Annotated in this window: 51 protein-coding genes (1 of these 51 cut by a window edge); 25 read left to right on the forward strand and 26 right to left on the reverse strand. The window is 39.5% G+C overall.

Annotated features, from left to right (window positions below; translation table 11 throughout):
• Positions 1 to 50: 50 nt before the first annotated feature.
• The 3 genes from bfr (OCI93_RS05080) to norR form a co-directional block, all read right to left on the reverse strand.
• Complete coding sequence (gene bfr / locus OCI93_RS05080; RefSeq protein WP_261625905.1) at positions 51 to 536, reverse strand: bacterioferritin; 486 nt, start codon at positions 534 to 536, stop codon at positions 51 to 53.
• Positions 537 to 539: 3 nt separating this feature from the next.
• Positions 540 to 1010 (reverse strand): bacterioferritin, encoded by a 471-nt coding sequence (gene bfr, locus OCI93_RS05085; RefSeq protein WP_261591307.1) that lies wholly within the window; start codon positions 1008 to 1010, stop codon positions 540 to 542.
• Between the two features lie 246 nt (positions 1011 to 1256).
• Positions 1257 to 2819 carry a nitric oxide reductase transcriptional regulator NorR gene (gene norR, locus OCI93_RS05090; protein WP_261625906.1) on the reverse strand — a complete coding sequence of 521 codons (1563 nt, stop codon included), beginning with the start codon at positions 2817 to 2819 and terminating at the stop codon, positions 1257 to 1259.
• Positions 2820 to 2978: 159 nt separating this feature from the next.
• Here norR and OCI93_RS05095 point away from each other — a divergent pair, with 159 nt between their 5' ends.
• From OCI93_RS05095 to OCI93_RS05120, 6 genes are all read left to right on the forward strand, one after another.
• Complete coding sequence (locus OCI93_RS05095) at positions 2979 to 3203, forward strand: SMP domain-containing protein (RefSeq protein WP_261591305.1); 225 nt, start codon at positions 2979 to 2981, stop codon at positions 3201 to 3203.
• Positions 3203 to 4420, forward strand: a complete 1218-nt coding sequence (locus tag OCI93_RS05100) for an NnrS family protein (protein WP_261625907.1) — start codon at positions 3203 to 3205, stop codon at positions 4418 to 4420. The genes OCI93_RS05095 and OCI93_RS05100 overlap by 1 nt, the downstream gene beginning before the upstream one ends.
• Positions 4421 to 4441: 21 nt before the next feature.
• Positions 4442 to 5596, forward strand: a complete 1155-nt coding sequence (hmpA, locus tag OCI93_RS05105) for an NO-inducible flavohemoprotein (RefSeq protein WP_261625908.1) — start codon at positions 4442 to 4444, stop codon at positions 5594 to 5596.
• Between the two features lie 430 nt (positions 5597 to 6026).
• Positions 6027 to 7019, forward strand: a complete 993-nt coding sequence (locus OCI93_RS05110; protein ID WP_261625909.1) for a sensor histidine kinase — start codon at positions 6027 to 6029, stop codon at positions 7017 to 7019.
• Positions 7016 to 7786 (forward strand): LytR/AlgR family response regulator transcription factor, encoded by a 771-nt coding sequence (locus tag OCI93_RS05115; protein ID WP_261625910.1) that lies wholly within the window; start codon positions 7016 to 7018, stop codon positions 7784 to 7786. Before OCI93_RS05110 ends, OCI93_RS05115 begins: the two co-directional genes overlap by 4 nt.
• A 92-nt stretch (positions 7787 to 7878) precedes the next feature.
• A complete protein-coding gene (locus tag OCI93_RS05120; RefSeq protein WP_261625911.1) occupies positions 7879 to 9411 on the forward strand; it encodes an MBL fold metallo-hydrolase in 1533 nt (510 codons plus the stop codon).
• Between the two features lie 69 nt (positions 9412 to 9480).
• Here the strand turns inward: OCI93_RS05120 and OCI93_RS05125 are convergent, their stop codons facing one another.
• The 4 genes from OCI93_RS05125 to OCI93_RS05140 form a co-directional block, all read right to left on the reverse strand.
• The gene (locus tag OCI93_RS05125; protein WP_261625912.1) at positions 9481 to 10674 is read right to left on the reverse strand and encodes a serine hydrolase domain-containing protein; all 1194 of its coding nucleotides are present in this window, start codon (positions 10672 to 10674) and stop codon (positions 9481 to 9483) included.
• 181 nt (positions 10675 to 10855) lie between these two features.
• Positions 10856 to 11272: a DUF1801 domain-containing protein gene (locus OCI93_RS05130; RefSeq protein ID WP_261591298.1), complete on the reverse strand. Its 417-nt coding sequence runs from the start codon at positions 11270 to 11272 to the stop codon at positions 10856 to 10858.
• Positions 11272 to 12177, reverse strand: coding sequence for a DUF4350 domain-containing protein (locus OCI93_RS05135; RefSeq protein ID WP_261625913.1), 906 nt, complete (start codon positions 12175 to 12177; stop codon positions 11272 to 11274). The genes OCI93_RS05130 and OCI93_RS05135 overlap by 1 nt, the downstream gene beginning before the upstream one ends.
• 150 nt (positions 12178 to 12327) lie before the next feature.
• Positions 12328 to 13026, reverse strand: coding sequence for a hypothetical protein (locus OCI93_RS05140; protein ID WP_261625914.1), 699 nt, complete (start codon positions 13024 to 13026; stop codon positions 12328 to 12330).
• 160 nt (positions 13027 to 13186) lie between these two features.
• Between OCI93_RS05140 and OCI93_RS05145 the strand changes: the two genes are divergently transcribed.
• A complete protein-coding gene (locus OCI93_RS05145) occupies positions 13187 to 13678 on the forward strand; it encodes a low molecular weight protein-tyrosine-phosphatase (RefSeq protein WP_261625915.1) in 492 nt (163 codons plus the stop codon).
• Between the two features lie 130 nt (positions 13679 to 13808).
• Here the strand turns inward: OCI93_RS05145 and gltS are convergent, their stop codons facing one another.
• Positions 13809 to 15008: a sodium/glutamate symporter gene (gene gltS, locus OCI93_RS05150; protein WP_261591294.1), complete on the reverse strand. Its 1200-nt coding sequence runs from the start codon at positions 15006 to 15008 to the stop codon at positions 13809 to 13811.
• Positions 15009 to 15595: 587 nt separating this feature from the next.
• Between gltS and OCI93_RS05155 the strand changes: the two genes are divergently transcribed.
• The 4 genes from OCI93_RS05155 to OCI93_RS05170 all read left to right on the forward strand — a co-directional run bounded on the left by OCI93_RS05155 (position 15596) and on the right by OCI93_RS05170 (position 17682).
• The gene (locus OCI93_RS05155) at positions 15596 to 16234 is read left to right on the forward strand and encodes a 2OG-Fe(II) oxygenase (RefSeq protein WP_410007616.1); all 639 of its coding nucleotides are present in this window, start codon (positions 15596 to 15598) and stop codon (positions 16232 to 16234) included.
• 91 nt (positions 16235 to 16325) lie between these two features.
• A complete protein-coding gene (locus OCI93_RS05160; protein ID WP_261625916.1) occupies positions 16326 to 16682 on the forward strand; it encodes a hypothetical protein in 357 nt (118 codons plus the stop codon).
• A gap of 107 nt (positions 16683 to 16789) precedes the next feature.
• Positions 16790 to 17161, forward strand: coding sequence for a hypothetical protein (locus tag OCI93_RS05165; RefSeq protein ID WP_261591292.1), 372 nt, complete (start codon positions 16790 to 16792; stop codon positions 17159 to 17161).
• Between the two features lie 26 nt (positions 17162 to 17187).
• The gene (locus OCI93_RS05170; protein ID WP_261591291.1) at positions 17188 to 17682 is read left to right on the forward strand and encodes a GNAT family N-acetyltransferase; all 495 of its coding nucleotides are present in this window, start codon (positions 17188 to 17190) and stop codon (positions 17680 to 17682) included.
• Positions 17683 to 17698: 16 nt separating this feature from the next.
• Here the strand turns inward: OCI93_RS05170 and OCI93_RS05175 are convergent, their stop codons facing one another.
• From OCI93_RS05175 to OCI93_RS05200, 6 genes are all read right to left on the reverse strand, one after another.
• Positions 17699 to 19036, reverse strand: a complete 1338-nt coding sequence (locus OCI93_RS05175) for a sensor histidine kinase (protein WP_261625917.1) — start codon at positions 19034 to 19036, stop codon at positions 17699 to 17701.
• On the reverse strand, positions 19036 to 20376 hold the full coding sequence (locus tag OCI93_RS05180) for a sigma-54-dependent transcriptional regulator (RefSeq protein ID WP_261625918.1): 1341 nt from the start codon (positions 20374 to 20376) through the stop codon (positions 19036 to 19038). Before OCI93_RS05180 ends, OCI93_RS05175 begins: the two co-directional genes overlap by 1 nt.
• 61 nt (positions 20377 to 20437) lie before the next feature.
• Positions 20438 to 21643, reverse strand: a complete 1206-nt coding sequence (locus tag OCI93_RS05185) for an ABC transporter permease (RefSeq protein WP_261591288.1) — start codon at positions 21641 to 21643, stop codon at positions 20438 to 20440.
• 11 nt (positions 21644 to 21654) lie between these two features.
• Positions 21655 to 22968 carry an ABC transporter permease gene (locus OCI93_RS05190; protein WP_261591287.1) on the reverse strand — a complete coding sequence of 438 codons (1314 nt, stop codon included), beginning with the start codon at positions 22966 to 22968 and terminating at the stop codon, positions 21655 to 21657.
• A 2-nt stretch (positions 22969 to 22970) separates the two neighbouring features.
• Entirely contained in the window at positions 22971 to 23675 is a 705-nt protein-coding gene (locus OCI93_RS05195) for an ABC transporter ATP-binding protein (protein ID WP_261591286.1), read from the reverse strand.
• A gap of 42 nt (positions 23676 to 23717) precedes the next feature.
• Positions 23718 to 24974 (reverse strand): efflux RND transporter periplasmic adaptor subunit, encoded by a 1257-nt coding sequence (locus OCI93_RS05200; RefSeq protein ID WP_261625919.1) that lies wholly within the window; start codon positions 24972 to 24974, stop codon positions 23718 to 23720.
• A 505-nt stretch (positions 24975 to 25479) separates the two neighbouring features.
• On the opposite strand from OCI93_RS05200, the gene OCI93_RS05205 reads away from it, so the two are divergent.
• Complete coding sequence (locus OCI93_RS05205) at positions 25480 to 25968, forward strand: SixA phosphatase family protein (protein ID WP_261591284.1); 489 nt, start codon at positions 25480 to 25482, stop codon at positions 25966 to 25968.
• On the opposite strand, the gene pdxR is transcribed toward OCI93_RS05205, so the two are convergent.
• On the reverse strand, positions 25943 to 27421 hold the full coding sequence (gene pdxR / locus OCI93_RS05210; protein WP_410007617.1) for a MocR-like pyridoxine biosynthesis transcription factor PdxR: 1479 nt from the start codon (positions 27419 to 27421) through the stop codon (positions 25943 to 25945). The two genes, OCI93_RS05205 and pdxR, sit on opposite strands and share 26 nt — an antisense overlap.
• Before the next feature lie 142 nt (positions 27422 to 27563).
• On the opposite strand from pdxR, the gene OCI93_RS05215 reads away from it, so the two are divergent.
• Together OCI93_RS05215 and OCI93_RS05220 are read left to right on the forward strand one after the other, a co-directional pair.
• Complete coding sequence (locus OCI93_RS05215; RefSeq protein ID WP_261625921.1) at positions 27564 to 28139, forward strand: GNAT family N-acetyltransferase; 576 nt, start codon at positions 27564 to 27566, stop codon at positions 28137 to 28139.
• Entirely contained in the window at positions 28139 to 28729 is a 591-nt protein-coding gene (locus OCI93_RS05220; protein WP_261625922.1) for an FMN-binding negative transcriptional regulator, read from the forward strand. Before OCI93_RS05215 ends, OCI93_RS05220 begins: the two co-directional genes overlap by 1 nt.
• Before the next feature lie 310 nt (positions 28730 to 29039).
• Here the strand turns inward: OCI93_RS05220 and OCI93_RS05225 are convergent, their stop codons facing one another.
• A complete protein-coding gene (locus OCI93_RS05225) occupies positions 29040 to 29921 on the reverse strand; it encodes a hypothetical protein (RefSeq protein ID WP_261591280.1) in 882 nt (293 codons plus the stop codon).
• A 751-nt stretch (positions 29922 to 30672) separates the two neighbouring features.
• On the opposite strand from OCI93_RS05225, the gene OCI93_RS05230 reads away from it, so the two are divergent.
• The 4 genes from OCI93_RS05230 to OCI93_RS05245 all read left to right on the forward strand — a co-directional run bounded on the left by OCI93_RS05230 (position 30673) and on the right by OCI93_RS05245 (position 34462).
• Entirely contained in the window at positions 30673 to 31560 is an 888-nt protein-coding gene (locus OCI93_RS05230) for an alpha/beta hydrolase (protein WP_261625923.1), read from the forward strand.
• Positions 31561 to 31568: 8 nt separating this feature from the next.
• Positions 31569 to 32789, forward strand: coding sequence for a serine hydrolase domain-containing protein (locus tag OCI93_RS05235; RefSeq protein WP_261591278.1), 1221 nt, complete (start codon positions 31569 to 31571; stop codon positions 32787 to 32789).
• Between the two features lie 269 nt (positions 32790 to 33058).
• Positions 33059 to 33907 carry a TolB-like translocation protein gene (locus OCI93_RS05240; protein WP_261591277.1) on the forward strand — a complete coding sequence of 283 codons (849 nt, stop codon included), beginning with the start codon at positions 33059 to 33061 and terminating at the stop codon, positions 33905 to 33907.
• Between the two features lie 177 nt (positions 33908 to 34084).
• Complete coding sequence (locus OCI93_RS05245; protein ID WP_261591276.1) at positions 34085 to 34462, forward strand: VOC family protein; 378 nt, start codon at positions 34085 to 34087, stop codon at positions 34460 to 34462.
• 66 nt (positions 34463 to 34528) lie between these two features.
• On the opposite strand, the gene OCI93_RS05250 is transcribed toward OCI93_RS05245, so the two are convergent.
• Together OCI93_RS05250 and OCI93_RS05255 are read right to left on the reverse strand one after the other, a co-directional pair.
• On the reverse strand, positions 34529 to 35011 hold the full coding sequence (locus OCI93_RS05250) for a hypothetical protein (RefSeq protein ID WP_261625924.1): 483 nt from the start codon (positions 35009 to 35011) through the stop codon (positions 34529 to 34531).
• Between the two features lie 410 nt (positions 35012 to 35421).
• Positions 35422 to 35985, reverse strand: coding sequence for a lipid-binding SYLF domain-containing protein (locus OCI93_RS05255; protein WP_261591274.1), 564 nt, complete (start codon positions 35983 to 35985; stop codon positions 35422 to 35424).
• A 361-nt stretch (positions 35986 to 36346) separates the two neighbouring features.
• Here OCI93_RS05255 and OCI93_RS05260 point away from each other — a divergent pair, with 361 nt between their 5' ends.
• A complete protein-coding gene (locus OCI93_RS05260) occupies positions 36347 to 36910 on the forward strand; it encodes a hypothetical protein (RefSeq protein WP_261625925.1) in 564 nt (187 codons plus the stop codon).
• Between the two features lie 150 nt (positions 36911 to 37060).
• Here the strand turns inward: OCI93_RS05260 and OCI93_RS05265 are convergent, their stop codons facing one another.
• The 5 genes from OCI93_RS05265 to OCI93_RS05285 form a co-directional block, all read right to left on the reverse strand.
• The gene (locus OCI93_RS05265) at positions 37061 to 38767 is read right to left on the reverse strand and encodes a methyltransferase domain-containing protein (protein ID WP_261625926.1); all 1707 of its coding nucleotides are present in this window, start codon (positions 38765 to 38767) and stop codon (positions 37061 to 37063) included.
• 103 nt (positions 38768 to 38870) lie between these two features.
• Entirely contained in the window at positions 38871 to 40163 is a 1293-nt protein-coding gene (locus tag OCI93_RS05270) for a M23 family metallopeptidase (protein WP_261625927.1), read from the reverse strand.
• A gap of 4 nt (positions 40164 to 40167) precedes the next feature.
• Positions 40168 to 41514, reverse strand: coding sequence for a M23/M56 family metallopeptidase (locus tag OCI93_RS05275; protein ID WP_261625928.1), 1347 nt, complete (start codon positions 41512 to 41514; stop codon positions 40168 to 40170).
• A 2-nt stretch (positions 41515 to 41516) separates the two neighbouring features.
• Positions 41517 to 41897, reverse strand: coding sequence for a BlaI/MecI/CopY family transcriptional regulator (locus OCI93_RS05280; RefSeq protein ID WP_261625929.1), 381 nt, complete (start codon positions 41895 to 41897; stop codon positions 41517 to 41519).
• A gap of 98 nt (positions 41898 to 41995) precedes the next feature.
• Positions 41996 to 42823 carry a delta-class carbonic anhydrase gene (locus tag OCI93_RS05285; protein WP_261625930.1) on the reverse strand — a complete coding sequence of 276 codons (828 nt, stop codon included), beginning with the start codon at positions 42821 to 42823 and terminating at the stop codon, positions 41996 to 41998.
• A 285-nt stretch (positions 42824 to 43108) separates the two neighbouring features.
• Between OCI93_RS05285 and OCI93_RS05290 the strand changes: the two genes are divergently transcribed.
• The 4 genes from OCI93_RS05290 (at position 43109) to OCI93_RS05305 (ending at position 47414) form a co-directional block, all read left to right on the forward strand.
• Positions 43109 to 43426, forward strand: coding sequence for a hypothetical protein (locus OCI93_RS05290; RefSeq protein ID WP_261591267.1), 318 nt, complete (start codon positions 43109 to 43111; stop codon positions 43424 to 43426).
• A 40-nt stretch (positions 43427 to 43466) separates the two neighbouring features.
• Positions 43467 to 44183, forward strand: coding sequence for a helix-turn-helix transcriptional regulator (locus OCI93_RS05295; protein ID WP_261591266.1), 717 nt, complete (start codon positions 43467 to 43469; stop codon positions 44181 to 44183).
• Positions 44184 to 44369: 186 nt separating this feature from the next.
• Positions 44370 to 46316, forward strand: coding sequence for a LodA/GoxA family CTQ-dependent oxidase (locus OCI93_RS05300; protein WP_261591265.1), 1947 nt, complete (start codon positions 44370 to 44372; stop codon positions 46314 to 46316).
• A gap of 3 nt (positions 46317 to 46319) precedes the next feature.
• A complete protein-coding gene (locus OCI93_RS05305) occupies positions 46320 to 47414 on the forward strand; it encodes an NAD(P)/FAD-dependent oxidoreductase (protein WP_261591264.1) in 1095 nt (364 codons plus the stop codon).
• A gap of 217 nt (positions 47415 to 47631) precedes the next feature.
• On the opposite strand, the gene OCI93_RS05310 is transcribed toward OCI93_RS05305, so the two are convergent.
• Positions 47632 to 49776: a winged helix-turn-helix domain-containing protein gene (locus OCI93_RS05310; protein WP_261625931.1), complete on the reverse strand. Its 2145-nt coding sequence runs from the start codon at positions 49774 to 49776 to the stop codon at positions 47632 to 47634.
• 538 nt (positions 49777 to 50314) lie between these two features.
• Here OCI93_RS05310 and OCI93_RS05315 point away from each other — a divergent pair.
• The gene (locus tag OCI93_RS05315; RefSeq protein ID WP_261625932.1) at positions 50315 to 51646 is read left to right on the forward strand and encodes a M43 family zinc metalloprotease; all 1332 of its coding nucleotides are present in this window, start codon (positions 50315 to 50317) and stop codon (positions 51644 to 51646) included.
• Between the two features lie 1272 nt (positions 51647 to 52918).
• Here the strand turns inward: OCI93_RS05315 and OCI93_RS05320 are convergent.
• Together OCI93_RS05320 and OCI93_RS05325 are read right to left on the reverse strand one after the other, a co-directional pair.
• Positions 52919 to 53704, reverse strand: a complete 786-nt coding sequence (locus tag OCI93_RS05320; protein WP_261591261.1) for a YwqJ-related putative deaminase — start codon at positions 53702 to 53704, stop codon at positions 52919 to 52921.
• Positions 53705 to 53744: 40 nt separating this feature from the next.
• A complete protein-coding gene (locus tag OCI93_RS05325; protein WP_261625933.1) occupies positions 53745 to 56405 on the reverse strand; it encodes a hypothetical protein in 2661 nt (886 codons plus the stop codon).
• Positions 56406 to 57668: 1263 nt separating this feature from the next.
• Here OCI93_RS05325 and OCI93_RS05330 point away from each other — a divergent pair.
• Positions 57669 to 57671, forward strand: partial view of a zinc metalloprotease gene (locus OCI93_RS05330; protein ID WP_261625934.1) — the start only. It continues 1362 nt past the right edge of the window; only the first 3 of its 1365 coding nucleotides appear in the window; its start codon is at positions 57669 to 57671; its stop codon lies off the right edge, out of view.

Below are 57671 nucleotides of genomic sequence, written 5' to 3' on the forward strand. Positions count from 1 at the left end.
AAAAGCAGCTTAACGCTGCTTTTAGTTCACATTGTTTATACAAAAACCTATTAAGGCGCTGCACCACTGCCCATCTGGCTTTGAATGTAGTTTTGTAAACCAATTAGCTTAATTAGCCCTAAATGCTGTTCGAGCCAGTAGATATGATCTGTTTCAGTATCATCTAACAGCTGCTCAAGCATTTGACGAGTTACATAGTCATTTTCTTTTTCACACTGCGCAATAATCTTTTTTAAGCTTGCTGCCACCGTCATTTCTGCAGCTAAGTCATTTTCCAACATTTGTTGTACATTATCACCTACATGGATTGGGGCACGCGAGGCCGTATCAGGTGTGCCTTCCAAAAATAAAATACGCTCAATAATGCTTTTAGAGTGGTCAAGTTCTTCATCATATTCATGAGCAAGCTTGTCACCTAATTTGCCTAGGCCCCAATCTTCATAAATTTTTGAGTGTGCTAAGTATTGATCCATTGATGTTAGCTCTAGCGTTAACTGCTGATTAAGTAAATCAATAATTGTTTGACTGCCTTGCATAGGTTACTCCTCAATCTGCGATTGCAGATAGTTTTCAATGCCAGTGTGTTTAATTAAGTGTTGTTGTGCTTCTATCCAATCAACATACTCTTCTTCATACTCTAAAATCTCTTCAATTAATTCACGGCTGACAAAGTCATGTTCTTGTTCACACAATGCAATGGCAGATTTAAGCTCTGGAATTTGTTCCATTTCAAACGCTAAATCACAACTGAGCATTTCTTCTGTTTGCTCGCCAATACGCAACTTTTCTAAATGCTGCAAATTGGGTAGCCCTTCTAAAAACAAAATCCGTTCGATTAAATCATCGGCTTGCTTCATATCTTTAATCGACTTTTTGTAGGCTTTTTCATTAAGCTCTTCCAAACCCCAATTTTTATACATACGTGCATGCAAAAAATATTGGTTTATCGACGTGAGCTCTAAAGTCAGTATTCTGTTTAGTACATTTAAAATTTGCTTATTACCCTGCATGGGGCCCCCTAAAAAAACAAACACTCGCTCATTAACACTAGTTCAAAACATGGAGGGTGCAAGATTGATTAGCACTAAATAAAAATTTAATATATCCTTTTAAAATAAATGACTTATAACATTATTGAGAGTGATTAACATTGCTAATTACAGTTGTAGTTGCAATACGTTTCCTACCGTTACTTATAGCAAGTTAACGGGTCACTTTAACACGATAAAAATGACTTAAAGAAGAGATAAACTCTACTATAAATATTTTTTAATTTGCACATTTAGCCGCTTCGCTAAACGCACTAAATTCGCTCTATCAATTTGTAATGCACGCGCTGTAGCCGACCAGTTTAAATTATGCTCTTCAAGTGCTTGAATTATTTTGCCGCGTTGAAAGTCATCTACCGCCACTTTAAGAGCCTGTGTTGCGTTTGCGGTTGAAGGAACACTGACTTTAGTTTCTGTGATTATGTTACTGGTGTGCAACTCACAATATTTCGGTTCAATACAGATAATGTCTGCTGGCCACTGGGCTTGTTTTGCTCTGAGTGCACTTCGGCTAATCACATGCTCTAACTCTCGAATGTTACCCGGCCAATCATACTGCTTTAAAATTGTTTCAAGCTTTGAATTTAGCGTTACCTGCTTTATGCCCAGCTTCTTGCGTACTTGTTCTATAAAAAAACCTGCCAGTAGGGGAATATCATCACGGCGAGCCCGCAGCGGTGGTACATTAATAGGGTAAACGCTGAGGCGATGGTATAAGTCAGCTCGAAAACGCCCTTGTGCAACTTCATTCTCAAGGTTACGGTTAGTTGCTGCTATAACACGTACATTCACCTGTTCAGTTTTATCAGCTCCTACAGGCTGAATTTCACCACTTTGAAGTACACGCAATAATTTACTTTGAATACTCAGTGGCAGCTCACCTATTTCATCTAAAAAAATAGTACCACCATCAGCTAGCATAAACTTACCTTCACGGCTTTTATCCGCACCAGTAAATGCCCCCTTGCGGTGACCAAAAAATTCACTCTCAGCCAAAGTTTCAGGTAATGAAGCGCAATTAACTTGAACAAAAGCTTGCTCAGCTCGCGGCGAATATTTATGAATGTTGCGCGCCACCAGCTCTTTACCAGTACCCGTTTCGCCGTGAACTAATACACTAAAGTCAGAACTAGCAACCAGCTGTATGTCGCTGCAAAGTGAATGCATAGCAGCGCTTTGCCCAACCATGTCGTGAGTCGCTTGATTCAGCGCTAAGACAAGCGCATTACCATGCTGTGCTTTGCGCAACAGTTGCTCGTTATACATAGCGCATTTAACCTGTTCAGTAACAATGTCATTTACATGCTGTAAGAACGATTCACTATAATGGCTAAAGCTTCCAGGAGTTAGACTATCTAATGTTAAAATGCCTAATAACCGCTGCTCATCAAACAAGGCTAACCCCATACACGAATGCACAGGCATATCACCATCTGTCGCTAATAACAGCCCATCGTAGGGATCTGGTAAATCACAGTGCTCATCAAAACGAAGTGGCCCACGAGCTTGACCGATAGCCGCTAAACGTGGATGCGCGTTAATATCAAAGCGCCGCCCAAAAGAGTCTCTGGTTAACCCATCTAGTGCCACTGGCGTGAGCATACCGTTTTGGTTAAGCAATAGTGCCACTGCATCAGCATTAATACAGGCTTTAATAGCCTGTATTAATGCACTATAAAAACCATTAACCGAATCAGTTAGTTGTGAAGGTTGAGCTCGAGTCAGAGCAATACTCAGCGTAAGTAGTTGTGATAGCGCTTGCGGCTTCATGTCAAAATGACTCATATTGTTAATTATGAACATAAAATAATATGTCAAAATGACTTCATTTTCAAACTTAAAATCATAAGGCTTTGATTTATAAAAGCATTAAAATTGGCACGTTGAATGCTATAACTAAACACAATTAATCAGTTCAAGGTGTTTAGTATGCAAAATACCACCCTTATTTTAAAAGCTGCTAATACTGCGTTAGTGCTGCTCGCCCTTAGCTTTAGTGCCAGTGTAATCGCAAGCTACCCTTTAGCTGACTATTTTAGTCTACCTTGGCAAATTTCATTACACATCTCAACGATTGTCATTGCAGGATTATTTAAGCTCAGCTATGTGGCGCGCTGTGTGTGCCAATACCAACTTGGTATGGAGGTAAAATAATGCGCCCAATCAATTTATCAGAACCTATTAGCGCGCATGCTAAATGGTATCAAATTGAACAGTGGCCATTATTTATGCTGGCATTTAGACCGCTGTTTTTATCAGCTGCCATATGGGCGGTGATCAGTATTGGACTCTGGGCAGGGTTATTAATTGGCCAGCTAACGTGGCATGCCCCCATTACTGCCACACTTTGGCATGCACACGAAATGACTTTTGCTTTTGCAGGGGCTGTTGCCGTTGGCTTTTTGCTAACAGCCGCACAGACTTGGACCAATGTACCTAGTATTAGCGGTTATAAGCTGGCTTTGCTTTTAGCTATTTGGGTCCTTACCCGCGTCATATTTTTTACTCAACCACAAGCCTTGTTAGTGGTGTTAATGGGTCAACTCGCATTTTGGCTTATCGCCATTACTGTACTGAGCAATATGCTCATTCGCGGCAAATCAAAGAATAATTATATATTTATTGTGCTGTTAACTGGGTTGTGCATATTCAATACACTATTTTTTATATTACTGATGCAACAAGATTTTGCTTTAGCACGCATATTTACTCAGATTGCCGTATTGATGTTTATGTTACTCATTGGCATAGTCGGTGGCCGTGTGATCCCTTTTTTCACGGCCAGAGGACTGAAACTGACGCAGCAAGTACGCACACCCAAACTAGACCAGTTGTTACTTTGGGTAAGCGTTTTGGGTATTACGGGTTTTGTATTGAGCCAAATATTTAAGTTACCACTGAACCCTGGTTACCTATTGGTTTTAAGCGCCTTGTTGCACGTTATCCGCACTATATTGTGGTTTAACGCAAAAACCTTGTCTGTGCCTTTACTTTGGTCACTGCACCTAGGTTACATCCTTGGTGCAATTGGATTATTACAGCTGGGAATCAGCTTCTTCACCCCACTTATAGCCTTTACTGATGCTTTGCATTTGATCACGCTTGGTAGTATTGGCTTGATGATCATCGCCGTCATGGCTCGAGTATCTTTGGGCCATACAGGTAGGCCCTTGCAAGTTCCCCACACTGTTAGCTTAGCGTTTATGGCCGTTGCAATAGGTGCTATATGTCGTGCCTTTTTACCCTATTTTATTTCCCCACACCTAGCTTGGCTATACAGCGCAATACTTTGGTGTGTTGGCTTTAGCTTATTTGTTTATCACTACTTTAACGTGTTAACGCAACAGCGCGTTGACGGTCGTCGTGGTTAATTTTTTACCTTTGGAGTTACTATGTTATCTCAGCGCACTATTTCTTTAGTTAAAAGCACCATTCCTCTTTTAAGCGACGCGGGTACTGCGGTCACCGCGCATTTTTATCAGCGAATGTTTACCCATAACCCTGAACTTAAAAACATTTTTAATATGACTAACCAACAAACGGGCAAGCAACAATTCGCGCTATTTAGCGCCATTGCGGCCTATGCTACTCATATTGATAATCCATCAGTACTACAACAGGCCATTACTCGTATTAATCACAAACATGTTAGTTTAAACATCCAAGCAGAGCATTACGATATTGTTGGCTACCATTTAATTGAAACACTCAAAGAGCTAGCGCCAGAGCAATTCACACCAGATATAGAGCAAGCATGGCGCGAAGCCTACGCCCTATTGGCCGATTTATTTATTAGTCAAGAAGAAGGCCTATATCAAAAAACTCAAAATCAAGTCGGTGGCTGGCGTAATGAGCGTGAATTTACCATTGATACCATTGTAAAAGAGTCAGAAAACGTAAAAAGCTTTTACCTTACCCCCAATGATAAACGCCCTATTACCCACTACCAAGCGGGTCAGTTTATTAGTGTAAGTGTACAACCTGAACAAAGTGCCAATACGCAAATTCGCCAATATTCCCTGTCGCAGTCGCCTAAGGCAAACCATTATCGCATTAGTGTGAAAAGACAAGGGCTGGTGTCAACGCACTTGCACCAATTAAATACAGGCGACACACTCACGCTTTACCCACCAGCAGGGGACTTTGTGCTACAAAATACCCCAAATGAAAAGGTATTTATCAGCGCTGGCGTGGGCATTACTCCCATGATGGCAATGCTAGAGCAAGCAATAAATACCGCAACAACTGGCAAAATGGCGTTTATTCATGCCTGTGTCGACGAAACTGAACATAGTTTTAGGCCATTCATCGAACAGCCACACGCAAACTTGAGCAAAGAAATTTGGTATGAAAATAGCGATGCTGGCGATCAAACTGGGCGTATTCAACTGAGTCAAAGCAAACTTGACTTACCATTAACACATGGTGAATTTTACCTCTGCGGCCCCACTGCATTTATGGAAGCAATTAAACAGCAGTTACTTGATTTGGGTGTGGAGTCGCAGCGTATTTTGTATGAAGTATTTGGGCCACATGAGGCACTGTGAAAATACCCTATTAGTGAAAACAGCCTAGGCACTCAATCAAAGGCCCCACACAAGTTAGGTGATAGTTAGTTCCGAGCGGCCAATAACAAACGCAAGGTGGCAGCTGGTAAGTTCAATATAACAGCCCTGATTGCCACCTTAAATCCGTTGTTCTAACGAAGGTCAGGGTGTTATTAAGCTTTTGACTTCAATAACAGAGGGCCCTGAAACAAGCTCAGGATGACTAGGGGACTATATAGACTCTCTGCAAATGTCAAAAAGAAGGAGTTAAAATAAATTAGATAAGAGTGACGATTATTTTCACTCACACATCCGTAACAAAGCTTTACACAAAGATTGAGCAATAATATTGTAGCCTATCATTATCGAAACCTAATCATAATCGGTGAAGTATCATTTGCATAAGTATCCAATTTTAATAGCGGGCCATGTGTTATTTTGGCTAAGTTATTTAACTGCTGAACATATAAGTCACTTACTTTATGGTGAAAACCATTGGCAAGGGAGCGTGTTTTCGTCAGTATTTATAATGGTCGCGAGCGCATTACTTGCCATGCTTTTTATAAAGCTCGAAAAAAAATCCGTCAGTGTAAGATATACATTGGTACTATTTTTAGGCTTACTAACTCTAGTTTTTTGGAATAACTTAACCAGTATTTTGCACGGCCACACCAGCTTAACCGCTTTAATACAAGCACCTATATTAGAGTCACTTACTGGCAGCGCGTATCGTGTCTTGTTGATTATTGCTTGGGCAGGATTACTTGCTTCGGGCTATAACTACCTACAAAAAAAAGCACATGCTAAAGAAATAGAACAAGCTCAGCACACCGCTAAAGAAGCCCAGTTGCAACTGTTAATGACCCAGCTTAATCCACATTTTTTATTTAACGTACTCAACTCCTTAGATGTGGCTATATTAGACAAAGATACTAAAACTGCACATCAAATGCTGATAAAACTCAGTCAATTTCTACGCATTACGCTGGAGCACAAATTCGATAAAAAAATACCACTTCACCAAGAGCTTTCCTTGCTCAGTTACTTTGTAGAAATTGAGCAGCAACGCAGCAAACAACATATTGAGTTTAATTATCAGATACAAAGCGATGCCGAACAAGCCTATTTACCGCCACTGATTTTGCAGCCATTAATGGAAAATGCCATCAAATTCAGCAGACAGATATTGACTGATTGCGAGATAATACTGGTCGCTACCATAAGCAATAAGTTGCTACATATAAATATCAGCAACCCATACATAGAAACGGCATATTCAAATACTAACGGCACGAATACAGGGCTTAATAACGTGAAAAATCGAATAGAATTACTATATGGCAGCAGCGGGCAATTTTGCATACAAATTGGAAACAATCGATTTAGTGTCAATTTGATCATTCCTTTAGAAGTTGCAGCATGACAATAAATTGCTGGGTAATTGACGACGAACCTGCAGCACACAAAGGATTAGAACTTGCGCTGCAAAACCATAGCGATTTTAGCGTTGTTTATCATGGTTATAATGTGGACGAGCCCGCTGCGCTAAGTTTGCCTAAACCGGATGTGGTATTTCTAGATATTGAAATGCCAAGGCAAAATGGCTTTGCACTATTAAAATTGTGGAACGAGCCACTACCTCATATTGTGTTTATTACTGCCTATGGGCAATACGCCGTGGCTGCATTTGATAATAATGCGCTTGATTACTTACTCAAACCAATTGAGCAAGAGCGGTTTAATATCATGATAAATAAAGTCAGGCAGCATATTAAACAGCAAACGCTGGTATTAAAACGAGCTAGGGTAGAAGCATTTTACGAACAACTAAAACTGCAAACCTCACAACTTGGGTTGAGTGTAAAAACCAGCGAGGGGCTTTTTTACATAAAGCAAAAAGACATCCTTTATATTGAAGCAGTTGCCGATCACCTCGCATTACATTTTGCAGACAAGGCAATGTTATCAAGGGACTCCTTTAAGCGTCTCAGCTTAGAATTAGACGATAAATTCTTTGCTCGCTCACATAAGTCATACATGATCAATTTGGCACATGTCCGTAAAGTAGAAAAGGGTCGATTTGGTGATGCGCTACTGCTAATGAGTAATGGCGAGTCAGTTAAGATGAGCCGCCGTTATAAAGCGCTGCTAGTGCAGCTAAATAAAGTGAACAACAATGCAGCCACATAGCGTAAATTTATAGCCGCTTACTGACTTTTAATCGTTTACCAGTTTGAGCTATGCCAATGTAATCTCAAAATCACCTAGAGGTTACCTTCTGTATGCACAATCCAAAAAGTTACCAAAATATAAAAAAGCGGCTTCGCAAATCCAGTTTCATTCCTTTTATAAAACAAAAGCTTGCTACTATTAGTTGTGTTGTATTGTTGATACCTGCTTCAACATACGCGCATGATAAAGCTACTGCCGTAAGTCAAGAATCTGAAATCATCAGTAAAGTAATTAACGCCTATGGCGGTGAAGCGTTAATTAACGCAAAAAGTATCAAGGTGTTAGATTACAATAAAGGCCCGTGGCCCGGAGAAAGTGAAATACCTGGTGAGCCTGAAATATGGCGTATCAATGAAGAGCTTATTATCGACTTTGAAAACAAAAAAAAGGGTCTGCTATCTTATCGTGCGCCTCGTACCACCCTTGATTTAGAAAAATGGATTCATGATGGTAAAAAAACCGTTATGTACGACATTTTGCATAACAAATACTCTGTCGAAGAGTGGGCCAGTTACGAGTGGTTAGGCAGCTCACTGATACGCAGTAGCGATACGTTACAAGCTAGGCGATTGCACACTGATTTAAAGTCAGCGCAGTACATAGGTAATGAATACTATCGAGGCAAGGTGCATCAAAAATTAGCCATCACCTTAAGTTCAGGCACACAATTTACTTATTTTATTGATATAACATCTGGGTTGATCCGTAAAATACAACGGTCCCATCCACGCATTGGCAATATGCTTTATGTGTTCTCCAACCATCAGACAGTTAATAAGGTGGTATTTGCACAAGATCTCAACTTTTTCATCAATGGCACATTACGCATTACTTCTGTCGAGCGCAATATAGAGTTAAACCCAAATATCACTCGCGCTTTTAAAGGTTTTGATAACTTTACTCAGTGGGGAGATACTTTTAACTACTCTGATTTACATATTGAAAAACGTGCTGACGGTGTTTACCAAGTAGGAAAAGGCCGTGCTTTATCGGTTTTTATTGAACATTCTGACTATTATATTGCGCTTGGGGCAGCAAATGCGATAGAAAACAATTTTGCCGAAATCAAAAAGCGCACTCACACTGACAAACCAATTCAATACTTTATTGTAACCCACCATCATAACGCAAATTTACAAGGGCTTGATAAAGTACTCGCGCTAGGCGCAAAGCTTGTCTTCTCTGACGCACATAAAAGCGTCATTACTGAGTCATTATCGTCAAAACATTCAGCCGATGACTTTGTTGTGGTGCCCGACAGAACTCCCTTTAACATAGGTAATCTCACACTCAGTGACATTGCCACAGCACACGCTCAGCATTACCTTTTAGTCTATTTTCCTAAACATAAAATGGTCTTTGCAGAGGACCATTATGTCACTAACTTAAAAACGGCTAAGCCGCGTATTTATCACGATATGGTGCGCTTTGCTCAAGCACTTGACGAACTTAATATCGACGTGGAAAAACTGATTGATATTAGAGGGTGGCGGCAACTTAACATCGCAGATTTTAAACGTTGGACCCGCGACTTTACAGCCAAAACATGTCCAAAAGACTATGCTATTTGCACTAAAGGGTAAGTAATAAGTAAAAGGCAGAGCATAGAGTAATGCTAGGCTCTGCTAAACAGGTGGACATAAGATCAGTAATTACAACCCGCCGAGTACTTTTGCTCGGATCACAGTTCTAAATTCCTCGACCATTTTGTGTTTTTCTGGCTCACGTTGGCGGTCAAACACATGGTTGTAAAATAGGCTAATACTTACATCTTCATCAGGATAGTAATAACTACGAGTGATATATCCATTGTTATAACCACCATGAACATAGGCCATTTTACCATTTAGGTGAGTATTTTTACTGTTTTCAGTAAGAACGATAACACCACCGCCATACTGCCTGCGTTCATCTAGTTTATTTAATAAGCTCAACATCTGCTGTTTTATTTGCTCATTAAACGGCGTTAACGCTTTACCAAACGCCCGGTAGAATTTTGCTAAGTCTTTTGTGGTGCTAACCATACCGCCATCGGCTGCGCGGTAGCCTAAATTAACATGGCGGTAGCTTTTAAGCTTACCTGCTTGCAGCTCATACCCATCTACCAATACACCATCAATATCTTCTCTTTGATAGTAAAAAGTATTTGCTAAACCCAATGGCTCTAGAAGACGTTGTCGTATTTCAATTGCTAAGTCATATCCCAAAATATGGTCGATTATCATTCCTAGCAATAAATAATTAGTATTGGAATAGTCAAAGCCATGGCCTGGCTTAAATATGGGGGGTTGCCCAAATGCGTAACCCAGCATTTCCAACTCACTCCAATCATGGTTTGGTATCTGTTCAACCTTGTGCCAAAAACCCGGTGTCGATAAATAATCGTATAAACCACTGGTATGCGTTAACAAATGTCGTATCGTGATTTTATCCATATTAGGCAGCTGACTTATAATGTTTTTACTTAGGTAATGGTCGATTGGTTTATCTAAATCAATTTGCCCTTCTTGCGCCATCAAAAAAGTGATTGTTGCAACAAAGCTTTTCGTATTACTGGCAATTCTGAACAAATGCTCTGGCAAAAGTGGGGTGCTATTTTTAATATTTGACAGACCACTCGTATAAGCGCGCTCAAAATTTGGGGTTTCTATGTAGACCGAGACACCCGTTAGTCCACTACGCACGACTTTATCTAGAAGTGCTTGATAATCTTCATTTACATCAAACGATATAACGTCTGTCGAAGGTTCTTTAGCAATCGGCGTATCTATATTCTGCGATTTTTTACCACCACATGCGACTATTAAAAGCATTCCTAAACACAAAAGTAGAGTGTGCGACTTCATGATATTTTCCTATGTTGACTGTACGACTCCTTTATAACAGGCACTGGTTCATATGCTGTCCCAAGTGATAATACAAGACAAATTTTTTAACTTGAAAACGTAGAAAAACATAGGGGATTATTTTAATAATATGAAAATAAAGCTTATTTTTTTATTAAATCACTTATAACTAAGCAGCTTTTTAAGCTCCCAACAAAGGTAAATGCTTCACCTTGTGATAGGTTAAGGCAAGCTCAATACAGTGTTTAATTGCATGTATAGGAAGTGGATGATTTAACTTCAACACAATGGCCCTATTACCTTCAAACTGAAGTAAGCCGCTGTAAATTTGCCGAAAAGTATCAACCAATTTGGTATTGCAGTTAAAAAATAAGTAATAGTTGTCGGGAGATTTTAGCTTCCAGTCTATTCTTATTGGACTACCTGATTTAACCCGATAATTTGGCTCGCCCCATTTTAAAGATTCTTCGACTGCTCCCGCACCTATATCTTTGGCAACATCTAATATTATCGCTCTTAGCTCATCAAGTGCAGGGCGAACTGAAGCAGGGTAGTTTTCAAATTTTACTTCAACTGCCTCATTCGTAATAACACCCATTATATTGCCCGTGATAACCAATACATTACATTAAGCAAAAACCGTTCATTTTGCTCTGCACTTTTTGATACGAGCCCAAGCTTTTTACCTGTAGGTACATATACTTGAGATGTAAACATACTGGCTTCTGCAAACACCGCAACCCGCCCTTTTCCTATCTCTAATACAGCCCCTTGAGACCAACCAGCTATAGAGACTCTAGGTGTTTGCTGGTTAACCTTAAATGGCTTATCTGGCAGTGCTGCCACAGCGTCTTTAGGCAGTTGCAAAATATTTTTTGCATTGCTTGGTACTTTAAACGCATCTCCACCTAAACTTCGCACCTTCGTAACTTGTCCAGTTCGCTCTGTACTATTTAAGATCGGGTGCTGTTTTAAAGTCTTATTGTCTTTGCTGAAAGTAAATTTGCTAACATGCCCATTAGCAAATTCAAAGCCAAATGCAGCAGCAAGTTTTTCAGCGGCTTTAGGAAATGGAATATGGTCTGCAACCAAAAATAATGCACCTCCTTGTATTACCCATGCTTTAACTGCACTGATTTCTTCATCAGTAAAAGCGTTATAAAAAGGGCCGTCCCAGTTTCTACTATTCTCCTTGTGTAGTGCATTAGCCAATACTAAAATATCAGCTTGTTCTAAGCTTTTTTTAGTAAGTACTTCTTTATTTGCTTTTACAACGTAGCCATCACTGCGCAATACCTGTGCAAACGGTTTATAACGGCCATTAAGGGTATGAAAATTATAATGAGCTTCGTCAATCAGTACTAATGGTGCTTGCTCTTTATTAAAGCGTTTAAACGTATTTTTAGGTTTAAAGTCAGGATCGGGTTGTTGAGGTGAACCATCTCCATTGCAAGCCACAACCCCAAGTGCCAGCAAAGTATAAAGTACAAATCTAAGCAACATAAAACTAATATCCCTTTACTTTCTATGAAGTAGTCCTTGGTATCAAGCTTTGAGATACCATCCACATATTGTGATTTTAATAACGGGCCATTCAATACGGTCAAAATAAATGTACCTTAAACGATATACCTCGTGCAATAGTTCGTCTAGTTACTTTCTAGACAAGTTTTTATACAATGTTTTTGCTATCTGAGCCAAATTTACGGGAATAATCACAAACAAAGCAATGCCTTTATCAAAACCTGGGTTAACTTGGCAATAATATTGAACTTCTAACTTTGCGCTGGTTTTAAAAGCGATTAAGTCCTGTTGTGAATACTTACTTGCTCTATTAACCTCCACCAAACAACGTAACGAGTTAAACTGACTTAGTAAACCACCTGAATTGAAACGCTCAAATAATTGGGAGGGTGCTTGGTGAGTTAAGTGAGGCCAAATCACACCTGTTTTTTTAGCTATAGCACGATACATTGCAGGGCTGAGCATTGTATCGGCGTAATAATGCTTGCGCCAAGGCCGTGTTAGCCATGCTTTAATGCTTTGGCTTAGTGAGAACGCAAAGGTATTACCGCCTTGTCTAAACTTTGGCAAAAATGCAGCTGATGCTCTTATAACTGTGATATTTATTTCGTCACTAAAGGTCAGTAAACAATACCCCACCAGCTTGTCATTATCATAATACAGCCGCAATTTTCTTTGATGCGGCTTTGCACATTCAAAGTACTTGGCTAAATAGTCTTTTACATTAACATTAGCAAAGCTCGCTTGAATAACGCCACCCACTTGCTGCTTTTGCGCATCATTCAGCCACTGCTTGGTTTGCGTTAAATCTGTTGTTTTGAGGTGCATAAACTATTTCCTGTTATTTTTAGCACACTCTTGTGCAGCCATTACATTAGCCTTATCACTTTCCATTATAAATCCCACCAAAAGCACAGCATAAAAACCTTATATCTATACTATTTGAATGTGTTAACTTACCAAAAAACAAACTTAATTGGTAAAATTGATGACTAACACCCTACTAAACAATGATATAAAAAAAATACTAATAGTCTGTATGGGTAATATCTGCCGCTCACCTACAGCCGAAGCCGTGTTAAAGAAAAAGCTATTAGATGCTAGGGTTGATATTGAAGTCGATTCAGCTGGCACCATCGCTTATCATCAAGGAACCCCCCCTGATAAGCGTAGCATGGCTGCAGGTATTAAACGTGGTTATAATTTTAATGCCATGCAAGCTCGACAAGTCAAACCATTAGACTTTGAATATTTTGATTTGATTTTAGCAGCCGACAAAGCAAACTTAGCCGATTTAATGGCACTTTGCCCTGAGCAATATCAGCATAAAATACAACTTTTTTTAGCGTTCGGAAGTAGCGAATATACAGAGATCCCAGACCCATACTATGGTGAAGGAGATGGTTTTGAATTGGTACTTGACCTTATTGAAGAGGCATCGCAGGGGTTGGTTATTAGCTTAGACAAAAAAGCCCGTTAAGCTGCCTTTTAGGCAGTGCCATTCGGGCATTTTTTCTACGTTATCACCTGACTTACATAGAATATGTATACAGCGCAGACTCTACACCCGAACGACTGCTGTAAAAACACACAACAAAGATCAACACGCCTTAAAACGCCAGCGCAAACCGGATGATAAAGGCATTGGTTACATCAACAAAAAATGCCGACACCAAAGGTAGAATAATAAATGCAGTCGGTGCCGGACCATGTGCTTTTGTGACCGCAGTCATATTAGCAATTGCCGTGGGCGTGGCACCCAAAGCAAACCCACCGAAGCCAGCTCCCAATACGGCCGCCTGATAACTGCGACCCATTAGTGGAAACAGTACCAATAAAATAAAAACCACAGCGCCTATAGTCTGTAGTGTTAATAACACGAGCAAAGGACCCGCGAGGCTGGCAATAGTCCAAAGCTGCATACTCATCAGCGACATAGTTAAAAATAAACTAAGAGAAAAGTCAGAGATAATCGCTAATGAACGCGTTCGAGCAGGCCAAGGCATGTTCGGAAATATATGCGGCAACGTATTTGAAAGTATGATCCCCACTAACAAACAGGTTACAAAAAGAGGCAATTTAAAACCAACTTCGGTGATTATTTCGTTTGCTATCCAACCTAAAATAATACAAATATGCAGCACCAAAATGGCAGCCATAAAATTTAAGTGACTAAACCTCTGCAAGTCCACTTTTTCGTACTCCACACCCACCATCGGTGCTTCTACAGACTCTGCAGTTAACTTATGTTTGGAAATTAAAAATTTGGCGATAGGACCACCAATCAGACTCGCAATCACGAGTCCAAGTGTAGCTGCTGCAACACCAATTTCTAATGCTCCCTCAATACCCATAGCTTGAATATCTGGTGCCCAAGCAATTGCAGTACCATGACCACCTATCAGTGCCGCTGAGCCGGTTAAAACACCAACTTGTGATGGTAATCCAAGTGCCAGTGCGCCCGTAATACCAATCACATCCTGAATAACAATATAGGACAAGGTCAGCACTAACAGGATAATCAGGGGCTTCCCCCCTTTTTTGAGGTCACTAAATTTGGCATTAAGGCCAATCGCGGTGAAAAAGTAAACAAGTAAACGGTCGCGAGTAGATAAATCAAAATTCACCTCAATCTGCACAGTCATATAAACAAAATAGAACACCAGCGCTGCGAGCAACCCACCTGTTACTGGCTCTGGGATATTAAATTCTTGCAACAGTTTAAATTTTTTGGTTAATAAAAAGCCTACAAAAAAAACCAAAATACCTAGAGTGTATGAGGTAAAGCTATCTAACATGAAAGAGTGCATTTAAAGTGCTCCATTAAGACTAAAATCACATATTAATCAACATAATATATTGAATAAGTTAGCCATACGCCCGACGCTGAGAGTATCCAACAGTCATCAAAGCTAAATTCCTTTGGCTGCTCAAAAGAGTACTATATCTTTCACACTTTTTGTGTACTTCGTTTACTGTTATTTTGATCTGTTCGTTATTAGGTTGTGTTAATCTTTGAAATATGAATTTTGTTCAAATCAAAGTATCTAACCAAAAATTAGCTGACTACCCAAAGCCTCCCTCTTGATTCGCTGTTTGAAAGAGAATTAAGCTCGTTTACGCACGCTCATATCAATTTTATTAAAACAATGATCATTCTAGCGAGCTAAAGTTAACTATGTTTTGTACTTGAACATAATCCATGAACTTGACCACATTTTTGACCTTCAGACTTTTTACAAGATCAATATCACTGTTAATAACCATGCACTCCTTTTAAAGGTTCCTTTAATGTGTAATAGCGCGATAAAAATAAATTGCCTATTTATGATTGTTTTTCTCGCTCACAGGAAAGACCTGTGGTATCTATAGCGCCCCTTCTTTAAGAGTGACCCTATTGGCAACTCAAAGTAATTTATTCGAGCAAATCGCCCTTGACCTTCAAGTACATGGTTTAAGTATACAAAGTTTAGATTTAAACGAACCAGCACTATTAGCCCTCACTGAACGACTCACTATTTTATCGCCGCAAGACTTTCGTAAAGCCGGCATAGGCCGCCAAGAGGAACATAATAAAAATGAGTATATTCGACGTGATAAAATTCACTGGTTAGATAACAAAAACCCTCAAGAAGCATTGTTTTTGAGTTATATGCAAGACTTACAAAGCTACCTTAATCGCAAGCTATTTTTGGGGCTATTCAGTTACGAGTGTCACTTTGCACGCTATGAACCGGGCGCTTTTTACAAAAAACACTTAGATGCATTCAAAGGCGAAACTAATCGTGTTCTGTCAACGGTGTTATACCTCAACCCATTTTGGCAAAGCCAAGATGGCGGAGAGTTAGCAGTATATGACCCACATAACCCAGATAATATTTTACACATAGTAGCCCCCAGTTATGGTACGTTGGTGACATTTTTAAGTGATGAATTTCCTCACGAAGTACTGCGCGCTAAAAAAACACGACATTCAATTGCTGGCTGGTTTAGGGTTAATACCAGTGTGGGCGGCAATATTGACCCACCGCAATAACGCTTACACACTTAGGCTTTACACTTTTTTACTTTAACATACTGATAATAAAGTTATCCTATGCTTTCTAGCAATCAAAAAGGAACATGGATTGAAAACGCTTTTACTATGCAGCACTGTTGTTGCATTCTTATCAGGCTGTATTTTTGTGCCCAAAGAAGTCACATATTTTGATGAACAATGTCAAACCTTCTCCAAAAAAGCGGTATTAGACACACAAAACGCAATGCAACTACAAGAGTGTGATAGCCGCACTTGTGGTTTTATGCTCGCATCAGCAGGGCTAGTCAGTGCAGCCAGTGTTGTTGTATCGGGCAGTGTGGTCGTCATGAAAAATGTGGTTTACTGGCACGAAAACCAACGTGACTGTTACATTACTAAACCAGATGACGAGCCAGTTCAGGTTAAAGCAACTGCTAGTGATATAAGTGACATTGAGCGTCACTAATTTTAAGCAAAGTTGCTATCTATATAATAAATTTAGCTAATGTTTACCTGCTGCCAAGAAGCAAACATTATATCTAACTCGTTAGAGTACAATGCAAGGAGCACCTTATGAAAACAGCACTACTTTTTACACTTACTCTAGTATTAACATCTGGGTGTGTATTTGTACCAAAAGATGTCACTTATTTTGATGAAGAGTGCCAAATATATGCGCAAAAAACAGTGCTCGATATAGAAGCATTCAAAACAGCTAACAAATATAGCCGAAGCTGTCTTGACACATGCCCCGTATATAACGATTCAGACGCTTATTTTGGGTTTGCTAGTTTGTTTGTTGCAACAGCTGCGGTAGCCGCCAAAAATACACAGCATTGGAAAGAAAGAAATCAAAATTGCCAAAAATTAGTGCCAAAGAATACTCAACCCACCATGGAAGAAGGGCCAAAAAGTGATATTAGTGAGATAGAGCGTGTACACTAACACACTCCCTGATTTTGAGACATTGTATGATAACAGAAATAACCCGCGAAGATTTTGTATCCTTTTGGCCTACTTTTAAGGCTATTATAGTTTCACAAACAACCTATGCGTTTGATGCTAATATGTCGCTTGATGAAGCTTACCAACTGTGGTGTACAGCTCCTCTCAAAGCATTTGCTTATAAGTTAAATGGTCAAACGCTTGGCACCTATTATATAAAAGCAAATGCAATGGGACCGAGCAATCACATTTGTAATTGTGGCTACATGGTAAGTGAAGCCACAAGAGGCCAAGGCATTGCACAACAACTTTGCGAACACTCACAACAAGTTGCTAAATCACTTGGTTTTACAGCGATGCAGTTTAACAGTGTGGTCAGTACCAACGAAGGGGCTATTCGCCTGTGGCAACGACTTGGCTATAAGATAATAGGTACTATTCCTAATGCATACAAACATTCTAAGTTGGGGTATGTTGATAGTCACATTATGCATAAGCAGCTCATCGAGCCGTCTAGTTAATATACTCAATAACGTATTAACTAGCACTTGAAATGTTATTTGGTATGAACACTTTAACCAATAGTCCTGTTTTTGCCTGCTCTATATTGTGTAAGCTCAAGTAACCATGATGTGCTTCTACTATTTCTCTACACAAAGCTAACCCTAAACCACTACCTGACGACTTGGTTGAATAAAATGGTACTAGCGCATTAGCCATCACTTGCTCATTCATTCCTTGGCCTTCATCAGTAACACTTATCATCACACCTTGATCATGCGCTTCAATACGCAAACTAACCTTATCAGCGTCGCTTCCCGATTCATGGGCATTTTTCAGTAAATTTATAAGAAGTTGTTGGAGCTGCGTATTATCAGCAAAACATGGCTGGGCACACAATGTGATATCACTTTCAAACTGCCATTGCTGTGCCAATTCATCCACCAATTGATGCCAATCAATAATAGCTAATTTGGGCTGGGGCAACTTAGCGAACTTTCCGTAACCTTGCACAAACTCTGTTAAATGTTTAATGCGTTCTTCAATCGTTGAAAATACCCTAAGCAGTCTTGGCTCATCTAAGCCTTTCGTTAATATTTTGCCACTGTGTAACATCGATGACATAGGCCCCAGCGAGTTATTCAATTCATGGCTAATAATGCGAATCACTTTTTTCCAAACAATCACCTCTTGGCGATTTAATTCACGCGTAAGTTGCTTAAATATATATAGTTTATGACGTTGGTTATTCAGCAAAAACTGACCTGTCGCCAAGTGCCAAGTTTGCACTTCTTCTTGCTCATTAAGCATGTTAAACAAACCATCTTGTCCAGTGCTTATGGCTTGTTTAAGTTCTGCTGATGCTGGCTCTATTGCTTGCGCCAAATTCAGCCCTTCAAGGCGACTGGCTGATAACAATAAACTACGCGCACTTAAATTACTAAACACAACAACCTCACTGCTGTTAACAAGCAGTAACGCCTGAGGGGCACTCTCTAGCACCTTATCTAGCATTAATTCTCGCTGGTAAATCCATTGCTTTTCTTTACGCAGTTGTTCAGCTGTTTGATTATATAAAGCACATAGTTGACCAAGCTGATCATCGCTTTGATATGCAAGCTGATTAGAAAATTCTCTATCTTTAAAGTTTTGTAGGCCCAATTCTAATGCGTCTAATCCTTGCTTTACTGGCGCACAGACAAACGCCGCCAGCAACATCGTCAGTACCATGCTAAGTATCAAAATTATTATGGCTTGAGTCCAAGGTAGCTGGATATAAATGAGTACCGGTACGATACAAAGCATCACAACCAAGAGCATACTTAGCTGGATTTTATGAACTAAAGATAGGCTAAGCCTATTGTTATGTATCATTAATAATCTATCTCAAACTTTTGTAAACGTCGATAGAGCGCTTGACGAGTCATACCAAAATGTCGCGCAACTTTGGCTATAACACCTTGGTTATCATGCATTGCTTGCTGTAACTCTTGCTTACTTGGCTCACGTTTGCTTTGTACACTTTTTGTAGTCGTTATTACTGCATCATAATTTAATGCAAAATCATGCTCATCTAACGCCCCATCAGGTGTGAGCACAGCCGCCCTCTTACAGGCGTTTTCTAGCTCTCGCACATTACCAGGCCAGCTGTAGCCACTCAGTGCTTGCTCAGCGCGATGAGTTAACGGTCGGTTTGGTAAAAAATGCTTTATTAATGGCAGTATATCATCTGGTCGCTCACACAGTGGTGGTAACTGCAATTCAATCACGTTCAGCCGATAGTATAAATCTTCTCTAAATTGGCCACTGCGTATATCTTGAAGTAGGTTGGCATTGGTGGCCGAAATCACCCTTACAGTCACTTTGCGCGTTTGCACCGAACCTAAGCGTTCAAATTCACCTGTTTGCAACACTCTAAGTAGTTTCATTTGTCCCGACAAAGGTAAGTTACCAATTTCATCTAAAAACAAAGTACCACCGTCTGCGGCTTCAAAACGTCCTATGCGCTGTTTATTTGCGCCAGTATACGCACCTGCTTCTGCACCAAACAACTCAGCCTCAATCAGCTCTTGTGGTAAGGCACCTGCATTCACTTTAATAAAAGGCTTGTCTTTTAAAAAAGAGTTCGCTTGAATAATTTCCGCAATACGCTCTTTACCACTGCCATTTGGGCCGGTAATGAGTACCGATACGTCAGACTTAGCCAACTGTAAAGCCATATCAACAATGCGCTCCATTGCCGTGCTGCCGTACACTAACCCTGCCAAATTAGCCTGTGCTTTAGGCGCTGCACGCTCATGTTGTTGGCGCTCAAATAGCGCATTACTTGCTTTGGATTTACCTAACTCAACTAAATTGCCAATACTCGTTAACAGTTTTTGGTCATCCCAAGGTTTACCAATGTAATCAACCGCTCCGGCCTTAACAAGCTCTATCGCGGTTTCAAGTTCTGTCCAAGCGGTAATTAAAATAACCGGAAGATGGGGGTTAATTTCTCGAAGTTTATAAAACAGCGCCTTACCCTCATCTCCAGAGGTCGTGTCACTTGAAAAGTTCATATCTTGGAGCACTAAAGCGATACGCTGATATTGCACGATTTGCTGTGCTTCAAATGCATTTTGAGCCGTGACCACACTATAATCGTGTATCTCAAGCAGTAAAGACAACGCCTCTAAAATTGAGGGGTTATCATCAACTATCAGTATTTTTTCCATATTATTCTTATACTTCAATGTGCTACACTGCGCCAGTGTAGCACACCTATTTACCTATCGTTTAGATGGTTCTCGTAGCAATGCTAGGTGAAATATTTGCCGCACGTTTTGCAGGGCCAATCACAGCCAATAAACTAATCACGAGTACCGATACTGCCGTTGTAATTATAAAAGGCAGAGGTAATTGAGCCAGCGAATAATGCTTCATTAACTGTTGCGCCATTAACACTGCCAATACCGAACCTGTCACTAGCCCAAAGGTCGAAATGACACTATTTTCGATTAAAAAATATCGAACAATATCCGATTTACGTGCGCCCAAAGCTCTGCGTGTACCAATCTGCTTTGTTCGCTTGTTAATATTAAACAACGTCAAACCAAATATACCCAGCGCTGTTATCAATACTAATACCACTATCATTACCATCAACATTCGCATAGTGAGTTTGTCGGGTGATACATATTCAGCTTTTAAATCCTCAAAACCGCGAATGTTTTCGACCACCCGCTGCCTGTTTGAAGACAACATATGTTGTTCAACTTGCTGCATCACTTGTGCTCTTTCTCCTGGCTGAGTGCGAACAATAAACTGCGTCAGTTTGTCAGCCATTACAAAAGGAACGATGACTGACCAATCTCGTCTATCTAACTTTAGCCACGGTCCTTTCATTACGTCCGTAATACCGATAATTTTTACCGGGTTATCTCCACGATAAATCGTATTACCTAATGCATCACCATCAGGAAATAACTCTTCAGACAAGGCTTGTGTGATAATTCCAACAGTAGGGTATTGCGCATAATCATTCGACACCACCACTTCTGAGTCTGTAAAGTTACGCCCCTCAACAAGTTGCACACCAACTGAGTTTAAAAAATGAGAGTCGGCTTCAAAAATACTGGCATTAAGACCCTTACTTTTTTGTCCTGTTGGCTGCAAACGATATGTGCTAGACGACCCACCGCCACTTAAAGGAACTGCGTTAACAATCACCGCATCAATCACACCAGGGATCTCACGTAATGTGGACTCATCTAGCTCAGCTTGGCGCATGTAATTCACATCATTCCCAAAGTGCATCATTTGAAACGTAAAAATGTCTTTTTCAACAAAGCCTGTTGCTTGGTTTAAATAAGTCATTTTTTCACTAATGATAAACGCCGAATTACTCACAACGGCTGTAGTAATTGCAATTTGCAACAATAATAAAATGGCGCCCACTTTAGAGCGACGCAATGCATTTAAAATTGGTTTTAGCTCAGACATAATTACTATCCTTATTGGCTTTTTAAATAAATTGCGGGAGCGGTTTTACAAACAATCCAAGCCGGATATAGCCCCGCAATAATACACGCGACCATTGCGATAGCTGGGGCTGCAAACAACATTGTAACGTCCATACTTGCTAAAGCGTCATAGGCACCATGGCTGGCTCTTACACCCCATAACCCTAGTTGTGCTAATATAATACCCAATACGCCGCCTAGTAACCCCAACAGAGTTACCTCAACCAAATGCTGATAAAACACCTGTCGTTTAGATGCACCTAATGCCCTACGTACTCCCACCTCTGGCGCTCGACGTAAAAACTTCGCCAACAGTATGCTTAAAATATTTGCAATACACACAGCCAAAAACATAAAGCTCAGCGCCACCATAATCTGATTGTCATGCTTTACTACGCCCCGGTAATCCATAAGCTCCATCACATTAAACAAGTTGTAAGTAAGCTGCTCCCGATTAAAGCGCCCTAACGTTTGCTGTTGCTGCATATAGCTCATTAAATACTGACCAAACTCTTCCTTCTCTTGTGCATTTTCGAGCTGCACCCAAAACTGCCACCAAAGGTTTTCTGATGCCAATAGCTCTTTAAAGGTATTATCTGGTTCATGTTTCCAACCGTTAGTATTGCCCGCGGTTGTTATTTCATATGCAGCACCCATGGTAAATGGCATAAAAATATTTTCAGGGTCATTAAAGGAGCCATTATTGGGGTCGTAATACTTCACAGGCGTATGCCAATCTTCTATCACACCAACAACTTGTACATAAATATCATCTAGATAAAAGCTCTGCCCAACCGAGTTTACGCCTTTAAATAACCTCTCGTTGATACTCTTAGAGATCACCACCACTGGCGCAATATCATCTTGCTGTTGCTGCGTCCATGTACCGCCATAGATAAACTGCAGGTCAAACATTTGAAATATATCTTTAGAAGATAAACGCACCTCTTGAACAAATGGCTTGAACTGCGCAGAGTTTAAATGTACTGAAAACCCCGCTTTATACATCGCTGAACGCAAATAAGGAAAATTACCGTTTTGTAAGTTAATGGCATCTTGGTATGTCACCTGAAATGGCACGTCATCCTTTGACCAATAACCTTCTCCATCATCCATAGTTTGCAACTGCACATGGTGCAGGCGTTCGCTTTTATTAGGGATAGGGTCTTTTGTCATCATATGATAGATAGACAAACTGGTCATGGTGACCCCTATTCCAATGGCAATCGCAAACACCATTAATGCACTCACCATGGGAGTGCGTTTAAAGCTTCGCCAACTCAAATCCACATAATGTAAAAACATAATTACGCTCCCACTGCAACTGCTGGGTTGCCTTGGTACAAGGTAAAGTCAGCCAATTGACCATCCACCACTTGAATGTTTCTTGGTGCTCTACGAGCAAGCTCTGGATCATGCGTTACCATCACAATAGTTGCGCCATCGCGGTTTATTTGTTCAAGCAACTCCATCACCTGACGCGCCATTAAACTGTCTAAATTGCCTGTAGGTTCATCGGCAAGCAAAAACCTTGGTTCACCAGCCAATGCCCTTGCTATTGCAACCCGTTGTTGCTGGCCACCTGAGAGTTGTTGCGGTAAGTGTTTAGCACGGCTAGCCAAACCAACTTGCTCTAAACGCTCCATCACTCTGCGTTTACGCTCAGTCGCTTTAATACCACGATAGCGCAGCGGTACTTCAATGTTTTCAAAAAGATTAAGGTCAGGAATAAGATTAAACCCCTGAAAAATAAAGCCTATTTTTTGATTCCTTAAATCAGCACGTTGATTATCATTGAGGCTTCCTACATCTACGCCGTCTAGCAAGTATTGTCCGTTAGTAAATGTCTCTAGCATGCCCGCTATATTTAAAAACGTGGTTTTTCCAGAGCCGGAAGGGCCTGTCACTGCAATAAACTCACCTTCTTCCACTTGTAAATTAAAGTCACGTAAAGCGTGCGTTTGCACCATATCGGTTTGATAAACTTTATTGATATTGTTCATTGTTAACATGATAATTTTCCTGCTATTAATTCTGTTCGATATATGTTGCGCTTAGCGTAAAGTAACTTGCTCAGCTTGTTTAAATGCTTGATAATTTGAAATAATTATTTGGTCACCGGCTTGCAAGCCAGCTAAAATCTCTACCCCATTAATACTGATAGCCCCTGTTGAGATATTAATTTTGCTTGCATTTTCGCCATCAACTTTATAGGCAAAATTGCCGCCAGATTGCATAAATGTACCTCGCTTGACCATCAACACATTTTGCTTGTTTTCCAATAAAACACGTGCTGACAAACGCTGATTTTGACGTATACCTGTCAGCCCACTTTGGTCAAATCTAACCCGTGTTGTCACTTCTCTTTGATTTACTTCAGGTGAGATAGAAGAAAGCTCCCCCATCACTTCTTGGTTGCCAATTTTTAATGCTACCTGCATACCTAATCCAAGCTCGTTGGCATAACTTTCAGGGACCTGTATTTGCGCTTCATACGCGCTTAAGTCGACCAAAGTCATCAATGCTTGATTTTGTGACACGAGTGCTTGAGGCTGCACCAATAAATTGCCAACGATGCCTGACACACTTGCCTTGATATGTAAGTTATTGACTTTACGATTGAGTTCATCCACGACTAACTGTTGACGTGCAACTGTGCTCTGCACTGACTTCAGTTCAAATGCCAAAGTATCTTTGGCAAGTTCAACCTCTTGTTGTGCATGCTTATATTCTAATTTTGCTTTGGCTAGATCATCAACCGCTTTTTCTAGGTCAATCTGGCTGATTAGGCTCTTTTGAATTGATAACTGCGCACGACGATTTTCTCTTTCAGCGGCGCTTAATTCAACTTGTGCCATATCCAATGACTTATTTAAGCTCAAAGTTTGACGACGAGCTTCTAACTTCCTTCGTTCTAACTCACCCAATAACCTTTGTAACTCAGAGTTCTGCTGCTTTAGCTCATTTTGCAATTCAGGACTCGTTACTTGTGCAACATTTTGCCCTTGAGCTACTTTATCACCCGCTTTAACCAACAAATTAATTACGCCTTGCTCAGGGCTATATACCTGCGGCGCATTAGCCGCAACAATGCGACCCGTCGCAGAAATATCTCGTACGAGATCGCCATTAACAACCGTCGCAAATTTAAGGTCTTCTTTTGCTACTGATAAGCTCGATTTTGATGCAGATATAAACGCATTCGCTGACATCATGCCACCAGCTACAACCGCAGCAAAAATAATGAGTGGTTTAATCGTTGAACGTTTCGCCACAACTGCTTTATCTTGACCACTTGTATCTTTAATCATAAATGTCCCTTATTAGAATGTTGTTTGCTCAATCACAGTAATGGCACTTGCTATAAGCAGCATAATTACAGGCGATATTAAAAAAAGTGAACAAAGCAACATATCAAGTACTCAATAAATATAGATACTGTGATGTATTCCAATTACATGCCAAAATTAAATACCATAAAAAACAATAGCTTGATTTTTTTCAGCTCAGTAAAATCCGTCCGCGGACAGAAAAAGTGTCCGCACCGGACACATTGAGAAGGTATGAAATACCACATACACCTGAGCGTGATTTAGGAACATTGCCAGAGCACACGGTAGCTGATAAAGTGACTGTTAACTATAAGGTAGCCTCAGCTCTGGATAAGCGAATTTGCCCAATAAAGCTATTTTTCTCACTCTCGGCGTTGATATTGAGCAAAATATCATCATTGGATTGTACGTAATGTTTGTTGAAAAAATATCCTCTATTACAAAACCCTTATTCAAACCTGAGGTTAAATACAAAAATAAGAACATGAAAATTAAATATTTTTTATTCCCTTTCCTGCTTTTAAGTCAGGCTGCACTGGCATTACCTGAGCATATTATTTTGTTCCGCCATGCTGAGAAAGCAACTGGCCCTGATCCACAACTATTAGATATGGGTAAGCGCCGCGCCGACCATTTAGTCACGATGCTCAGTAAACAGCCCATCAAGCAATTATTCAGCACCGATTACAAACGCACCCAACAAACTATTGCGCCACTGGCCAAACATCTTAATTTAGTAGTACACAGTTATGATCCCCGTGATTTAAAAGCATTTGCTCAGCAACTTAAGCAGCTGGAAGGTAGTATAGTTGTGGCAGGGCATAGCAATACCACCCCTGAATTAGTGCAGTTACTGAGTAACCACACAGTCAGTATCAACGAAGATGAGTTTAATAAAGTGTTTGTAGTGAGTTTTAGCACGCCAACTAACGCGCAGGTATTAACCCTTAGCTCAGATATTGCGGATAAATAATCTTCATTAACTCGGTGAGCCCAGCTTGCATTTGCTGGGTGTTTTGCCCAGCAAAACCTAGCCTAATATGACGCATATCTGTAATACTTGGTTTAAGAGAATGAGCGCTTTGAGCAAAGTAAAATTCATCCTCAGTTTGTAAGTAAATTCCTTTTTTGTGCGCCGCTTGCTTTACATGTTGCACATTAACTTGGCAATCAACCCACATCGCCATGCCACCGTCTGGCTTTATAAATTGCAAAGGCAACCCTTGCTGCTGATACTGCACTAACACGTCGGCCATGGCATGATACCGTGTTTTGTATAGTTTGGTTGCTCGCTTTAAGTGACGCTCAAATTGCCCTGTTGCCATCCAGTGGGCTACACCAAGCTGAGTTAATACATCATTTTTGTGATTCATTAATTGCTTACGAGCACGCATCTGTACAAGTATTTCATCAGCGGCGCTCACATAGCCTACGCGCGCGCCTGCAAACATGAGTTTTGAGAAGGTTGAAATATAAATCACAATGCCCGCAGGGTCATCGGCTGCCATAGGCTGCAGTGGCTGACACCGATAATGAAACTCATGATCATAATCATCTTCAATTATTACTACACCATATTGATAGCACAGCTTATATATTTGCAATCTTCGCGTAGGTGACAGCGTAACGGTGGTGGGGTATTGATGTAACGGAGTAAGATACAGCATCTTGATATTATGCTGTTTTAATTGCAGTTCAAAATCTGCAACGCAAAGGCCTTCTTGATCTTGCGCAATATCAATTAAACGCGCCCCACAAGCAGAAAAAGCTCTGCGTGCAGGTGGATAGCCTAGAGTTTCGCATGCTACATAATCACCCGAGGTAATAAACACACTTGCTGCTAAAAACAATGCTTCTTGTGAACCATTGCACACCAATAGGTCGTCTACTTTTAAACTTCTCGCGCGATACAGATAGGATTGAATTTGTATTTTAAGCTCATCAACCCCGCCAATATCACCATAGTGCAGCTTCGTACTATCAACGCGTTGACAAACCTTGCTTAACGCACTTTTAAACTCATTAAATGGAAAACTGGCAATATCTGGCAAACCACCAGCAAATTGATACTGATATTGGCCAAGATCATGGGTAACAGGCTCCGACATAGTCGTGGCAAACGTTAAATGCTTTTTTTGATATTGTGGCTGCTTTTGTTGTTGGCAACTTGAATCTATAGGCAAAGAACGGGTAACAAAATAACCTGACTTTTCTTTAGACTCTAACCACCCTTCGGCTACTAATAGCTGCAATGCATTCATTACGGTATGGCGATTAATCTGATACACATCGGCCATGGTACGCGCCGAGCTTAGCTTAGTGCCCTTTATCAGCTCACCCGCTTTTATGGCCTGACGTAAGGTATGTGCCAATTGCACATAAATCGCCTCCTTACTTACGCTGGTTTTAAATTCTAGTGGGTGCACAGGCATCAACTTTTGGTTGGCTTACTTATAAACTAACTTACTAAATCAGTCTGGTCTAGACAAAAACAAATTTCTGGTTGTTTAGTTTAAACCAAAATTTATTAAAGTTAACCCATGAGTAATCACTTATGAGTACAAAACAATGTTAGAAAAACACAGTTTAAGCACAGATCAAGTTATCCTTAAGCCTCTTTCCCAACAGCATCTAGACAAACTATTTGCAGCAGGGCAAGACCCAAAACTTTGGCGTTGGATTTTAGGCAATTATTGTAAAACCCCACAAATACTGAGTGAGTGGTTTTATAATACTGCCCAGTTCGACCCAGAACAGCAATTGGTAATGGGTATTTACAGTAAAGCAGATAAAAAAATTGTGGGCACCACACGCTTATTTAGGCTCGATAAACAAAACCTCAGTGCAGAAATTGGTCATACCTTTGTTGGCGTACCTTGGCAGCGCAGCTGCATCAACACGCACAGTAAATATTTATTATTAAATTACGCTTTTGAAACACTTAAGTTGGTTCGCGTTACTTTTGGTACACACGAACAAAACCAACTCTCTAGAAATGCCATTGCACGCTTAGGCGCTCGCTTTGAAGGTATTTTTTATAAAGATAAACGATTGGTTGATGGCAGTTTTAGAAATACCGCACGCTTTAGCATTATTGATCAACAGTGGCCACAAATTAAAGCGCAATTGCAGGAGAAGTTATAATGTATCCACCGACGCATTTTCAAGATAATACACTTGAGCGAATATTATCATTGGCTCAACAAGCGCCCTTAGCCACTATTTTATTTCAAGCTGATGATGGTAGCCTCAATCATGCTATTTATGCTCCCCTAGTGTTTGATGCAACACAGCAAATATTTATTGGCCATGTCGCCGCCAATAACCCGCTTATAGCTGCAAAAAACAGCCAAGTTAAAATACTATTTCATGGCCCAAACGGTTATTTGTCACCTAATCACAGCGAACACTTGGTCGTGCCCACTTGGCTTTACGCCAACGCACAACTGACGGGGCTAATTGAGGTAGTGCGTGACACTCACACTAAACTAAGCATGATAAACCAGATCACAAACCACTTTGAGCAAGCCTTTGAGCACCCATGGCCTGTTAACGCGTTATGCGATGCCAAACGCGACACGATGCTTAAACACATTGAATTTTTCACCATTTCAATACAGCACTGGCAAGGTGATTTTAAACTCAGTCAAAACAAGCCACAACATGTTAAAACGCAAATAAAACAAAACCTTGCTAAACAAGGTGATATGGCGCTTGCTAAAATGGTGGATTAGCGGTTTTACAGGAGTGGCCCACTAAGGCTCGTATTTTTTGGCTGATCTTGTTTACTGTGACCTTATGCGCTCTTTTTGAGCACTTACCATGTTTATTAAAGCCTTCACCAGAAGTGACAGGAGGAGAAGACATATATGTCCACGTTATTTAAAGTGTAGGATAAACTTTATATGAGCCCGAATTCAGGTAGTAAGTGCACCACTTCGCTAAAAAGTGATGCTTTATTCAAACAATGCAACAGCCACTCCATTACCCAGTGAATGCTCAGCATATGATCTCCACTCTAACTTTAGAAAGTACGAAATACTGTTATAGCATTGGCCTGAGTTTGGTGATTATTTCTGCATCTACCCAGTAAATATCACCTTTTGGCTCACTGCCATCACTTGCTTGTAATGGAACACGGTTGAAAAAAAGATATTTACCATCAGGTGACACGTAAGCCCCAGCCTCTACCTGCTTGGTATTGATCGTTTCACCTAGATTAAATGCCTTACTCCAATCTCCATTAGTTTGACGAAAACTGATATACAGATCTTTGTCTCCATATCCGCTCACCTTCTCGCTATCCCAAATGATATAAGAGCCATCTTGAGCAATAAATGGGTGGGCAGTCCATTTACCTGAGTTAATGTGTGGTCCTAATAGCTTTGGGCTCTGGCGTTGTCCGTTTTCTATAGTAGAAATACGTAATACATCATTACTCTTATAATCATCAAATATATATGTGCCATCAGCCGATGAAGATAAACGCATTATTCCCCAATTATCTTGCTCAAACATGCTCCCTAAGCTTTTGACCTCAGACCAGCCCTGAACAGTCCGCGTCATATATTTATTGCCCAAATGCATGGTATTTCCATCAGGTGAAAGAATAGGCCTACCAACTCTAGGACCTATAATCGATTCTTTCCATTGTTTATTTTCTAGTTTGAAGCGTATCAGCTTCCATTTTCCTGTATCACTATTATAACGTGATAAGTAGAGCTCTTTCAGGTTCGCAGTGAAGGAAATACTTGTGTCATGGTGTACCGTTGAAACATACCCTTTAGCAAATACTTCAGGGGTTGAATCAGGGGGAGTTTGCCCAAGGTAAAGACCTCTTAAAGTGGAAAGTTCACCTTGAGCGTAACTTTGGACATTTAAGAAAAGTAATGCTAAAAAAGTGATAAAGCAAAACGAAAATTTCATTATTATTTACTCTCTTCAATAGTTTATGGTTATTTCTAAGAAATTTAGTAACCAAAAACTTGATTCATTAGGTAGGCAATTATCCTAACTTATTGAGCAATAAAAGAGCTGACGTAATGATGACTTATGGCTGATTTTATAATCATAAATATACTGGATAACTGATGTGCCTTATACGGTTGTTCTTTGCTCAGCGCCAATCCAAAATAAAATTAATTCGCGTGACTATTTGAAATAGCCACTCCTACCAGCATCAAAATGTAGCAACCTTGGCAAATAGAGAACAGTTTACACTGGGTACTTGATGTGAGTATGAAAGAAGATAAGTACCATATTTATCAAGGTTATATGCCGAAAACATGGCTATTTCAAGGCCGTTGGGATGGAATATGTTGAGGCTGAAACCTTTTAAACACAGTATGCCCAACACTGTAAAAGGCATGGATGATATGGAAGAGGTATTAACTGCAGGCTTTAAAAATGACTAAAAACATTCATTCGGTTGTGCTGTAAAACCCAAACAAAAGCATAGGCTCAAATAGCATATCAGTATTTTAAAATTAGTATGCCGGACCTGTCCTATGATAACGCTGTACACATATATTCGCCCTAAAACCATAAGCAATTGAATAAAAAGCTTTTATTTTTTATCACTTGGAATTCAGTAAAACGTCAGTAGAACTTCACGTATTTTCAACTCTATTCCTTTAACTTCTAGCTCGACGTATATTATCCATAATGGATTAGTGAAGTGAAAAATATAAAACAAAAATTCGTGTTCGTACTCTTAGCTTTTTTATCATTGTCGAAGCTTGAAGCCAGTGAGCAACCATCATTGGAGTCTACTAAATTCGTAATACCTGACTCACAAATAATACCGATTAAAGATACTCAATCCAATAAACAGTATGCGCTGTATATTAAGTTACCTGCCACATATAAAGACAATAAAGACCGTCACTACCCGGTAATTTACTTTACTGATGCCTTATGGCATATAGAGCTACTTTCTGCTGCTACCTACTTTATGATGGAAGATGTTATTTTGGTGGGTATCTCTTGGCAAACAGATATTAAAGATGATGTGAAGCAACAATATGGCGCACATTTTAGTCGCTTTGGTGATTATTCATTTCAAAAAACGATCAACCCGAAGCATCCAAAAATACAATACGGACAAGCCAAAAATCACCTCTCTTTTATTCGTAAAGACGTTTTTAGCTTCGTAGAAGCTCATTACCGCACACAAACTGATAATCGCAGTTATTTAGGGTTTTCATCTGGCGGCCTATTTGGTTTATATGCATTAATGACTCATCCGGAAACATTTAAGAATTATATACTTGGTAGCCCCAGTATATGGCGCCATGGCACCGCATTATTTGATCTTGAGCACGAAACACTGCGAGGTAAAAAACCTAAAATCAATCTCTTTGTCACCTATGGCGACTTAGAGAAAGAACTCGCCCCTACTATTGAGCACTTTGTTAATACTTTTAAAAATAAACAATATTCGCTCGTATCATCAATTAGCCTTACAACGATTGAATCTGCGGGTCATAGCGACTCTTTCCCTGAAATGGGTGTACGCGGTGTGAAGTGGCTGTCTAGCCTACCAATAAAAGAAACCAAAAAGTGAGAGTAATTATGAAACATAAGTTAAAACTTAATTTGAAGTTAAAAGGCATAATAACTATTTTACTCGTCAGTGGGCTAAGTAGTACCGTAAAAGCTAACAACGATAGTGCGCACTTGCCACCAGAAGTTTCCGCTGCTGAAGCAAAGGTTAGTTTTTGGGATATGCCTTACCTAAAAAAGGCTTTTATTGATAGCACACCAAGTCAAAGAAATGACAATATTGAGGTTGGTCAGTTAGGCACTGATGGAGGTAAGAAACAGCAAATTTTAAAATTAGCAAAAGATATTGCTAATAAAAAATACGGCCTTATCGACAGCTTACTGATTGCTCAAAACAACAAATTACTATTTGAGTCATACTATTTACGAGGCCGTGTCGATTTGCCGCATATGCAAGCATCATCAACAAAGTCCTACGTTAGTTTAGCTATTGGGCGAGCCATTCAGTTGGGATATTTAACCATGAATGATTTAAACAAGCCTGTTGTTAGCTTTTTAAAAGACTTGGATCGTAGCAAGTTAGTTGAAGGTGCACAAAAAATTACACTGCACAAAGCCCTCTCCATGCAATCGGGTATGCAGATCACCAGAGAACAATTGAAAACGTTTAAAAACAACCCATCTAAACTAAAAGGCCAAGGGCAAATTCAGACATTCCTTGAAAATAGCCCTCCCATCTCGGCGCAAACGCAACAATTTAAATATACCAACACCGATCCAATTTTGGTTATGCAAGTGCTTGATGCAGTAGTGCCAGGGTCTGCCAAAGACTTTATCAAAACAGAATTGCTCGACAAAATGGGCATTAGCAATTATGAATGGAAAGATGACGTAAGCGGCCTGCCAATGGGGCCTTACAGTTCCAGCATGACATCACGTAATATGATCAAATGGGGTACATTGGTTCAAAATAATGGTAAGTGGAACGGCCAGCAATTGATATCTGCCGATTACATAACGAAAGCCACCAACAGCATCGTTTATCCAAAAGCAAAAGAGACTTTCTTCATTAGTGATACTGTTACCACCCCTGGATATGGTTATTATTTTTGGCAAGCGAATATGAAAATTGGTAATAAAAACTACTCCACACGCTCAGCACAAGGTGGCGGCGGACAATATATTATTTTAATTGACGAGCTTGATTTAGTTATTGTACTAACTGCTCATGAAAGAGATGATAAATCCATGCAAATTGCCGCACAAAGAGTGTTACCCGCTTTCATTTAATATCATTATTTTTTTTATTGCAAAACATCCACCTTAATGCCACTCGTTTAAGGTGATTAGATTCTGAAACAAGTCCAGAATGATAGAATAGGCCCAATAATGAGACTAATTAGTAAGACGACAGTGCCCAGATAAACGTCTGTCGTCTTACTGACGAAGGTCAGGATCTTACTTTCTACCTACAGTGATACTAGGCCGTGTTTATCTTAGAGGTATGAACTTTGTTTACGCGCAATTTTAAGTAAATTAAACAATTATTTGGAGCAACAATGAAGCATATTTATCTGTCGATCACTGTACTACTTTTGAATGTAGCGTTGAGTTTTATAAGCTATAGTAAAGAGTCATTTCCAGTTTTAACACAACGCTATTTGGGGCAATCCCCACCAGGCTTAACACCTGAGTTATTTGCGTCTGATATTGTTGCGACAACAGCGCACCTTGAAAGTGAAGTTCTGTTTTTACCTGACATGACAGAACTCTCTTTCACCCGCTCTGGTGGAAAGTACAAAGCGCCTGAGTGGATTGTTATGCAATACAGAAATAATCAATGGAGCAAAAAGCCTATTCCTGTAACTGATATTGATGATTATAAAGCACTATTTAGTCCAAGCTTGTCTGTGATTAAAAATATCGAACCTTTCAAAAATATTCCCATCGTTGGTTTCGATATATCATCTCAAGGTACATATTATTTTTATGTTCTTGATTTCAAAGATGGCAGTGGGCATATGAGCTATTCACGTCTGATCGATGGTCAATATGAAGTACCTAAAAAAATGAGCACAGCAGTCAACAAAGGTAAATATATTGCCCATCCATTTATAGCGCCAGATGAATCTTACTTAATGTGGGATGCAGAAAGAGAAGGTGAAAATACCCCTGATATCTACATTAGTTTTCGCAAAAAAGATGGCTCATGGGGTGAGGCCATTAACATGGGAGAAAAAATAAATACTCCACGTTACGAACAACGGCCAAAAGTTACACCTGATGGCAAATATTTATTCTTTTGGAAGGGAGATGTAAAGATCAGGGAAGATGGCAGTAGATATGTGGTAGGCAGTCCCCACTGGGTAGATGCGGCAATTATTGAAACACTTAGGCCAAAACATTAAGCTTATCATAAATCTAGTAAGAAATTGCCTGCTATCGGCAGGGTGTTATAGATATGTTGATTTGAAAAATCATAAACTTTTATGTGTTACGTTTGGTGGGCTAAATGAATAGCTTTAGTTATTTAGCCACCAAGTTAACTAAAAATTTGTACCTTTGCGATAGCAATTAAAGGAGTAATGATGAGAATTCTGACCAATATTTGTTCTGATGATTTACAAAGTAGTAAACGCTTTTATGTCGATCTTTTAGGGTTCGACGTTAAATATGAAAGTGATTGGTATATTCAACTATGTTCACCTGATAATGCCGAAATTGAGTATGGTATTATCAAAAGACAACATGAGTTGGTACCTAACCTTTATCAACATAAGCCGACGGGGATGTATGTCACATTTGTAGTGTCTGATGTAGACAATACTTATAAAAAAGCAGTAGCAATGGGTTTACAAATACTCCAAGAGCCGCGCAATGAATTTTACGGACAACGCCGCTTTCTAACACAGGACCCTAACGGTTGTTTGATTGATATCTGCTCTCCTTGCGAGATGCAGTAAAAGTACAAAGAGCAACCTATACCTGTGCTGGAGCTACGAGTTTCAATGGCTGCAAAAGCTAGTTCGTCAAAGCAATTCGTTACGAATGGTTTTGGCTGCTTGCGGCAAATTACTTAAACGCCTATTTGCTTCAGCCAACTCAATACCCTGAATTGCTTCATAGTCATCTAAAAAGAAAGCTTTATCGTAGTTTTTAGTCTGTGGATTTTTTACATAAACCAATACGTAGCAACGCATCTCAACTTTATCAAGCGCCCTAAAAAAGTTGATATCTTCTGACGTGATTTTAGGTTTAACAGCACGACTTAAATGCTCTGAGAATACGTGCTTAACATATACTGACTTATCATTTCGACGATATTTTACAACATCTGTCAAACCAAATTCTGCAGCATCTTGAGTATGGATATCTTGCTCAAGTTGAACCGTCGTTTTTTTACCAAACAATCGTAGTTTAATGCGACTCAAAAAAGACGTGTTCTTACTTTTCATATTATGCGCAAACAACATCCTTTGTTTAGGTAACTTATAATCTGCTGTCATGCTCATGTTTACCTCCTTGTTACTTATTATAACCACCAATTAAAACCACGAAACTGCATAAAAAGTTACTTAATTGTTTCCAATAGGTAACTTCCTTATGTCTGTTAATTTCGCATAACTAAATATTAATATGTTAATAGTAAGGGTGGAAAGTAAATAAAATAACAAGGACTGAAAAGTGTATAAAATTTTACTTAGCCCAATTAACTGTAACTTTATGCTGCTATAGAGGCTTTTCTTTATCAAAAAAGGACAAAGAGAAACCATAACCCAATGAATATTAATAAATTAAATAAAATGTAGGTCTAACAAACATACTTACCAGCCAAAAGATAACGCCAGCGCCAACTATAGGCGCTGTTTAATTGACATAATACCTCTAGACTCTTAGCTTGTTGTCAATAATCTTACACATCTTAATTAAGCTCATCATCCACCCAAAACTTAGTCCCTTTTAGTACAGCTTGCAGTGCTAGGCCCGTTTCTGTCAGTGAGTAAACGGTAACATCATCAACAACCGCTTCCGCCGCGACTGCGCCACCTTGATGCTTGTGTTTAGCGGCTGCATCAGCATTACCACCAAATGCCCAACCATGCTCAATGAACCTTGCAAGTGCTTTTTGAGTATGAAAAACCATAACAACACTAAAATCTTTTGCACCAATACCAAGGCCAATACCCGCCTCAGCCATATTCATGTATGTTCGAGCACCCGTTTTGCTATTAACTGCTACACCATATCCACCACCAAAACTGGCAATGATCACATTTACATTGGCATTATCAAATACAGCGTACCCAGCTGAGCTTGCAATTTGTTGCTGTACATCGGGCTTTTTTGAATAGAGGGACCTCAATACATCACCACGCATATCCTCCACTGCTGCGCGTTTTTGAGCCACAGTGTTTCCTGCCGATGATACACAACCACTTAAAAATAGAACGAATGATATGATAGCCATCATAGAATTACTTTTCATACTTAACTCCCCTAACAGAAATGAACTCATGAATTACATTTAACTGGGTATTTTAGTAAAAGAAGCTGGCCACTACCTGAATCTACAAATATTTTTTTTAAGCATTCTTTGTAGAGATAAAAAAAGGCCGCTTAACGCGGCCAATATCATGGGTAATCATGAAGGGATAAGTGTGAAATCAAAATTAGTTTACATATACACTTAGTAAAATAAAACCACATTATAACGCATTTAAACATCGAAAAAAGCGAACTATACATTCAGTTAAAAAACTATTCACTTTTATGATGGTTCTGTTTAAACCTTTTCAAACAAATCTACGACTAATCATTTAAACCTCATCTACTAACAGAAGAACATCATGCTTAAATATTTAGTCGCCCTTACTATTACTGTTACCGTTATGTCAGTCTCTTTCGCTAAGAACACAACAAAAGACTTTCAAAAACAAAAAATTAGTAATGAAGAATATCGAATGATTGTATTTCAAGATTGCCAGCAAGTACTTGTTGAACCGCTAAATGATCAGCAACTAAGCAGTTACCTGGCTTTAACAACACTCTCTAAAAAGATGAAGCAGTTAGAAAAGCCTGTCGATAAAGTCAGCGCCCAAATGAGCAGGCTTGGTAAGCAAATTGAAGCCTTATCAAGTAAAGCGTTTGTAGAACATGACGGTAAATTAACAATAGATAAAACTTTACTAGCCAAGCAAAAGAAAATATCAAACCAACTCAGTACACTGGCATCCAATCATGAAGATGATTTTAAAGCACTGGAAAAACAAGGAAAAAAAATAGAATTAGCCGCTAACAACTTTGAGTCCTTAATAGCACCACTTATTGGTGACATTAAAAACTCCCATATACAAATTTTAAAATCAGGCGAGCCAGTAAAGCCTTGTAACCTATTGTCAACTTACTCTTAAGCATCTTGAGCATTGTTCTTGGGCAGGCCATTAATGCACTTTAATGGCCTGCCTTAGAGCTATTAGATACAATGACATGATTAGGGCGTTTATAAATTAGCTCCTAGGAAACCAACTCACTCTGTTAGATGAAAGTACGGAGTACAATACCTAAACATTATTTTTAACCGCAAAGAAATTATACATACCGAAGAAAAAGTCTGGATGCATTTTTTCGAACTGTTCCCAACGAGTTAAGGTTTCACCAAGCTCCAATGGCTGAAATTCATCTAAAGCCTGTTTATATTGAACCATCTGTACGTTAGAAATCGCCATTGATTTAAATTCGATACCAGAGTTATTTAACAATTGATCAATCGCTTCAAGGCTATAGTTAATCTCTTGCGGGTGAAAAACGGCATCCATTAAACCGTTACTATTAAAAAAATCATTACTGTTAAACCATTGCCTACTTTTTTGCTGTTTGGTCCACTCATTACGCCATTGTGGTAGTTGCTTCTTGGTGATTTCATCAGTACCAAAGTAGTCAATAGCCTCTGCTCTTATGTTTGCTAACTCGCGTCGACCTAAACTGCTGTAAAAGCCTAAGATCATCAAACCATTAGATTTTAAGCACTGACTTAATCTACTAAGTCCAAGCTGTGGAGAAGCCATATGATGCAGTACACCAGTACAAAGAATAAAGTCAAACTGTTTACTTAATTTGCTAATTTCTAGTATATCTAGAAGTTCAAAGCGCACATTTTGTAATTTATAGCGTTTCACCATTTGTTGAGCATACTGCATACTAACAGGGCTAATATCTATTGCCGTAACTTGGGCATAAGGATTGGCAAAAGCGGTCTCTACGACCTGTAAACCTGTGCCACAACCTGCTATCAATATATTAGGAGTTTGAATGCTATCTAACCCCAATCTTGTCATACATTGCTCAAAACTAAGCGAGCTTAAATTGACCACTTTATATTTGGGGTATGGATTTGCTTTATAAAATGTTTGTACTTGCTTAGAAGTTTCATTAGTAAGCTCGCTATTAGACTCCGTTTCTCCTTGAAGAACTGAAAGGTAGAACTTTAAGTCCTCAGCAATTGGTAACATTTTGTAGTGTGAAAAGCCATCTCCTCCTTGTTGCCAAAGCTCTAATGCCTCGTCAAAACTGGCATAACATAGCTTGAGTGCCATCACTTCAGAGGTAAATAAAGGGTCACTCAAATCTAATTGATTAAGTAATGTAAGTTCTTCTTTACTTGTGAAGTAAATACCATCATTGAGTAAATTTTGACAAGCAATAGCGACCATAGTCGATAAATACTTTCGCGCATCCAAATTATTTGCAATGCACCTTAATAATTCTTTCCTACCCAATAAAATAACTTTTTCTAATTGGTGATTAGGTGTTATGGCACGCTCGATAACAGCACAAAATGTGGGATCAGCTAACATGCTTTCAAGAGGCTCATCAAGAGTGGTAATTTCTTCTGCTAAAGCTTTCTCATACTTAGCAAATAACTGCACTCTCAGATACTCTACAGCGTGACCTTCTAGGTATTGATACTTAATCGCCTCATGCAGCGCCTTCTCAAGTGGTTTTAGGTACGACGTAAAATTTATTACTTTCAATATATTAAGTAAAGAAATCAACTCACTCTGCTGGTAACCTCCAAACTGAACAGCATCTATTGCACAACCTAGCGATTCAAAAAAACGCCCCATTTTGAGGTAGCACTGTGCAAGGCCAGAAAACGCTGCAACATTCCTATAATCTTCATCCAAAAGCTGTACAAAAAGCTCTGCTGCTTGAGTATATTGCTTTGACCGCATCAAGTTTTGTGCATGCTTTAATCTATTTTTTGACATGGGCTCAAGTACTTATTGTTAGGAAATGACACTGCTTAGCTTCGTATTAAAATTTTTAAAAATCAAGGGTTAATTTTCTAAGTCGCGATCTGCTTAATGCACATTAAAATTCTACTGCATTCATTGCTAGTCGCTCTTTCTCCAACATACTTTGGATATTGATAACTGTATCTTGAAGCCAAGCAAATTCACTACCTTGCATTTTAACTTGTGACACTTTTTTAAGTAATAAAGGGTTTATAGGTTTACCGTTTTTATGTACCTCGTAGTGAAGGTGCCTCGCTTGTGAAAGCCCCGTATTACCTAAATAACCTATCGTTTGACCTTGCTTTACTTTCACGCCTGGCTTGATCCCCGGCGCAAACCCTTTTAAGTGCGCATATAATGTTTTATATCCATGCGCATGGCGCAATAATACTCGATTACCAAAGCTACCACCCCAATTGGCTTTTTCAACTGTACCGTTACCTGCGGCAAAAATTGGTGTACCCATTGGAGCGCCAAAATCTAGTCCCGCATGCAAACGCGTATAACCTAGAATAGGGTGTTTTCGACGACCAAATTGAGAAGATAAGCGCGCACCATTTAGAGGCGTTTTTAATAATAAGCTTCTAGCGGGCCTACCATCAGCAAAGTAAAACCCATCAATTAATTTATCACCTTGGTGATGAAAAATTTCAAACGACTCATTACCTGCGACTAAGTGACCATACAAGAGTTGAGTCGGGTTGTCTTTTCGGTCATACAATGCATCAGCAACTAATACTTGTTGCTCATTAAACATTAAAGTGAGTTGGTCGCCACTTTGTATTTGCCTTTGAAAATCAATAAAATGAGAAAACGCCATAATCATTTGATTAATAACATCAAGTGGCACACCCTCTTGTTGTGCAGCTTCGTATAAACTGTTTGATACAGTTGTAGAACGCAATACCTGTTTTGACTTGGTTAACATAGAATAAAGCGCTTTATGCCAACCAGTCTCATTACGTATTACACGCAAACGCTGGGCAAAATCAATCGCAAATATTAGTGCTACAAGCCCCTGCTCATTATACTCAACTTGAAATTTCTGACCTATATTCAGACGGTTTAGGTCCATGTCTGGCTTTACTAACTCAGTGACTTGCCAAGCATGCTGTTCAGTAAAACCAAATGGCTTGAGTAAACCTATTAATGACTGCCCCGCCTTGACACTCAAAACCAATGTTTTTGTTGTCTTATTATGATTCGTTTTTGACTGCTGCTCATTCATTTGAGCAACTTTTGGCAATTGAGTCGAATGACTAACAGTCGCTTGCGACACATTATTTTGCACTTCAGTTTTTGGGTCTGAGACGTTTTCTACGCAGCCGAAAAGAGCCGTACTCAATACGGTAAAAAGTATTTTTTTCATAAGATTAGTTTACTTTTATGACATCTAATGGGTTAATTTTTTTGCCTTTATGCAAAACCTCTAAGTGTAAATGTGGGCCTGTCACTTTACCAGTCTCTCCTACTGTGCCAATGTGGCCACCAACAGTGACCCAGTCACCTTTGTTTACAAATGTTTGATCTAAATGGGCATAGAGACTTTGATAGCCATTACTGTGTTGAACCAGTACTACTTTACCGTAATTACTAGGAAGTGTTTGCGAGTCGGCTACCAAAACTTTTCCTGTTGCAACTGATGACACGAATGTGCCTTTAGGTGCCACTAAATCACTGCCAGCGTGAGCTTTGTTATTTCTAAATTGACTGATATGGCCAAAGTGAGAGCTTATAAAGTAAGTCTCTAAAGGAGGTGCCCAATTCGGTTCGCTAGGAGTAAACATTGGTCGTAATTGACTACTCACAACAAAAAGCAGTAATGCATTTAATATCAACCCTAAACATATTCGACCCGTTTTAGCTTTGACTGGTAACATTACATTCGTTAATCGCTGCTTATAATCTTCTAACGACAAAGCTGTTGATGCAAATGCCACACCCGTTTGCTGTTTATTGCCGCAGTCACAGTATTTGAGCACCCAAAGCATAGCTTGTGCGTAAGTTTTTTTATTTAAAGCAAACCGTGTAATGGTTTTTTGATCGCATCTGCTTTCTATCGCTTTAACTAAAGCAGCTTGCATTTTATATAACGCAGGATTAAACCAACAAAAGCATGATAACACTTGCCACACAAATAATGTGTGATGATCTCGATATAGAGAGTGGGTCATCTCATGATATAGCAAGGTATTTTTATGCGTTTGCGGTAACGACACAAAACACTTAGGTAACGCTATTTTACTACGCCAAAGCCCACTGACAAAGGGGCTACAATTTACCGGCAAAACAACGGTTTGAATATTTGTTTGCGTAAACGTCGTCGGCTCACCCATAGCCAGTAAATCGTTAATAACATTGTGAGCATGCCAAAAACGCATTAATTTCTTTGCCGTCACTGCGATATAAATAACCATTAAAATGGCCAAAACCACACTAAAGTCCCAACTAAAGCTACTCCTAGCCACTAATTCAGTTTGCAATTTAACTTGCTCAGCATGCTCTGAAACTGCAAATAAAGCGACGGGTAATGCCTGATAGTGCTGCTGCATATTAAAAGGCAAAAAAGGCACAAAGCTTATCGCTAACAACCCCCACCAAAGCTGTGGCATTGCGGGGTTAAATCGTGTTAGGTACTTTCCCAACCCTAATAAGGCGAAACTCAGCAGCACCCAAAGAATTAAACAGGCCAATAGGTTGGTTAGCGCCATAAAACTCATACTTAGCCCTCCCGCTTATCTTGCTCTGATAGCGTTTCGAGTAAATGCTCAAGCTCACTGAGTTCTTCAGCTTCAATCAGTCGACTGTCTGCAAACATATTCACAGGCAGTGGTCCATCTAACTCAAACACATTCTTCGCAAACTCTTGGGCATAAGCAGCAAGTGTTGCTACTTTATCAACTTGAGCACTATAAGATTTTTTATTACCTTGCTCACCAATAATCAGTAACCCTTTTTCACCCATGCGCTCAAGTGTTTTACGCGTTGAAGAGTAAGACCAATTAAACTTAACGTGAATCGCATCATGAATTTCCTTTGCGGTTCTTGGCTGATGACGCCAAAGTAATTTAAGTATTTCCAGCTCTGTTGTATTTGGTTTCATTTTTAACATGCTCTTTATGTGACATATGTCGCACCTTAACAAACAAAAAAGTGCGACACAAGTCACACTTTTAAAATTATTACCAGAAGATAAAGTGATTAGTTCAAAATTGGCGATAAATATTGAGGGTTAGTCACCAAATTTCTCACATCATGTGCCGCATGTTCATTAAAGGTATTTTGCTCACACCATTTCCCAACGCTCTTTATGTCTGTTTTTAAAACTTTAGGGCGCACACTCCACGTTACCTTAAAAGGAGACCCTTTATCGTTATAACTAGGCCCAGTGGTAGAACCTGTATATTCGACTGGCTTGCCTGTTGTATCGGAAAGGTTGACTGCTTGATAGTAACCATTTACTTTTTCAAATTCGGCAAGAGTATTAAAGTTTTGTCCATTACCATCATTAGTTAGCACCATCACTTGAGCTTCAACACGCAGTTGTGGATTGTTAATATGTTCAGTTAAACACGCACCTAGTGTCTCACCAGGTTTAACAGGTGCAGTGCTATACACATAATGTAATTCAATAGTGTCACCAGATTTCAACCCTGAGCCTTTAGCTTTACATACCGGCAGTTCATAAGGCATCAGTTCACTCTTATTCAACTGCCCTGTATATAAAAAACCAGCTTCATTCACACTTGAATTTACCGGCTTGGTAAATTCACCACCACGATGCTCTGCATTTTTATGAAAGTGAATATTACACAAGTTCAACACTGAACTCGGTGGCGCTTTAGAAAAAATAACTGGGTTTTTACCATTGTCAACATCTATATCTCGCGGAGATTGAGGCCCAAATTGTGTTTCATAAGCTTTATCTGATATTTCTTTATGGTCATTCGCTTGCACATTCGGTGCAGCAATAGCCAAATTAGGTATCATTGCCGTTAGTACCAAGGCTAAAGCTGTTTTCTTTCTCATGACATGTTTCCTTATAGTTAAATATATAAATCATAACGTATAAAACGCAAAAAAGATCAAAATAAGGATTTAACATGTTGAAATAAAACATATAAAATTGCTTTTATCCGAATAATAAAAAACTCAGGGCCTGAGTTCTCAGCAGACCTTGTAATACGCAAGTTGAGCGTAAATGAGATTATTAACTTTGATTTTTAAATACGCCCATACTACTGACACTCCTTGACACTTCTTCGTGGTTTACTGTTTAACGACTTAAATAACCTAACCAGTAAGGAAATAAACATGTCTCAGAATGTATTTGAAATTGTTGAATTTAAATTAGTACAAGGTGTAAGTGAATCGGATTTAATGCCACTGAGTGACGCATTTCAAGCCTTTCTACAGGAACAGCCTGGCTTTTTGTATCGTTCTTTAGCAACTCATCAAAACGGTAATGGTTATGTTGATGTAAGCTACTGGCAATCTATTGAAGACTTAAATATGGTCGAAAAAGCATTTAAGGAGTCTGAAGCTTGCATCGCGTTTTTAAAAGTAATTGATGAACAGTCAGTCACTATGACTCAGCACAATATTATTGCACAAACCCAATGTAGTAGCTAAGCTGCGCCAACTCATTCAGTAAAATACAAAGTACGTTCCTATGCATAAATCAGAGCGGCTATTTCAACTCGTTAATTTGCTCAAAGGTAGGCGACTTGCTGTTACAGCAAAGCAACTTGCTGAGCGCTTTGAAGTCTCTGAACGTACTATTTATCGTGATATTGAAACACTACAAAGTTCCGGTATACCCGTGCAAGGAGAAGCGGGTATCGGCTACCTCATCAGTGACCACCCGCTGCCTCCTATGATGTTTAGCTTAGATGAGCTCACAGCTCTATTATTGGGTAGTAAAATGGTCAGCGCGTGGACTGACCCAACTCTTAGTAATCATGCTAAATCTGCTATTGAAAAAATCGAAGCGGTACTTCCGGCGCAACTTAAACATCACAGTGAGCACTCCCCTTATTTGGTCTCGAGCTTTAAACATGATGCGCAACAGCAGACTTTTAGCGAAACACTGCGCACAGCCATTGAATCTTACCAGTGCGTTAAGTTGCAATATCAAGATGTGAATGACAATCACAGCGAAAGAACCTTAGAACCTTTAGGGCTCGTATATTGGGGGGGAAAATGGACCTTAATTGCATTTTGTCAGCTGCGACAAGACTATCGCGAATTTCGCTTAGATAGGATGCAAAGCCTAACTATTTTAAGCATACCTTTCTCAACTAATAATACTAAAAATTTAACGCATTACTTAGCGTTAATTAGAGCTAAATATGCTAATGAAAGTGACGAAAATCCTGTCTCTTGTTAGTTTTACAGCAACGTAAATTATATCCCTATTTCTAAATGTAACGTCACGTAATTGGCGAACTTTAAAATCACGCATACACTTACCCTTCGAGCGCAATGCTCACACTATGCCTGTACTTGTTAACTGGTTTTTACCGCAACATTTTCAATGACAGGCACGACCAAATTTAAGTGAAGGAATATTTCAATGACAGACACAACTATTGTAAGCGCTGCTATCTACCCACCAATAGGCGTGATGCGAGTTGGTAATAGCGAGCAAGCGTATTTTATTGGTCCTGAGGTAAACGAGCCACCAGTGCAAAGTGAAGAATTTTACCGCGATAAAACTGGCGCTCTCAAGCGCCAAGCTGCACGGTTTCGTATTTATGGCCTAAATGCTGCTGGTGAAGTAGTACAAGAACTGACAGCAACCAATGCCAACATCACTTGGCACGCCCAACTAGCCAATCAAAAGTCCTCTTGGTACGAATTTCAATTAGCTTTGGACATTCCCGAAGCTGTCACAGCACCGCCCTCATATCTTCGTAACAAGGCCACCCAAGATAGAAGCACTTTATTGATCGACGGTGGTTCAAATCAATTATCTGGCACAGAACAAAATGGTAATAACACCAAGTTTGTCGGTAAGTTTGAAGATAAAGATGTTTATTTGGGTGAGATGCGTACCGATGAGCAAGGCCGCCTTATTATGCTCGGTGGCCATGGAAAGTCTGAAAATCTAAAAGGTGAACCTGCCATTACCTTTGGTAACAATGACGGTTGGTATGATGATACCTCCGATGGCCCAATTAACGCCAAAGTTATTTTTAATGAGCAAGCACTGCCTGTAAAACCTGCATGGGTGATATGCGCGCCACCAGATTATGCGCCACTACAAAAATCAGTGCGGACCATGTGGGATCTCATGCGTGATGTAGCGGTCACCGCAGATATGTTACCAAAACCTAAACAACCCTCTTTTACCCACGATATACTGCCTGTTTTCCAACGAATGACCAATTTACAGTGGGTAAATGCGGGATTTGCAGCGGGCTTTGGCTGGAATAGCCCATTTGATTTTACGTCTGAGCAATGGTTAAAAAAACTTGCAGACCCTTCACCTATCTGGCAAGAAAGCCGTCGCACTTTATATCACAATTTTAGGCGATTAGACTGCGAATTTGTAACCGGCGAAAACCCTTATAAAGTGTCGGTATGGGACCCCAAACCCAGCGCCTTATCAGCACAACAATGGCCATGGATATATGGCGATGCAATGGGGACTAATGCAAACAACTCACCAAGGCAATTTAGCTCACTGACACGGCTACAACTTAACGCCTTAGCACAATGGGTAGATGGCGACTTTATTGCTGATTACGACCCTAGCTACCAAAGCGCCAAATACATTGATGACCTACCTGTTGCGGAGCAACCTGATATGCTAACGCGCGCTGCTATGGAGTTTTGTTTAGCTGATGCCTTTCATCCTGGATGCGAAATGACTTGGCCTATGCGCACTGCTGGTATGTACAGTGAAGCGTATCGTTTACACCATGCAACAAACACAGCCCCCACTCATGGCATTAATTACGGACCTGTTATGACACCAGAAATTACCCGCCAACCTGATGGCCCGCTGCTAAGTGGTCAAGTTGCAGGGGGCATAACTCGATGGATGGCAATCCCTTGGCAAACTGACACGGCAAGTTGCAGAGATGGTTACAACTCAGCTTACGACCCCTATTTGCCCACTTTTTGGCCTGCACGCGTGCCTAACAACATGCTTAATGAACAAAACTACCACATCGTTATTGATGAAAGTAAGCCTATTGAGCAACGTCAAGCCGCATTTAATGAACGTGAGTTTTGGTTAGATGATCTACCCATAGGCCCATCAGATGACTATGAAGCACAAATTAACTCTATGGTAACGGGCTTTGGACAGCTGGCAGTTGTATTGGAACAAACTAAATTGGGTGTAACTGACTTTCCCTCCTCCATGCAAGTTGGACTCACGCCCAACAACGATGAACCATGTGTGGTATTTAAAGCCAGTAAACGCGCCGAGTTTAAACATGCTGACAAAACGCGGCATCGTCCTGACTTGAGTGCAACTGACAAAGCTAATCGCTATCAAGGAGATAAATAAACTATGTGCGCCGAGACCACTAAACGCACCCAAATTGCTATTATTGGAGCAGGTATTGCAGGTTGTACAGCCGCTTTAGCATTGGCAAAACACTTCGATGTAACGCTACTAGATAAGCACATTCAGGTGTCTAACAAAGTGGGGGAATGCCTGCCACCAGCGGCTCGGCGCATTTTAAAACAGCTACATATAGAACACTTAATTGATAATGGACCACACCTTATTAGTCAGGGTATGGTCTCGTATTGGGGCAGCACGCAACCAACGATAGTTGATAACTTACGTAACCCCGACGGTCTCGGCTGGCACCTAGACCGTCGGCACTTTGAAAGCCAGTTACGAGCACAAGCAAAGCAAACGGGTGTTCACTGTATTTACCCCGTTCAGCTAGTCACAAGTAACTACATAAATCAGCAGTGGCAAATTGAATATCAACAGTACCAAAAAAAACATACTTTATATGCAGATATTGTGATTGATGCCAGTGGTAGGCACTGTGTATTTGCGCGTCAACAAGGTGTAGTTAGAAAGCAACTAGACAAGTTAATGTCAATTTGGCTTACCGCTCAATTTAACATATCAAAAAGCATGGCTTTAATCGCCAGTAGTGATAAGGGATGGTGGTACAGCGCACCATTGCCATCTCAAATGCCGCAGAGTGTAAATGCAATAGGCCTGCCTCGCGTGGTCTCTTGGCAATTAAATGCACAGCAACTGCAAAAAAATGACTATAAAAATACTGACGCCTTTTTACAAAAGGCCCATCAAACGAACGGATTTAGAACACTGATAGAACAAATAATTCCAGGTTCTGAGGTACTACATGGTGTCGTCGCTGCGAATACATCTAAGCTGGAACAAGTCGCTGATAAACAATGGTTTGCCATTGGTGATGCGGCCATGAGTTTTGACCCGCTTTCATCTCAAGGCATGTTCAACGCCATGGCAAGTGCTATACAGCTCACTGATTTAATCAAAAATAACGGGCTGTTGCATAATGATACGCCAAGCCAGTTTCAACTGCAGATGGATGCTATTTGGCAACAGTATTTAAACCACAGAAATTTATATTATGCACAGGCCGATATGGCATGTTAAATAACAAAGTAAAATAAAATACAACCAAAAACATGTATAATGTATACAATTTAGTGTATAACGGTAATTAGTAGATACTCTGCATACTTGTTTACCGCGCGGGGACAGCTATGCCAGTGTTTACAATTAAACATAACCTACATGTTGTTTAACTCTTAGCCCCCGCTTTGGGGGCTTATTTCCCAGCTATAAACATCAATATCATTAACAATGCTTGTCACTGGCAAATATCATAAAGCTGCTTGTTCAGCTCGATCAGTTTTGGTTGTGAGCTTTTTATTAGATCATTAGCATGCTGCAATGCTCGCTCAACATTTAAGGTACTGGCAGCACCTTGAAGCAAAGGGAAAAATTGCCATGCATTGCACATCGCAGGGCTTTTTATACACCCTAAAATCAAAGCTTGCTCAGCCTTACCAACATCTCCATAAAGTGTAAAGTAACTTGCCATTACAAATTCTGGTAAAGCAATTTCATCTCCTTTTAAAGCGAGCGCCGAATCTTCATATTGTGACAATAAGCTAACCCGTTCATCAGGGTTAGCCGGTGCTAATCGCACATTGACAATGGCCTTTGCAACGTCAATGACTGGATCTTGACTAAAACTTCCTGAGGCACTTGTCATAAAAGCAAGGCTTTGCATAGCTTGCTGTTTATCCTCTAATGCAAGTTGAGTCATGGCATTGAGAAACACAGGCTCAAATAAACTGTGACTTGCCAGTACATTGGAGACATAGTCGTTATACCAATTTGAATATGAAGCCAGCTTACCTTGCATCACATAATTTGAAAATATTAACCAAGGAATGCCCCAGTCACGGGCGTTAAGACCATCTAGTTTTTGCAACCAGCGCTCGCTCCACTGCGTATTTCTTAACGCCGAATTAAGCATTGCTAACGACCTTGTCATATCATCACTACACTGTAATCGTTCTTTCATGCTTAACAGCAAAGACATGGCCTGTTCAAATTGCCCATGTTTTAAGTACCAATTAAAAAATACATAATGAATACCATTTGAGGCATAGTTGCTCCGTTCTAAATCACTACGATAAGCATCTAACTGCGATTCACGTTCACTATAAAATAGCTCGTAAAAATAAAAATAAGCATTATCTTCAAAGCTCTGCTCATGTTTATAAACTTTTTCAAAATGCTTCAAGGCACGCGGATCTTCATTTAGTTCCAGATGTATGAGTCCCTGAATAAAGGTAACAAAGTGATCTTGCTCTAACCTTTCTAACAATTGAAATGCAAAGTGTGCATTACCTTGGTTAGCCAAATAAAGCGCCGCCGATATAATGGCGTAGTTACTTTGATGATATCGCGCCAATAAATAATTAACACCAGATAACAATCTTTCATTATCAAAGTGTTCAATTTTATAAAACGCTAATAGCATATCTACGAATGCACGTTTAGCAACTTTTTGCTGCTCATTGAAACTGTTTAGTTCGATGTCATTGTGCAATGATTGTATGGCTGTTTTTAACTGCTCGCTGTTTGATAAAGCAACCAGAGCTTTTAACTCTTTGCTCGCATTCACAAGCTCTGCTATCCCAGAGTTCCCCTGCTTTAGCATTGGCGTTTTAACACGGCTTACAATATTGGAGATCAATTCGCGATCATTTTTGCCAAGCGCTTGCATTTCAATATGAATTAATCTTGATGGCAAGCCCATAAATACCATAGCTAACAGTGCATTCTTATCTGGTATATGCTCTATGACGATTTTTGTTCCACTCCCTAGCGCATTGATAGCTTCTCGCATACTAGCGTGCTCAGCGCGTTGAACTGACTCAATATGTAACGCAGAAGATAATTGACTCACTAGTTGATTAAATGAGTCGCTTTTTGTCTGATAAAATCCATTAATAACAACTAAATCTGGTATATGAACTGAATCTGTTGATTGAGGCTTAATAAAATAAATAAATATAATACTGGCCAATACAACGGCCATCGTGACACCAATAAAAACAGTTAACAATAGCTTTGAGTACTTGTTTGAAATGCCCTCGATTGGTTCAGCTACCGCTTGAACCAACTCGTCATTTTGTTTAACTATTGGCGCAATTAATTGATAACCAGATCTTGGAATTGTTTTTATATATGTTTGCTCTGTACCATCTTCCAAAGCTAAACGCAGATTGCGAATAGTCTGATAAACAAGGTTATCTGTGGTAAATTCTGTATGCCAAACTTGCTCTTTTATTGTTGACATGGAAATAACTTTATCGCCATGCGACACAAATAATTGCAAAAGCCTAAATGCAGTTGGGCTCAACTCTACTTGTTTATCTTCACAAACAATACAGAATGCCCTCTCCTCTAATATCCATTTTCCGACTTTAACTTGCAAACTAAGCACCTTTAGTTGTTATTCAATTGCCTAAGCCAAAACGGTAAAATACACTGTATGCCATAAATACGCTTTATTACCGCTAAAATTATTAGGTTCGTTTTTATTTTAGTTGGGCTTTATAGCACAACTTTTTTTGCCTATACATCATTGCGCGATGACCAAACAGCACCTCAGACCAGCTTGTCAAAAACCAAAACAAAATAACTAACAAAAAGATAATGCAAAGTATAGAAATGTTAACATTTCTATACTTTGCATAAGTAAGTCCGGCTTAAAACGCATTGGCGTAAAGAGCGTTAACACATTTCTTTTCTTTTTTGTCACCATTAACACCAAACAAAAAAGTAAACCTTACAATCAACAACTTAAAAACTAAATTCAAACCGTTAAGAGTGTGAAATAACTATTAAGAACTATTAAGGCTTAATTTTAGCAGGTCAGTGATACCCTGCGTAGAAATCACAGTACAACATACCTTTAAATTACCCATTTCTTATGTCGTATAACGGCATTTTTAATTAGGAGGATACATTCAATGATTCGTTCTCGCATCTTAGCTACAGGCTTACTCAGTCTGTTTACCGTTGCCTGTTCAGGTGAGTCTGAAACAGTACTTTCACAAATCGATAATGTGCAAAAACCAACATCGACTAAATCTGATATTAGCGTTGAGTTTGACGATAAAATGCTATCAATCTCACCTGAGCTATTAAACTTAGCACAAGGTGAAAAAGGCGAATTTACAATAGTAACTCAACCTAACTTTCTAATAGACCAAGTTCAAGGGTGTGGTGCACTCCTTAACAAAAGTAAAAATAAAGTGCAGGTAATGGGTAATGGCAAAGTATGTACTATTAAAGTCACTAGCCGAGTAAGCAGCCCCCCCATTGCCGTAACAAGCTCAACATCAGGGTATGGCGAGTTTGTTGCACTCGCTCAAACCGTAGAACAAGGTAGTCATTTTGAGATTCAAGTAAAGCCACAACAAGATTACGAGTTAGAAAGCATCGAAGGGTGCGGCTCAGAGTACGATGCTGGTACTTGGGTTGTAAAAAATGCACAATCCCCATGTCACTTATTAGCAAAGTTTAAATCGTCATTTGATACCCCTGAAGCATTTACTCATACTATTCGCCTACCCGTGGTTGTGCATGTATTAGAAAACGACAACGTCCAAATAGAAGATTCTAAAATACAAAGACAGATTGAATTACTCAACTTACACTTTAGACAATCAAAATTGCTAGAAGATCTGGAAAACTTTTCAGGGCGTTCAAAAATTCCAGCCGCGCAAATACCTTTTATAGCTGATGTAGGCATTCAATTTTATTTAGCAACACATACCCCCAGCGATAGACCATTTAATGGGATTAATCGTGTTGCTGATCAGGGGTTTATTAGCGCTGCCAGTATCCTAGGCTCAATGTATGACAGTAATAAGTACATTAATATTTGGGTGGGCGAAAAATCACCTGAACAAGTTGATGATGCCGTCGCATATTTAGCGGGTACGTCTGAAGTTGCATCTGGGATTAGTATTGACTACCGCGCATTAGCGAACTACAACAGAACATTTGATCCAAATTTGAAAAAAACACTGACTCACCAATTTGGGCACTTTTTGGGGTTAATTGGGCATATTACTGAGGGCCCTGAGTCTGGTCATCGATTTTTGCCTTGCGGTGGGGATACACAACAAAGTCTAAACTGCCGCAACCAAGACTTACTGTTCAACTATATGCGAAATAATAGTGTCGATGATAACGATAAAAGGATGTTCTCAATAAGCCAAGCAGAAATAATGCGCAACTGGGTGACTTCTGGACCATTGAAGCAGTTATACCATAACAATATCGACAAACAATAAACTTCTCTTAGCGGATATAATTCAACTTACTGATATGCATACAATCATTAGGGTGAGTAAACTGGTTTATAGGAAATACCATTAAACCACTACTCAGCCTGATGGATGTATTACAGGACCAATAATAGACACTTTAGTATCGACCTTGTAAAAAATTCTATGGAACTGCCATTTCGCTAATATATCTGTCGAGATACTCTTCAAACTCGATAATAAAACGACTCATCACCTGATGCGAGCTTTGAATAAATACTCCCACTTTTCTGGCACCTTTAATGAAAAAATAAACCATATTCTTTGCTGAACCATTAAAGGGCAAGATCTCCCATTCCTTGATTGCCCTTCTTGATAACACGAATGTGCAACTCAATAGCAGAATAAGCGAATTTGCTCTCTATCTGCGTTGCTTTCACTTGCCATAGCCAGCTATTACAAGAAAGCGCCTTAGTATTGAATAAAACATCATCTTCTGTCGTCAAGTGTTTTATTACACACTGTAAATCAGTAGTAACTGTTTTTCAGCCTTTCCAATACATCATTTCTATGGATCTCGCAACATATGTACAGTATAAAGCTAAAATCGGCTCTGGTAGGGGCAATATTAATCACTTGAAGACCATCAGATAGGTTATACACAACAACGAGAAATGACACATTAATGATGTTCAGTATACTTTCAAAAACGCTGGCACGTCTATTTTTAAACAGCTTTATTGTTTTTTATCAATTTGTTATGCATTCATATTGCAACATACGACATTAGGGCGTGTTGAACTTTTAGGTATGAATTTTGTTAAAATCTAAGGCTTTCAATACTAGAAATGGACCACGCAGCATAAAAATCTATGTTAATGCTCATAACAACGCAGTGTAAGTCTTTGGTTGATCCCTTGAGGCAGTGCTATTCAAATGGTTTAATCGTGACGCAAAACTTATTACTTAAAGGGCTTGATAGAAGTTGAGCAACAAAAAATTTATTACTCCAAAAAAAGCGCATGTTTGGCCTTTATGCGCCATTATCGCCCATTTATGGGGAACAACCACATAATACAGACTTAATCTTGCTTAAAAACCAAACATGTCGTCATAATATTTACCTCGAAAAATAAACCCCTTTCGGTAATCGGGCTGTTGCTCTTTGAGGTATGAGTTTGATTCAAATCAAAGACTTTCATTACACGAAATGAGCAATGCAGCATAATAGCTTATGACAGTTGCGAATGACTGCTGTAAAAACACACAGCAAAGATCAACAGCCCCTAATATTCATTGTTAGAAGTCATCAGTCACAATATTGATTCCCGTGCGAGACAAAATACCATAGCAATTTGGGCAAGCACCAAAATCAATGCCACTGAGGTTCTCCAACGCATTTACCCTCGCTGTTGCCAAAGTAATACTATTAAGCTCTCCTTCAGATAACACAACCCCTGCATCTTCAGACAAGTTTAAAATACGATTAAATGCTTGTACTTCTGCATGCATACCGGGTAGCCCCTTAGGCTCTGACAGCAAGCGACCACCATCAGTCCAAAGCGTTTCACCGTCGTTTTCAAACAATAAATACTCTTGAATATATTTTCTAGTCAATGGATTTACTCGCTCGCCTAGCTTTGCATATTCAACTTCAACTCGATCCATGTATTTATCTATATCGTTGATTCTATATAGGCTTTCTCCATCCCCACTTTCAACTGTCGTGATCCAGCTTTCATTTTTTACATTACTATATCGAACAGGAATATTAATGTGTCCTTCTGTTTGCATCAGCTGATCGCCAATTTTAGTTTCTGCTTTTGCATAGGCTGCTGCTGAACGAAGGCGACTTTTACTTAGCTTAAACACATTGCTATTTGACTTTGAGAGCGACCAATACCGCGCTTCTTGTGATACCTCTTGCCTAAGTCTTTGTTCCGCCGATAAGTTTGCACCACCTCGAAAGTCTTCAGTAACAATTTCTTCGCCTGCACTTGGTAATGCACATGCCCCCTCTCCAGCGGCAAGTATATGTGTTGACGGCATACCTAAGAGTAAAGCCAGTAAGAGTGATTTTTTCATGATCAAACCTTTAAATAAATTTATGTAACTAAATCAATAATTAAATTGAGCAATATGAGCTAAAGCGGGTATTTGTGAGGCCTTCTCCAAGCTCTGTTGTAGCGCCGGCTTCACCAGCAACCTCCCCAGCTTCCCCTTCGGCTACTTCCTCACTGCCTACAGTTTCCAGTTCAATTTCACTTGCATCCGTGGTTGCCAAGTCCTCTAAAAGTGCCTCAAATTCTTCCCCAAATAATGACCCTGTAAACAGATAATCAACCAAAGGACCGGTTATTAATGGAAACAGGATTTCAGCCCAACCACCGTCAACATGGGTTTTCTCAACGCGCATAAAGCGTGCTATTTCATGTTGTTTTATTGCTGCAATTTCTTGCTCTTCTAAATGTAATTCCACCAACCCGCAATCAGCCAATTTTGCCTCTGTGAGTGTTTGCTTACTTTGCTCATTACTTAAGCCACAAAATGACTGCAATACTTCACTAGGTTCATCATAAGCAAGCTGTGCATATTCATAAGCTGCGTGGTATATAATTGACTCTCTTCTAAGTGGACGGTCTGTGGCTGGGATCCATTTTTTACCGTATTGATTCAAAACTAATGCAGACGCTTTATAAAGCTTGTGGTAGTTTTGGCCATTTTTGGCATAGAATGCATGTGCAGCATCTGCGCCTTGCATCTTTTCAATGGTTTGCAGTGCACCAACCATAGTGCCAAAAATAATCAATGGCGCATCATATTGTGGCAAAAGTGAATAAGGCGATGCGGTATACTTTGCATGATTAGGCATGTCGCTAAACTTGGTAAATGCAAACGTATCTAGATAAGGGGTTTGTATGCCCTCTGAGAGAATTTCATGGCGGGAGTTTATCTCTTTGGCCCAATCAGTACCGGTTGCATAGTGCCTTTTGTACACTTGGTGTACATCAGGAAAGCTTCTAGCTGCTGGGCGCATAACACTTAATGCATTTGTACTGAGAGTATTGGTTAAATAAGTCCTCAGTTTTGCCTTATCTTCACTGGTTAAACCAACGGTTGCCAAATAACCAAGGTAACCCAGCGCATCCAGATCCGTCTTTTTTTGCAAAAATTGCTCTGAAAGCACATAATTTAACGCTTCTTTATACACGCCAGATGCTGCCGATATCATTTTTTGATGACTAAATGTTTCCTCTTTGTTTACGCTAATTTTAGAAGCGAGTTTTATGGCAATAAAGCGTGGTGTTTCAGTGTTACTTTTTAAATCACTATAATTGTTCTCATAACGAGTACAGCTGTTTGATGCCTTAATATACGCTACTTTATCACTTGAATTACAGTTAGTGTCCGCAACAAAAGTAAGCTGATCCTTTTCAATATAAGTCGGTAAGACCATAGCACTTAAATCAGCAACACTACCTGGCTCTCGACTAGCCGCAGCAGCGGTTGCATCACTTTTTAATTGGGTCCAATCACCACTACTCATATGGTATTGATCATAGATTTGATATTGATTGCCGTCTTGATCTGCAACCGTAACCACGGCTTTCATTGGATAGACATAATCAGCCCCAATCACCTTACTTTGATGCTTGATACTAGAAAAAATATCATAAACAGCATCATAGTCAGCTTCTAAAAATACGCTGGATAATGGCGAAAAGTAATTTTTTGTATCGCTAATATCAGGTACTTCATTGATTCTAAAAATCAGGTTTTCAGGGTAGTCCTTTTCTTTTAAAGGCGCATGGAACGACTCGAAATCCAAAATTTCTGCTTCTTGCGCTAATAGTAAACTGTCTGGGTCTTTGCCATGAACATTCGGTACGTTGCCAATACCGCTAAGATGTTCCAATGTAGATAGCTTAAATGTTGCACGGCCAAATGTTCTATACTCTGGATAGTAAAGTGATAGGGAACGATTGCGGTCGCTTTGTACTAAGTACTTTTCATTATCTGCAATAAGTGCAACGCCAGCGTTTATGTTTCTTGATGCTGCTTGTTCATCGCTAAAATACTCCAGTCTAAATATCCCTCGTTCTGGCGCAAAGTCCAGCGCAGATGTAACCGATAGCTTATTATCAGTTCGTGTTAAATATTTATCTGATAAGTTACCAATATTATGTCTTAATTTTAGCCGAATCTTATTGCTTAAAGTGTCAACGATTTCAATTTCAAACTGTGCCAATACATCAGTCTGTGGATTTTTGTTTCCTAAATAAAGATACCGCGTCCCATCAGGATAAATAGTAGCAACTTCTCTTGCATTACTCGCGTTACTCAACACTACAGTATCTTTACTTGTGTAAGCATACCCTCCGATTCTAATATGCTTTTGTCCCGCAAGTTTTTTGGCTGCCTCACTATAAACAACCGGTGAGGCTCCAATCCCACCACAATTTTCTTCCCCTGAAGACAAAAAGGCATATGGCACACCAGCTAAGTGCTTAAGACTTACCACATAGTTACAATTTATATCTGGTTTCTGTATTACTACCGAACTCACCCCATTAATCGAAATCGAAAAGCTATTACCGTTATTCGTATAAGGTAAATATCGGCCCTCAACCCAGTTCCCCACACTACTTTTTAAACTATTTTGGGTAATGCCAAAACGCTGGATCACCGCTTCATCAATGGTAATACTGGCACAGTATGCCACGCTTGAAAAAGCCGATGCTACTGCAATTACGCAGCACCGCTTACTCAACAACTTGTTGTTCATACTAACGATTCCTGTTGTTGGCTTGTATTATATTTTGTTGTATTTACAAACCTAAATGATAAAACGTTTTTGTCAGCCCACTTTAATATGTGCCCCAAACGGCCTGTAATGCTTAATCAGCTGGGCATATACAATGAGCGTGACAAACTCGAATGTGTTTTTGCAAAGGTTGCACACTAAAATGCAACTTTGTGCGCAAAACGTTAACAGGCTAGCACTTATGCAAACAGAGTCGTTGTGAATAACCCTTAGTAAATCTTAATGCAACTTAAATTAAAAAATATCCAAAATAATCAGTGCTTTATATTTTTATAAAAATTTACTTTATAATTTTTTTGTTCATAAACTTGACGTCTATACAACACAAACGCATAAAGAACTAATCGAATTTGATTTTTTTCGCCCAGAAAAATTAGTCAGTTGAATTGTTTAGTACATCAATAAAAGGTAAACCAATAAGTAAAGTATAATCTGCCATATCTGCAGATATGGTGAGCTAGTCACCTTCAACCTGTATCCGGTGTTTAATTACGGAGGAGGAGCCAGATAGTAAACAAACTCAACTCTGAATAAGCGAATTTGCCCAATAAAGCTATTTAGTCCTTTACCTGCGCTACCATTACTACATAAAAGCGACTTGAAATTGAACGAAGCATCATCATTAGGTAATTAGTAATGTGAGTTGTTACATATTTACTATTTCAAAACCCCGTATACAAACCTGATGTTAAATGGAGAATTTGAATAAACATATATTAGGTGCGTATCAATACCTGAATTGCACTTGCCCAAAACCCCTCACTTAATACGTATCAATCAAACAATAAACACCTAGCCCTTCATAAGTGGCATAAAAGGGCCCAAAAATCACCGTAAAAAGCAAGTAAGAGATCATACCAGATAGCCATAAACCAATAATAAACAACTACCAAATGTTAACCATGTAAATAATTAACGTAAAAAGTTATAGGTGATTTTTTAATCTTTTCCGTTATCAAATTTATCAACTTTTATTCAGCAATAACTACATCCACGAAAAATTAAAAATATATTATTAATATTCAACAAATTAAATACATCTTCGCATTGTAAAAATATATTCAAACAATTATTAAGAACAAAAAAGAATACATTATTGCATTAAGTGATAAGTTGACCGCAACCCTAGTTTAGCTCAAAAAGCGAACGGCAAGTTCACTTTGCTAAAAACGCTCGAGTATAAACATATATACGCAAACATATTTAATGGAAAGAGAAACAAACATG

This window comes from Pseudoalteromonas holothuriae (assembly GCF_945859825.1).
Lineage (GTDB): Bacteria > Pseudomonadota > Gammaproteobacteria > Enterobacterales > Alteromonadaceae > Pseudoalteromonas > Pseudoalteromonas holothuriae.

Excerpts from the sequence above, each read along its gene's own strand:
- bfr (WP_261625905.1), bottom strand. The coding sequence starts at position 536 with ATGCAAGGCAGTCAAACAATTATTGATTTACTTAATCAGCAGTTAACG.
- bfr (WP_261591307.1), bottom strand. The coding sequence starts at position 1,010 with ATGCAGGGTAATAAGCAAATTTTAAATGTACTAAACAGAATACTGACT.
- norR (WP_261625906.1), bottom strand. The coding sequence starts at position 2,819 with ATGAAGCCGCAAGCGCTATCACAACTACTTACGCTGAGTATTGCTCTG.
- OCI93_RS05095 (WP_261591305.1), top strand. The coding sequence starts at position 2,979 with ATGCAAAATACCACCCTTATTTTAAAAGCTGCTAATACTGCGTTAGTG.
- OCI93_RS05100 (WP_261625907.1), top strand. The coding sequence starts at position 3,203 with ATGCGCCCAATCAATTTATCAGAACCTATTAGCGCGCATGCTAAATGG.
- hmpA (WP_261625908.1), top strand. The coding sequence starts at position 4,442 with ATGTTATCTCAGCGCACTATTTCTTTAGTTAAAAGCACCATTCCTCTT.
- OCI93_RS05115 (WP_261625910.1), top strand. The coding sequence starts at position 7,016 with ATGACAATAAATTGCTGGGTAATTGACGACGAACCTGCAGCACACAAA.
- OCI93_RS05120 (WP_261625911.1), top strand. The coding sequence starts at position 7,879 with ATGCACAATCCAAAAAGTTACCAAAATATAAAAAAGCGGCTTCGCAAA.
- OCI93_RS05125 (WP_261625912.1), bottom strand. The coding sequence starts at position 10,674 with ATGAAGTCGCACACTCTACTTTTGTGTTTAGGAATGCTTTTAATAGTC.
- OCI93_RS05130 (WP_261591298.1), bottom strand. The coding sequence starts at position 11,272 with ATGGGTGTTATTACGAATGAGGCAGTTGAAGTAAAATTTGAAAACTAC.
- OCI93_RS05135 (WP_261625913.1), bottom strand. The coding sequence starts at position 12,177 with ATGTTGCTTAGATTTGTACTTTATACTTTGCTGGCACTTGGGGTTGTG.
- OCI93_RS05140 (WP_261625914.1), bottom strand. The coding sequence starts at position 13,026 with ATGCACCTCAAAACAACAGATTTAACGCAAACCAAGCAGTGGCTGAAT.
- OCI93_RS05145 (WP_261625915.1), top strand. The coding sequence starts at position 13,187 with ATGACTAACACCCTACTAAACAATGATATAAAAAAAATACTAATAGTC.
- gltS (WP_261591294.1), bottom strand. The coding sequence starts at position 15,008 with ATGCACTCTTTCATGTTAGATAGCTTTACCTCATACACTCTAGGTATT.
- OCI93_RS05165 (WP_261591292.1), top strand. The coding sequence starts at position 16,790 with ATGAAAACAGCACTACTTTTTACACTTACTCTAGTATTAACATCTGGG.
- OCI93_RS05170 (WP_261591291.1), top strand. The coding sequence starts at position 17,188 with ATGATAACAGAAATAACCCGCGAAGATTTTGTATCCTTTTGGCCTACT.
- OCI93_RS05175 (WP_261625917.1), bottom strand. The coding sequence starts at position 19,036 with ATGATACATAACAATAGGCTTAGCCTATCTTTAGTTCATAAAATCCAG.
- OCI93_RS05180 (WP_261625918.1), bottom strand. The coding sequence starts at position 20,376 with ATGGAAAAAATACTGATAGTTGATGATAACCCCTCAATTTTAGAGGCG.
- OCI93_RS05185 (WP_261591288.1), bottom strand. The coding sequence starts at position 21,643 with ATGTCTGAGCTAAAACCAATTTTAAATGCATTGCGTCGCTCTAAAGTG.
- OCI93_RS05190 (WP_261591287.1), bottom strand. The coding sequence starts at position 22,968 with ATGTTTTTACATTATGTGGATTTGAGTTGGCGAAGCTTTAAACGCACT.
- OCI93_RS05195 (WP_261591286.1), bottom strand. The coding sequence starts at position 23,675 with ATGTTAACAATGAACAATATCAATAAAGTTTATCAAACCGATATGGTG.
- OCI93_RS05200 (WP_261625919.1), bottom strand. The coding sequence starts at position 24,974 with ATGATTAAAGATACAAGTGGTCAAGATAAAGCAGTTGTGGCGAAACGT.
- OCI93_RS05205 (WP_261591284.1), top strand. The coding sequence starts at position 25,480 with ATGAAAATTAAATATTTTTTATTCCCTTTCCTGCTTTTAAGTCAGGCT.
- OCI93_RS05215 (WP_261625921.1), top strand. The coding sequence starts at position 27,564 with ATGTTAGAAAAACACAGTTTAAGCACAGATCAAGTTATCCTTAAGCCT.
- OCI93_RS05220 (WP_261625922.1), top strand. The coding sequence starts at position 28,139 with ATGTATCCACCGACGCATTTTCAAGATAATACACTTGAGCGAATATTA.
- OCI93_RS05225 (WP_261591280.1), bottom strand. The coding sequence starts at position 29,921 with ATGAAATTTTCGTTTTGCTTTATCACTTTTTTAGCATTACTTTTCTTA.
- OCI93_RS05235 (WP_261591278.1), top strand. The coding sequence starts at position 31,569 with ATGAAACATAAGTTAAAACTTAATTTGAAGTTAAAAGGCATAATAACT.
- OCI93_RS05240 (WP_261591277.1), top strand. The coding sequence starts at position 33,059 with ATGAAGCATATTTATCTGTCGATCACTGTACTACTTTTGAATGTAGCG.
- OCI93_RS05245 (WP_261591276.1), top strand. The coding sequence starts at position 34,085 with ATGATGAGAATTCTGACCAATATTTGTTCTGATGATTTACAAAGTAGT.
- OCI93_RS05250 (WP_261625924.1), bottom strand. The coding sequence starts at position 35,011 with ATGAGCATGACAGCAGATTATAAGTTACCTAAACAAAGGATGTTGTTT.
- OCI93_RS05255 (WP_261591274.1), bottom strand. The coding sequence starts at position 35,985 with ATGAAAAGTAATTCTATGATGGCTATCATATCATTCGTTCTATTTTTA.
- OCI93_RS05260 (WP_261625925.1), top strand. The coding sequence starts at position 36,347 with ATGCTTAAATATTTAGTCGCCCTTACTATTACTGTTACCGTTATGTCA.
- OCI93_RS05265 (WP_261625926.1), bottom strand. The coding sequence starts at position 38,767 with ATGTCAAAAAATAGATTAAAGCATGCACAAAACTTGATGCGGTCAAAG.
- OCI93_RS05270 (WP_261625927.1), bottom strand. The coding sequence starts at position 40,163 with ATGAAAAAAATACTTTTTACCGTATTGAGTACGGCTCTTTTCGGCTGC.
- OCI93_RS05275 (WP_261625928.1), bottom strand. The coding sequence starts at position 41,514 with ATGAGTTTTATGGCGCTAACCAACCTATTGGCCTGTTTAATTCTTTGG.
- OCI93_RS05280 (WP_261625929.1), bottom strand. The coding sequence starts at position 41,897 with ATGAAACCAAATACAACAGAGCTGGAAATACTTAAATTACTTTGGCGT.
- OCI93_RS05285 (WP_261625930.1), bottom strand. The coding sequence starts at position 42,823 with ATGAGAAAGAAAACAGCTTTAGCCTTGGTACTAACGGCAATGATACCT.
- OCI93_RS05290 (WP_261591267.1), top strand. The coding sequence starts at position 43,109 with ATGTCTCAGAATGTATTTGAAATTGTTGAATTTAAATTAGTACAAGGT.
- OCI93_RS05295 (WP_261591266.1), top strand. The coding sequence starts at position 43,467 with ATGCATAAATCAGAGCGGCTATTTCAACTCGTTAATTTGCTCAAAGGT.
- OCI93_RS05300 (WP_261591265.1), top strand. The coding sequence starts at position 44,370 with ATGACAGACACAACTATTGTAAGCGCTGCTATCTACCCACCAATAGGC.
- OCI93_RS05305 (WP_261591264.1), top strand. The coding sequence starts at position 46,320 with ATGTGCGCCGAGACCACTAAACGCACCCAAATTGCTATTATTGGAGCA.
- OCI93_RS05315 (WP_261625932.1), top strand. The coding sequence starts at position 50,315 with ATGATTCGTTCTCGCATCTTAGCTACAGGCTTACTCAGTCTGTTTACC.
- OCI93_RS05320 (WP_261591261.1), bottom strand. The coding sequence starts at position 53,704 with ATGAAAAAATCACTCTTACTGGCTTTACTCTTAGGTATGCCGTCAACA.
- OCI93_RS05325 (WP_261625933.1), bottom strand. The coding sequence starts at position 56,405 with ATGAACAACAAGTTGTTGAGTAAGCGGTGCTGCGTAATTGCAGTAGCA.